Annotated in this window: 43 protein-coding genes and 1 pseudogene (1 of these 44 cut by a window edge); 42 read left to right on the forward strand and 2 right to left on the reverse strand. The window is 52.6% G+C overall.

Annotated features, from left to right (window positions below; all coding sequences use genetic code 11):
- Positions 1 to 36: 36 nt before the first annotated feature.
- A pseudogene (locus tag HQN87_RS02695) lies at positions 37 to 348 on the forward strand (FGGY-family carbohydrate kinase); the annotation flags it as partial.
- 141 nt (positions 349 to 489) lie between these two features.
- On the forward strand, positions 490 to 1,407 hold the full coding sequence (locus tag HQN87_RS02700) for a class I SAM-dependent methyltransferase (RefSeq protein WP_173127277.1): 918 nt from the start codon (positions 490 to 492) through the stop codon (positions 1,405 to 1,407).
- A gap of 47 nt (positions 1,408 to 1,454) precedes the next feature.
- Here the strand turns inward: HQN87_RS02700 and HQN87_RS02705 are convergent, their stop codons facing one another.
- Positions 1,455 to 2,057, reverse strand: a complete 603-nt coding sequence (locus HQN87_RS02705) for a P-loop nucleotide/nucleoside kinase family protein (protein WP_173127281.1) — start codon at positions 2,055 to 2,057, stop codon at positions 1,455 to 1,457.
- Positions 2,058 to 2,244: 187 nt separating this feature from the next.
- Between HQN87_RS02705 and HQN87_RS02710 the strand changes: the two genes are divergently transcribed.
- From HQN87_RS02710 to HQN87_RS02885, 36 genes are all read left to right on the forward strand, one after another.
- Positions 2,245 to 2,721 (forward strand): GNAT family N-acetyltransferase, encoded by a 477-nt coding sequence (locus HQN87_RS02710; RefSeq protein WP_216857099.1) that lies wholly within the window; start codon positions 2,245 to 2,247, stop codon positions 2,719 to 2,721.
- Between the two features lie 417 nt (positions 2,722 to 3,138).
- Positions 3,139 to 7,059: a galactose-binding domain-containing protein gene (locus tag HQN87_RS02715; RefSeq protein ID WP_173127284.1), complete on the forward strand. Its 3,921-nt coding sequence runs from the start codon at positions 3,139 to 3,141 to the stop codon at positions 7,057 to 7,059.
- A gap of 352 nt (positions 7,060 to 7,411) precedes the next feature.
- Positions 7,412 to 9,202 carry an ABC transporter ATP-binding protein gene (locus HQN87_RS02720; RefSeq protein WP_173127287.1) on the forward strand — a complete coding sequence of 597 codons (1,791 nt, stop codon included), beginning with the start codon at positions 7,412 to 7,414 and terminating at the stop codon, positions 9,200 to 9,202.
- A complete protein-coding gene (locus tag HQN87_RS02725; protein WP_173127291.1) occupies positions 9,196 to 10,947 on the forward strand; it encodes an ABC transporter ATP-binding protein in 1,752 nt (583 codons plus the stop codon). Before HQN87_RS02720 ends, HQN87_RS02725 begins: the two co-directional genes overlap by 7 nt.
- A gap of 148 nt (positions 10,948 to 11,095) precedes the next feature.
- A complete protein-coding gene (locus HQN87_RS02730) occupies positions 11,096 to 12,661 on the forward strand; it encodes a peptide ABC transporter substrate-binding protein (RefSeq protein WP_216857100.1) in 1,566 nt (521 codons plus the stop codon).
- 152 nt (positions 12,662 to 12,813) lie between these two features.
- Positions 12,814 to 13,644, forward strand: coding sequence for an RCC1 domain-containing protein (locus HQN87_RS02735; RefSeq protein ID WP_173127297.1), 831 nt, complete (start codon positions 12,814 to 12,816; stop codon positions 13,642 to 13,644).
- Positions 13,645 to 13,783: 139 nt separating this feature from the next.
- The gene (locus HQN87_RS02740) at positions 13,784 to 16,444 is read left to right on the forward strand and encodes a DUF4118 domain-containing protein (RefSeq protein ID WP_173127300.1); all 2,661 of its coding nucleotides are present in this window, start codon (positions 13,784 to 13,786) and stop codon (positions 16,442 to 16,444) included.
- A complete protein-coding gene (locus tag HQN87_RS02745) occupies positions 16,437 to 17,153 on the forward strand; it encodes a response regulator (RefSeq protein ID WP_173127303.1) in 717 nt (238 codons plus the stop codon). Before HQN87_RS02740 ends, HQN87_RS02745 begins: the two co-directional genes overlap by 8 nt.
- 230 nt (positions 17,154 to 17,383) lie before the next feature.
- The gene (locus tag HQN87_RS02750) at positions 17,384 to 17,710 is read left to right on the forward strand and encodes a hypothetical protein (RefSeq protein WP_173127306.1); all 327 of its coding nucleotides are present in this window, start codon (positions 17,384 to 17,386) and stop codon (positions 17,708 to 17,710) included.
- Between the two features lie 230 nt (positions 17,711 to 17,940).
- On the forward strand, positions 17,941 to 18,018 hold the full coding sequence (kdpF, locus tag HQN87_RS32925; RefSeq protein ID WP_173127715.1) for a K(+)-transporting ATPase subunit F: 78 nt from the start codon (positions 17,941 to 17,943) through the stop codon (positions 18,016 to 18,018).
- Positions 18,019 to 18,037: 19 nt separating this feature from the next.
- Complete coding sequence (kdpA, locus tag HQN87_RS02760) at positions 18,038 to 19,714, forward strand: potassium-transporting ATPase subunit KdpA (RefSeq protein WP_367272651.1); 1,677 nt, start codon at positions 18,038 to 18,040, stop codon at positions 19,712 to 19,714.
- Positions 19,715 to 19,732: 18 nt separating this feature from the next.
- Positions 19,733 to 21,766 carry a potassium-transporting ATPase subunit KdpB gene (gene kdpB / locus HQN87_RS02765; protein WP_173127309.1) on the forward strand — a complete coding sequence of 678 codons (2,034 nt, stop codon included), beginning with the start codon at positions 19,733 to 19,735 and terminating at the stop codon, positions 21,764 to 21,766.
- Positions 21,767 to 21,782: 16 nt separating this feature from the next.
- A complete protein-coding gene (gene kdpC, locus HQN87_RS02770) occupies positions 21,783 to 22,412 on the forward strand; it encodes a potassium-transporting ATPase subunit KdpC (RefSeq protein WP_173127312.1) in 630 nt (209 codons plus the stop codon).
- Complete coding sequence (locus HQN87_RS02775) at positions 22,399 to 24,720, forward strand: universal stress protein (protein ID WP_173127315.1); 2,322 nt, start codon at positions 22,399 to 22,401, stop codon at positions 24,718 to 24,720. The genes kdpC and HQN87_RS02775 overlap by 14 nt, the downstream gene beginning before the upstream one ends.
- A gap of 166 nt (positions 24,721 to 24,886) precedes the next feature.
- A complete protein-coding gene (locus HQN87_RS02780; protein WP_173127318.1) occupies positions 24,887 to 25,834 on the forward strand; it encodes a ketopantoate reductase family protein in 948 nt (315 codons plus the stop codon).
- Positions 25,835 to 26,019: 185 nt separating this feature from the next.
- The gene (locus HQN87_RS02785; protein WP_173127321.1) at positions 26,020 to 26,355 is read left to right on the forward strand and encodes a hypothetical protein; all 336 of its coding nucleotides are present in this window, start codon (positions 26,020 to 26,022) and stop codon (positions 26,353 to 26,355) included.
- Positions 26,342 to 26,827: a nitroreductase family protein gene (locus HQN87_RS02790; protein WP_173127324.1), complete on the forward strand. Its 486-nt coding sequence runs from the start codon at positions 26,342 to 26,344 to the stop codon at positions 26,825 to 26,827. The genes HQN87_RS02785 and HQN87_RS02790 overlap by 14 nt, the downstream gene beginning before the upstream one ends.
- Before the next feature lie 32 nt (positions 26,828 to 26,859).
- The gene (locus HQN87_RS02795; RefSeq protein WP_173127327.1) at positions 26,860 to 28,605 is read left to right on the forward strand and encodes an ABC transporter ATP-binding protein; all 1,746 of its coding nucleotides are present in this window, start codon (positions 26,860 to 26,862) and stop codon (positions 28,603 to 28,605) included.
- On the forward strand, positions 28,589 to 30,430 hold the full coding sequence (locus HQN87_RS02800; RefSeq protein ID WP_173127330.1) for an ABC transporter ATP-binding protein: 1,842 nt from the start codon (positions 28,589 to 28,591) through the stop codon (positions 30,428 to 30,430). Before HQN87_RS02795 ends, HQN87_RS02800 begins: the two co-directional genes overlap by 17 nt.
- A 606-nt stretch (positions 30,431 to 31,036) precedes the next feature.
- A complete protein-coding gene (locus HQN87_RS02805; RefSeq protein ID WP_173127333.1) occupies positions 31,037 to 31,717 on the forward strand; it encodes a response regulator transcription factor in 681 nt (226 codons plus the stop codon).
- Positions 31,714 to 33,468 carry an ATP-binding protein gene (locus tag HQN87_RS02810; RefSeq protein ID WP_173127336.1) on the forward strand — a complete coding sequence of 585 codons (1,755 nt, stop codon included), beginning with the start codon at positions 31,714 to 31,716 and terminating at the stop codon, positions 33,466 to 33,468. The genes HQN87_RS02805 and HQN87_RS02810 overlap by 4 nt, the downstream gene beginning before the upstream one ends.
- Before the next feature lie 38 nt (positions 33,469 to 33,506).
- On the forward strand, positions 33,507 to 34,031 hold the full coding sequence (pssA, locus tag HQN87_RS02815) for a CDP-diacylglycerol--serine O-phosphatidyltransferase (RefSeq protein WP_173127339.1): 525 nt from the start codon (positions 33,507 to 33,509) through the stop codon (positions 34,029 to 34,031).
- Positions 34,032 to 34,037: 6 nt separating this feature from the next.
- Positions 34,038 to 34,532, forward strand: a complete 495-nt coding sequence (locus tag HQN87_RS02820) for a DedA family protein (protein ID WP_173127342.1) — start codon at positions 34,038 to 34,040, stop codon at positions 34,530 to 34,532.
- A gap of 161 nt (positions 34,533 to 34,693) precedes the next feature.
- A complete protein-coding gene (locus tag HQN87_RS02825) occupies positions 34,694 to 37,807 on the forward strand; it encodes a GNAT family N-acetyltransferase (protein WP_173127345.1) in 3,114 nt (1,037 codons plus the stop codon).
- 20 nt (positions 37,808 to 37,827) lie between these two features.
- Entirely contained in the window at positions 37,828 to 38,700 is an 873-nt protein-coding gene (locus tag HQN87_RS02830; protein WP_173127348.1) for an amidohydrolase family protein, read from the forward strand.
- 481 nt (positions 38,701 to 39,181) lie between these two features.
- A complete protein-coding gene (locus HQN87_RS02835; RefSeq protein ID WP_173127351.1) occupies positions 39,182 to 40,309 on the forward strand; it encodes an NAD(P)/FAD-dependent oxidoreductase in 1,128 nt (375 codons plus the stop codon).
- A gap of 140 nt (positions 40,310 to 40,449) precedes the next feature.
- Positions 40,450 to 42,069 carry an ABC transporter substrate-binding protein gene (locus HQN87_RS02840; RefSeq protein WP_173127354.1) on the forward strand — a complete coding sequence of 540 codons (1,620 nt, stop codon included), beginning with the start codon at positions 40,450 to 40,452 and terminating at the stop codon, positions 42,067 to 42,069.
- Positions 42,066 to 43,055: an ABC transporter permease gene (locus HQN87_RS02845; RefSeq protein ID WP_254075322.1), complete on the forward strand. Its 990-nt coding sequence runs from the start codon at positions 42,066 to 42,068 to the stop codon at positions 43,053 to 43,055. The genes HQN87_RS02840 and HQN87_RS02845 overlap by 4 nt, the downstream gene beginning before the upstream one ends.
- The gene (locus HQN87_RS02850) at positions 43,052 to 43,921 is read left to right on the forward strand and encodes an ABC transporter permease (protein WP_173127357.1); all 870 of its coding nucleotides are present in this window, start codon (positions 43,052 to 43,054) and stop codon (positions 43,919 to 43,921) included. Before HQN87_RS02845 ends, HQN87_RS02850 begins: the two co-directional genes overlap by 4 nt.
- On the forward strand, positions 43,921 to 44,685 hold the full coding sequence (locus HQN87_RS02855) for an ABC transporter ATP-binding protein (protein WP_173127360.1): 765 nt from the start codon (positions 43,921 to 43,923) through the stop codon (positions 44,683 to 44,685). Before HQN87_RS02850 ends, HQN87_RS02855 begins: the two co-directional genes overlap by 1 nt.
- The gene (locus HQN87_RS02860) at positions 44,676 to 45,425 is read left to right on the forward strand and encodes an ABC transporter ATP-binding protein (protein ID WP_173127363.1); all 750 of its coding nucleotides are present in this window, start codon (positions 44,676 to 44,678) and stop codon (positions 45,423 to 45,425) included. The genes HQN87_RS02855 and HQN87_RS02860 overlap by 10 nt, the downstream gene beginning before the upstream one ends.
- 24 nt (positions 45,426 to 45,449) lie before the next feature.
- The gene (locus HQN87_RS02865) at positions 45,450 to 46,514 is read left to right on the forward strand and encodes a pyridoxal-phosphate-dependent aminotransferase family protein (RefSeq protein WP_173127365.1); all 1,065 of its coding nucleotides are present in this window, start codon (positions 45,450 to 45,452) and stop codon (positions 46,512 to 46,514) included.
- Positions 46,511 to 47,662, forward strand: coding sequence for an amidohydrolase family protein (locus tag HQN87_RS02870; protein ID WP_173127369.1), 1,152 nt, complete (start codon positions 46,511 to 46,513; stop codon positions 47,660 to 47,662). Before HQN87_RS02865 ends, HQN87_RS02870 begins: the two co-directional genes overlap by 4 nt.
- Before the next feature lie 140 nt (positions 47,663 to 47,802).
- Positions 47,803 to 48,657 (forward strand): HAD family hydrolase, encoded by an 855-nt coding sequence (locus HQN87_RS02875; RefSeq protein ID WP_173127372.1) that lies wholly within the window; start codon positions 47,803 to 47,805, stop codon positions 48,655 to 48,657.
- A 297-nt stretch (positions 48,658 to 48,954) separates the two neighbouring features.
- Positions 48,955 to 50,436, forward strand: a complete 1,482-nt coding sequence (locus tag HQN87_RS02880; protein WP_173127375.1) for an Lsa family ABC-F type ribosomal protection protein — start codon at positions 48,955 to 48,957, stop codon at positions 50,434 to 50,436.
- A gap of 30 nt (positions 50,437 to 50,466) precedes the next feature.
- Complete coding sequence (locus HQN87_RS02885) at positions 50,467 to 51,447, forward strand: aldo/keto reductase (RefSeq protein ID WP_173127378.1); 981 nt, start codon at positions 50,467 to 50,469, stop codon at positions 51,445 to 51,447.
- A 98-nt stretch (positions 51,448 to 51,545) separates the two neighbouring features.
- Here HQN87_RS02885 and HQN87_RS02890 read toward each other — a convergent pair whose 3' ends face one another.
- Positions 51,546 to 52,436, reverse strand: a complete 891-nt coding sequence (locus tag HQN87_RS02890) for a LysR family transcriptional regulator (RefSeq protein WP_173127381.1) — start codon at positions 52,434 to 52,436, stop codon at positions 51,546 to 51,548.
- Positions 52,437 to 52,592: 156 nt separating this feature from the next.
- On the opposite strand from HQN87_RS02890, the gene HQN87_RS02895 reads away from it, so the two are divergent.
- The 4 genes from HQN87_RS02895 to HQN87_RS02910 all read left to right on the forward strand — a co-directional run.
- The gene (locus tag HQN87_RS02895; protein ID WP_173127384.1) at positions 52,593 to 53,387 is read left to right on the forward strand and encodes an SDR family oxidoreductase; all 795 of its coding nucleotides are present in this window, start codon (positions 52,593 to 52,595) and stop codon (positions 53,385 to 53,387) included.
- Positions 53,388 to 54,540: 1,153 nt separating this feature from the next.
- A complete protein-coding gene (locus tag HQN87_RS02900; protein ID WP_173127387.1) occupies positions 54,541 to 55,248 on the forward strand; it encodes a response regulator transcription factor in 708 nt (235 codons plus the stop codon).
- On the forward strand, positions 55,226 to 56,647 hold the full coding sequence (locus HQN87_RS02905) for a sensor histidine kinase (protein ID WP_173127390.1): 1,422 nt from the start codon (positions 55,226 to 55,228) through the stop codon (positions 56,645 to 56,647). Before HQN87_RS02900 ends, HQN87_RS02905 begins: the two co-directional genes overlap by 23 nt.
- A 156-nt stretch (positions 56,648 to 56,803) precedes the next feature.
- Positions 56,804 to 57,671, forward strand: the 5' portion of a protein-coding gene (locus HQN87_RS02910) for a hypothetical protein (RefSeq protein WP_173127393.1). The gene runs 203 nt beyond the window's last position; 868 of the gene's 1,071 nt are visible here — the first part of the coding sequence; its start codon is at positions 56,804 to 56,806; the stop codon falls past the right edge of the window.

Consider the following 57,671-nt stretch of genomic DNA (forward strand, 5'->3'; position numbering starts at 1 on the left):
TAATTTGCAAAAGTCTTATTTAATCATTTACGAACTTTTGCAAATGATTCTCTGGATAACTTTACCCCAGGCGGACTGGCACATGCCTTTCTTCAGGGGATGATTGATGAACTGCATGGCTTCCTGAAGGCTCTGGAGTCGGAGGGGGCGAAGAAGTTCAGCCGCCTTATCGGTTCCGGCAATGCGCTACGGACGAATCCGGTGCTGTGTGCCAAGGCTGAGGCAACGTTCGGGTTACCGCTTACGCTCGGTGAATATGCAGAAGAGGCTGCTGTAGGGGCGGCGCTCTGTGCCGCAGTCGGCAGCGGTGCGGTCACCAGCTTCGGGGAAGCTGGTGCTTATCTCTAATTCGGGATGAATCAATGGGATTGAGATATTTATGATTGACAAAAAATATTATTTGTGCTATAATTTACATATTAATAGTTTGTGTATATAATAAGATTCTCCTGGCCGGGGGAATCTTATTTTTTTATGGAGGAATTACATTTGAAGCAGAATCAGTCCAGTATAACTTCTTTGGTAGCAGCGTTTGGCCGAGCCTATCACAGTAAATATGACAGCCCCAAGATTTTCGATGATTATGTAGCTCACAAGCTGATTTCACCGCAGGAGTTCTCTGATATCAGCCGGAATATGATTAAGGGAATTGCCTTTTTCAATGCGGAGGTTGCGGACAGGCACCGGGATGATCCTGACGCCATCCTGAAGTGGATTACCCACATCCAGTTGTCCCCGACACCGCTGGCGCGTGCTGCATATTGCGAGGCCATCCTGCTGAATGAGCTGAACCTGGGACTCAAGCAGTATGTCATCCTGGGGGCGGGACTGGACACCTTTGCTTACCGCCACCCTCAATTGCAAGAGCGGCTGGACATTTTTGAAGTCGATTATCCGGCTACCCAGGAGTTCAAGCAGCATAGGCTCAGTGAAGCGCAGCTGGAGATTCCGGGCCATCTTCATTTTGTACCTATGGATTTCACTAAGGAATTCGCTTACTCCAACCTGACCGGACAGGGATTTGACCCGCAAGCCAAGACCTTCTTCAGCCTGCTGGGGGTATCCTACTACCTTACCCAAGAGGAGAATGCCAGTCTGATTACTGCGTTATTTGCTGATCTCCCGGCAGGAAGCTCTATCGTGCTTGATTATGCGGATGAGCGGCTGTGGGAAGAGAAGGGCATGTCCGGCCGGGTGGAGAAGATGGTGCAGCTGGCTGCTGCGGGCGGTGAGCCGATGAAGTCCTGCTTCTCTGATCGGGAGATGGAGCAACTACTGGAGCAAGCAGGCTTGCTGATCTATGAGCACTTGTCACCAAGTGAGATTAATGACAGGTTCTTCAGGAACCGGAGTGACGCTTTGAGCGCTTTTGAGACCATTCATTATATACACGCCATCAAAAAATAACTTTCTAATCTAACGGTGGCCTCTCAATCTATCTATAGGTTGGGAGGTCACTTTTGTCCGGTTACCTCACCATATATAAAAGCCTCCACAGCCGCAGCAGTGACGGCTCTGTCCGGATGGGAGTTATCAATCTGCGCCACATGTGCAGGCGGGATCGGCCAGGCAATGGCGCGGCTGCCCAGGGAAGCGCTGAATTTCTCCCAATGGGCGAACTTCCAGGTATCCAGCGGTGATTGTCTGCCCTCGATCCGCTTACGAAAAGTCTCGGCATCCCGAAGACTCACCATCACTACCTTCACTTCAACCTCCTCCAGCGTCCGTCCGATGCGCGCCAGCTCACGCCCGATCCACTGCGGGTCGGCAGCTTCCTGGGTGAAGGGCCCTACCACAAATATATCACTGTACAGACCGATATTATCGAGCGCTGCATCCATGGTGATGCGGTAGCCGAGATCGCGGCACAGTCTTTTATACTCCCCGGAATCCCTGTCATCAGGGTCCAACCCATGCATAGTCATGATCGCAGTGGCAGCAGGGCGCAGCAGAATATCCATATCAAATACCGCCGCCGGTCGCCGGTCTGCGACTGCTTTGGCTAATGTAGTTTTGCCAGCCCCTCCGGGGCCGAGGAAAAATACCAGTTTGTTCATTGGATTCTCTCCTTTTGGGTGTGCTGTGTTGAGGTACTTCTTCAATAGCTATAACCTACAGTGCAAATCCCAGTATAGCAGGCAGGATGTTAAGCGGAAAGTCCCGGCGACCACTTGGTAGTGATTAGAAGCATATGATAGGCATAAGCTATGCCTGTAAAGGAAGAAGAGCAAGGAGGAAATACATATGATCAAGATCCGTCCCATTGAGCGCACAGATAATGCGGCCATGGAAGGGGTGATCCGGGAGTGTCTCATTGAATTCGGAGGCAACCGCGAGGGACTGGCCTGGGCTGATGATAGCCTGCATGATTTGTACAGCTATTACAATAGTGCCGCGAACCGGGCTTCCTGGATTGTTGAAGTAGACGGGTATGTGCTTGGCGGCTGCGGGATAGCAGCTTTTGATGAGCAGGAACAGATCTGTGAATTGCAGAAAATGTATCTGTCCTCTGCCATTCGCGGCAAAGGGGTCGCAGCAGATTTATTAGATACGGCGCTCGCATTCGCCAGGCGGCATTATCGTAAATGTTATTTGGAAACGCTGCTGACCATGCAAGCCGCAGGCCGCTTTTATGCCAAACATGGTTTCAGCCTGCTGGATGCTCCTCTTGGGGGTTCGGAGCATTATGCCTGTGACGCCTGGTATATCAGGGATTTATGACTCATCTATATAAGAGGCACTAAAGAAATAAACAAAAGCAAAAGAAGCGGAGGGGAAATTTGGAACTGTAGGAGCGATAGCGACCGCCTTGTCACCGGATTTCACCCGCTTACAGCGGTTTAAAATCAAGAAATCTGGGGACAACAGCGGCCGGAAGTCCAAATGTTCACCGCAGTGACGATGAAGCTTCAAGCAACCCTTCTCCAAGCACTTCCCCTGCGGAAGTGCTTATTTGCTACGAACATTGAAACGCCTACCTTTTCCGTAGAAATAGCTATTAAAGATTACTCTGCATTAAAACTATAATGAGTGTGTATTGCAGTGAGGGGAGGGCCGGGAACAGATTTCAATTGTTGTAATCGCTATCATTGGATCACATTGTAAGCAGTTCTCACATTAGAATTAAGGAGGAATAGAATGCGTAACAAGTATGTTGTATGGTCACTTGTAGTCACGCTGTTAATCTCAACTCTATTCATGGCTGCCGGACCGCTTACCCGTTCGTCCGCTGCGGGCGGACCGAATCTGACGCTTAACGCAACTGTCACATCCAGCGGTCAATCTCAGAATTACACCCCGGATCATGTAAAAGACAGTAACCAGAGTACTTATTGGGAAAGTACGAATGACGCTTTTCCTGAGTGGATTCAGGTGGATCTGGGTTCACTCACCACTGTAGACCAGCTTGTGCTGAAGCTGCCGGCCAGCTGGGAGACGCGGACGCAGACGCTGGCTGTTCAAGGCAGCATGAACGGCTCCACCTTTACGGATATCGTGGGTGCAGCAGCATATGTATTTGATCCATCGGTTGCGGGCAACAGTGTGACGGTTAACTTCACGGCAACGGGTACGCGTTATGTCCGCCTCATGTTCAGTGCGAATAACGTCTGGCCTGCCGCCCAGTTGTCCGAGCTTGAGATCTACGGTGCCAGCAGCGCGACGGCTGCGCCTACAAGTACACCCTCTGCTACATCTGCCCCGGCAGGCAGCTATGAAGCGGAAGCCGCTGCATTATCCGGCGGAGCCAAAGTTAACACAGATCATTCCGGGTACTCCGGTACAGGGTTCGTTGACGGCTATCTGACTCAAGGACCGAATACCACCTTCACGGTGAGCGTGTCCGCAGCAGGTACGCGGAATGTTACGCTGAAGTATGCCAATGCAAGCGGAAGCGACAAGACCCTCAGCATCTATGTGAACGGAGTCAAGCTGCGCCAGACCACATTACCCAATCTGGCTAACTGGGATACCTGGAGCACGAAGGCTGAAGCCCTGCCGCTCAATTCCGGCAGCAATACCATCGCTTACAAATATGATGCCGGGGATACAGGGAATGTCAATCTGGATCAGATTACGGTAGCGCAAGCCGTGATCGCCACGCCAGCCCCTTCACCTACGGCAGCTCCAACGTCTACCCCGGCCCCTACAGCTACGGTGGCACCAACACCTACACAGGCGCCAACAGCCACGGCAACCCCAGCACCAACGGCTACGGCAACACCGGTGCCCACATCAACGGCGTCCCCTGGAGGGAACATCGCCATTGGTAAGGCGATCAGTGCATCCTCCAACACGCAGAATTTCATTGCCGGTAATGCCAACGACAACAACACGGCTACTTACTGGGAGGGGAACGGCAATCCTAGTTCTCTGACGCTTGATCTTGGAGCCAATCATAACATTACTTCCCTTGTGCTGAAGCTGAATCCGGCGACAGAATGGGGAACACGGACCCAGAATATTCAGGTGCTTGGACAGAATCAGAGCAGTACCACCTTCAGCAATCTGGTATCCGCCCAGACGTACACATTCAATCCGGCTTCAGGCAATACGGTAACGATTCCTGTTACAGCTACGGTCAAGCGGCTGCAGCTCAACATTACATCTAACTCCGGTGCGCCCGCCGGACAGATTGCCGAATTCCAGGTATTCGGTGCAGCGGCCGCGAACCCGGATCTGAGCATCACAGGCATGAGCTGGACGCCTGCTTCTCCGGTGGAGAGCAGCACGGTCACCCTGAATGCGGTGGTGAAGAATATTGGCAATGCCGTAGCGGCAGCTACAACGGTCAATTTCTATCTGAACAATGAGTTGGCCGGTTCTGCGCCGGTAGCGGCATTGGCGGCAGGAGCTTCAACTACGGTATCCTTGAATGCCGGTACGCTTACTGCCGGAACCTATCCGCTGAGTGCCAAGGTGGATGAGGCCAACCAGATCATTGAGCAGAATGACAACAACAACAGCTACACTAATTCATCGCCGCTTGTTGTGGCTCCTGTATCCAGCTCCGACCTTGTCGGGACCACCTCATGGTCACCGGATACACCGGCAGCAGGCAGCAGCGTAACCTTCTCTGTCAATCTTAAGAATCAGGGCAATCTTGCTTCCTCCGGGGGTGCACACGGAATCACTGTTGCACTGAAGAACCAGGCAGGCGCCACAGTGCAGACCTTCACAGGGTCATACAGCGGTGCAATTGCTGCCGGGGCTTCGGTGAATGTGTCTGTTCCGGGCACATGGAGCGCAGTGAACGGAAGTTACACCGTCACTACGACGATTGCCGCAGATGCCAATGAAGTTATAGCCAAGCAGGCCAACAATGTAAAAACCGTTAATCTCGTCGTATACGCTCTGCGCGGAGCAAGCGTACCCTACAGCCGGTATGACACGCAGGATGCTACCCGCGGCGGTTCAGCGGCGCTGAAATCGGCACCGAATTTCGATCAGATGCTGACCGCTTCGGAGGCTTCGGGCCAGAGCTATATTGCTTTGCCGTCCAACGGCTCTTATGCACAATGGACGGTGAGAGCGGGTCAAGGCGGCGCCGGCGTCACCATGAGATTCACGATGCCGGATTCGGCAGACGGCATGGGCCTTACCGGAGCGCTGGATGTGTACGTGAATGGCGCCAAAGCCAAAACCATCCCGTTAACCTCCTATTACTCCTGGCAGTACTTCTCCGGCGACCAGCCTGGTGATGCACCGAGTGCCGGACGCCCGTTGTTCCGCTTCGATGAAGTACACTGGAAGATGGATACACCACTTCAGCCTGGGGACACGATCCGTATTCAAAAGAGTAACGGGGACAGTCTTGAATATGGCGTGGACTTCCTGGAAATCGAGCCAGTACCGGCGGCCATTGCCCGCCCGGCTAACTCCGTATCGGTTACTGATTACGGTGCAGTTGCAGGTGACGGCCAGGATGATCTTGCTGCTTTCAACAGTGCAGTAACAGCAGCAGTCGCAGGCGGCAAATCGCTCTATATCCCTTCCGGAACCTTCAATCTCAGCAGTATGTGGGTGATTGGCTCCGTCAGCAATATGATCAACAACTTTACGGTTACGGGTGCAGGCTATTGGCATACCAACCTGCAATTTACCAATCCCAATGCAGCCGGAGGAGGGATCTCCTTCCGTATCCTGGGCAAGCTGGATTTCAGCAATATCTATATGAACTCGAATCTGCGGTCCCGTTACAACCAGAACGCGATCTACAAAGGCATGATGGATAACTTCGGCAATAATTCAGTCATTCATAATGTCTGGATCGAGCATTTCGAATGTGGAATGTGGGTGGGTGATTATGCGCGGACCCCGGCGATTTTTGCGAATAATCTGCTTGTAGAGAACAGCCGTATCCGCAACAATCTGGCGGACGGCATCAACTACTCCCAGGGAACCAGCAACTCTACCGTCCGCAATACCAATGTGCGCAACAACGGGGACGATGGTCTGGCCGTGTGGCCGAGCAACACCTTTGGTGCACCGGATGGGGTGAATAACACTTTTTCGTACAATACGATTGAGAATAACTGGCGTGCCGGCGCTATCGGCATCTTCGGGGGCAGTGGTCACAAGGCGGATCACAACTATATCATCGACACGGTGGGCGGCTCCGGTATCCGGCTGAATACGACCTTTCCGGGGGCACATTTCAACAACAACACGGGGATGATTTTCTCGGATACGACGATTATTAACAGCGGCACCAGCCGTGACTTGTATGACGGGGAGCGCGGCGCGATTGATCTCGAAGCTTCGAGTGATCCGATCAAGAATGTAACCTTCACCAACATCGACATCATCAACACCCAGCGGGATGCGATCCAGTTCGGATACGGTGGCGGCTTCTCGGGTATCGTATTCAACAACATCAACATCAACGGTACAGGTCTCGATGGAGTGACAACGTCCAGGTTCTCCGGCGCCCATAAGGGAGCGGCAATCTACACGTATACCGGCAACGGTTCGGCTACCTTCAATAACCTGACTACCAGCAATATTGCGTATCCAAGCCTGTATTATATTCAGAGCGGATTTGGGCTGTTGATTCAGTAGCCTAGAGATAGACGGGAGGGGCCTAAGAGGCTCCTCTTTTTTTGGTTTTAGCCAGTTGAGTGCGTGATGTGTTCAAATGTATAGATTTATTTATTCATTTGTAAATTTAAAATAGATTATTATCGAGTTATCTTTTAATAATTGTATTTAATTTAATTTAAATTCAATATTATTACAAAAATTTCGGTTTACAGATGGAAAATGCTGTGATAAGATGCGAATTAATTGGAGGGGGAATATTTTCGGTTTATTTACAAACGTAAAGTATATCATTCATTTGTTTACTTGTTTGTGCACTTTCAAAAAACCAATTTATACGTGAAAAAACACTAATTCCAAAAAACAAGGTGTGATGAAGCTGCAATTACTACAATATTGCCTGGACCCGATAAAAATCATGATAAAGTTTTGTAAAGCTCATGCCGTAATCAAAATAATTTTGTTAATAGTGTCAGCCATTTTGGCACCGTTAAGCTTGTTGCTAACCGAAGATCTAATCGACAGTGTATCTGAATTATACAAAGGCAATGCGGGTTACACCCACGTGGGTCTGAACCTGGTGCTGCTACTTATCACTATTTTGACAATCTCCCTTTGTACGTCGATGGAGGGTTACCTCATTATAAATTTTGATAGATTATTACTGAAAAACTGGACACCGGTTGTATTGAACAAGTATAAGCAGCTCAAATACAGTTGTTTCGAAGATCAAGAAACGCAGGATACTATATTTCAAATGAGCGACAATCCTAGTGAAAGTATCAAAAACAGTTTTCTTAATATCACGCAGATAGGCAGTTCTCTGCTTTCACTGGTACTACTAAATCTGGTATTTGCCAAGGTTTCTGTCTGGTTGTCAGTACTTTGTTTTTTATTCACGGTTCCCATGCTTTTTCTAAACTATAGAGCGATGACTATCCTCGACAGCCTTTTCTACAAACAATCTGCCGAAGACCGGAAGCTGGGATATTTGTTAGGGTTGTTGACTACTAAATCCTCCCTTTCTGAACTCAAATTATTTGGTGCGGTAGAATATATCGTTAATCAATGGGGAGGGATCAGAAGTAAAGTTTATAAAGAGAGGGTGGGCGCCAATGTAACATCTCAAAAACTTATCTTTATCAATACTTTATGTGTTATGGCTTGGACGGTGCTAGTTATTATTACGCTAGTAAATTATATGTACAACGGACTCATTACTTTAGGACTTTTTGTAGCTTTAATCGGCTCTCTCAATTCTATTATCAGTATATCGGAGCAGGTCTCCTGGGAATATTCCGAATACTCCCGAAATGTATTGAAGACAAAGTACTATAAGCATTTTATGTCTTTGCCTGAAAGTGAAGAGAGCGCTGATCTCAAAAGAGAGAGGTGTTTCAATCCTCCTGAAATTTGTTTCAATGATGTCTACTTTTCATATCCCCAGTCTCAAAAACCGATTCTGCAAGGTGTATCCCTGACGATAAGACCTAATGAGAGAATTGCAATTGTCGGTAAAAATGGTGCTGGAAAGTCTACGCTAATTAAGCTGTTGTGCGGGCTTTATCAACCTGATAGGGGGGAGATCACTATTAATGGTATAGCGCTTTCAAACTTGAGTCAGCATGAGATTTCTGCTCTTTTCAGCGTCGTCTTCCAGGATTTCATGAAATACAGTTTAACTGTACGGGAGAATATAGCCTTAGGGAATATTACAAAAATCCATAACGATGCAGCTATAGATAAGGCCTTGGGACAGGCTGAACCAATGGGATTCCTTAAGCTTACCGGGAAAGGGCTGAATACGCCTTTAGGGAAGCTGGAGGATGACGGCATAGACCTGTCTGGAGGCGAGTGGCAGCGGATTACTATAGCCAGAGCACTTTTGGCCGATTCTTCATTTATCATTCTAGACGAGCCAACAGCTTCTTTGGACCCGGTTGCAGAAAGTGAACTTTATCAATCTCTTTCTTTAGTTATACAAGAAAAAGGTTCGATCATGATCTCACATCGTTTGGCAAGTGCCAAATTGGCAGACAAAATCTTTGTTATAGATGATGGGCGGATCTGCGAAGAAGGCAACCATGATGAGTTAATCGCCAAACAGGGAATATATGCTGAAATGTTCAGAGCTCAGGCGAAATGGTATGACATCATATGTTAAAGCAGCTGGCTAAAATATTTAGAATAGCAATGGACTCTTCGCCCGGATCGCTTTTGATTATTGTAATTAGTTCGGCTGCCGGTTTCTTATATCCCGTAGTCTCAACCAGAATTTTGTCATCAATCTTTCATGAATTTAGCAACACGGCTTTGTTTAATCTGCATAAAATCTATTTTTTCATGGTGCTATTTATAGCGATTTATATCCTGAAAACCATCCTTCAGAGTATCGCCGGGTTATTTGTGTCAATTGGGATTTACGAGAAACTGGGATATCAGCTTAATATTTATATAGGCGAAAAGTGTACGAAGCTTCCTTTTATCAGCATGGAAACACCTGAAATATTAAATAAGTTAAATAGAGCAAAAGATTGTGTAACGAGAGCGGTAATTCCGCAATTAATTATGATAACCATCAGCGTGTTCTCCAGTTTCATCTCGGTGCTTCTTGTAATCACTCTGTTAGCATCCTATAGCTTATGGTTTATTCCAATCTCCTTGCTTAGCGTGCTTCCTTATTTAATATCCAGAATTATCCGGGGTAAAGAATTCTACTATTTGAAATGGTTTCAGGCCCCCAAGCGGAGATCCCTGGATTATTTCTGGAGTCTGTTCAATAATAAGCAGGCTGTAAAAGAGATGCGGGTTAACGGCAGCGGCGATTACTTGGCTGAGAAGTGGACCTATTATCGTGATGCTGTGTTGAGTCAAGAGTGGGATTTCAGAAGGAAAGATAGTCTGACTTTACTAGTGTGCGATTTTCTCAGGACACTTGGATACTTGACCAGCATATTTTTTGCCTACAGACTTGTTATCCATCATGAGATAACGATCGGACTGTTTGGTGCGTGTATTGCTGCTTTTGCAATAGTGCAAGACCAGACAAGATCTTTCCTGGTGGAATTTGGCCGTTTTAAAGAACACTTGTTGTTCTCGAAAGACTATCTTGATTTCTTGGAATTGGAGGAAGAGGTTGAGGGCAGAGCGCAAATAAAAGGAGCTTTTAATCAAATTACTATGGACAATGTTACTTTTCGATACCCGAATAGTACAGATTATGCTCTGAAAAATGTGAGCCTGCAAATACACAAAGGAGAAAAGCTGGCAATAGTCGGAAAAAACGGAAGCGGGAAAACCACCCTGGCAAAATTACTCTTGGGGATGTATTCATCCAGCAGCGGCAGCATTTATTACAATGGAACGGATCTTAAGGATATCAATAAAACAAGTTATTATTCCCTCATTTCCTCTATATGGCAGGATTTTGTTACCTACAAACTTACCATCAGAGAGAATATTGCGATTAGTAAGACTCAAAAAATAGATAGCGATGAGGCTATTTTAAATGTTGTGAAAATGATGGGGATGGAGAAGCTTGTCAGAGAAAACGGATTGGATACCCCTATCGGAAGTGAATTTGGCGGGATTGAGTTATCGGGTGGAGACAACCAGCGGCTTGGACTTGCCAGAACGATGTTCCGGGATAGTTCAATAGTTATTCTGGACGAACCAACTTCTGCTATGGACCCGACCTTCGAATCGGAAGTGCTGGAGAAATTCCTGGAAATTTCAGAGAATAAAACATCCTTGGTTATTTCTCATAGACTGGGGCTATGCAGAGTGGTGGACAGGATTATCGTCATGAATAATGGTGAAATTGTGGGAATCGGGACGCATAAAGAACTGCTTGAGAACAATGCTGAATACATAAAACTCTATACAGCTCAAGAACAGTGGTATCACTAGTACAGCTGCGGGAACGGAAGTAAGGTATTAATTATTGATCTTCGATAAATTACGACAGCGTAATATATGCCCCCCATGCTATTCTATTACTAATACATAATGACTTTACAAAGGGGAAACGTTGATGAAAAGGTTGCTTTATATCATTTTGGCAGTAGGTTTAATGATGAGTGTAACGCTCACGGGAGGAAGAGGTACTTCATCTGCTGCACAGGCGAATAAAGGATTACGTATCGGTATGGGAAGTCTTCCAGATCAGCTTGACCCGGCAGCAGCTGCGGATAACAGCACAGTGACGGTTGTCAAAGGGTTATTTGAAGGACTGGTCCGCTTGAATGCGGCTGGTCAGGCCGTTCCGGCAATTGCAAAATCATGGACCCTCTCGAAGGATGGCAGAACGTATACCTTTGCACTCCGCGGGGATGCGAAATGGAGCAACGGGCAGCAGGTGCTGGCCTCGGACTTCGAGTATGCCTGGAAGCGGGCGCTGGCTCCGGAAGCCAAGAATGTCTATGCTTTTAATATGTACATGATTAATAATGCGCAGAACTACAACGAGGGACTTCTGAAGGATACCTCCAAAATCGGCGTAAAGGCGTTGAATAACACCACACTCCAGGTCACATTAAAGGAGAAAACCTCCTACTTCATCCAGCTGCTCGCAGAGAGCATCTATCTGCCGGTGTACGCTAAGACCGCGAAGGCCAATAACCAATGGGCAACAGACATTAAGTCTATGGTAACCAATGGTCCCTTCAAGCTAAAGACATGGAAGAGTAATGAGATTTCTATAGTTAAAAATCCTGCTTATTATGCGGCCCAAGAAATTAAGCTGCCGGAGGTACGTCTGCTGCTGCCTGGGAATCCGACCGTCGCTTATATAAATAAGGAGGTTGACTGGACTGGAGGCGGCGGGGAGGAATCGGTGGATTATACATCTTTAGATAGCGTATCTTCCCGCGACCTGCATGAAGGACCCTATGCTTCCACCTATTTTTATCAATTCAATCTGACGAAGCCGCCGTTTGACAATCTGAAGATCCGCCAGGCATTGGCGATGGCGATTGACCGTGAAGCCTTGCGTTACGGCAATCCGGCATTTGGATTGGTGCCGCCAAGTATTCATGGGACCCAGTTGAATTTCCGCACAGAGATGTCGGACAAGATGTACTTTCATGAGGATGTGGCGGCGGCCAAGCAATTACTGAAGGAAGGCATGAGAGAAGCGGGACTCACCAAGTTCCCCAGCTTCACTATTATCGTGAATGAATATATCAACCATGACGTTATCGCAACTAAAGTGATTAAGGACTGGCAAAAGAACTTAGGTATTGAAGCAAGTGTAGAAGTCCAAAGCTTCGAGGAACTGCTGGATAATCGTATACATCAGAACTATGCTATTGCAAGAGCGGGATGGAGCGCTGATTTCAATGATCCGGCCTCAATGCTGGAGCTGTTCAGTTCACAGAATGTCTCCAATGATACGGGGTGGAGCAATGCAGGGTATGACCGTTATATGCAGCAAGCCCGGCAGGCGGCCGACCCCGGCACACGTATGCAGATCTATGCCACGGCCGAACAGCTGCTCATGAATCAAATGGCGGTTATTCCACTGTTTTACAGTGTGACTGATTATTTGAGTCATCCTAATATCAAAAATGTATATGTTGACTATGACGGGTCCATAGCTTTCACAAGAGGGTCGTGGCGGTGAAAAGCGTATAGAATACAAGATCAGGAGGCCATGAGCGAATTGCTGCTCACGGCTTCTTAGCGGTGTCTTGTTCCTAAAGGTTGTATGCTGACTAACGTTCTGCAATACTATCTATACCATTATGACAACGAAAGCAAAGGAGCCGCTAAAATATGCAGACCGCTTCATTGACAGCCATCGCGGCAGGTTACCGGCATTCTGTGCTGCTCCTGCCGGATGGAACGGTAAAGGCAACAGGGGACAATACATTCGGGCAATGCGAGGTAAGCGGCTGGCGTGATATAGTTGCGGTTGCAGCAGGCAATGCTCATACAGGGAATGCCCATACCGCGGGACTTCTCGAGGATGGAACGGTTGTGGCAGCCGGCTGGAACAAGCATGATCAATGTAATGTGGGAGATTGGCACGATATCATTGCGATTGCAGCGGGCTGGCGCCGTACTGTCGGGTTGAAGGCAGACGGAACAGTGGTCGCGGCGGGAAGAAACAACGAAGGTCAATGTGAGGTTAGCAGTTGGGCGGATATTGTTGCAGTTACAGCAGGAGACTGGCACACGGTTGGACTCAAGGCTGATGGTACTGCCATTACTGCGGGGAACAACCGCTATGGGCAGCGGAATGTGAACGCCTGGCAGGATATAACGATGATCGCGGCGGGTTATCTTCATACGGGCGGACTCAGAGCAGACGGCACAGTAGTAGTTACAGGGATGAACAAGCGTGGACAAGGTGAAGTAGGCGGCTGGTGCAACATTAAGTCCATCGCGGCAGGCAGTCACCATACGATTGGCCTTGCATGGGACGGCACGGTTATGGCTGCGGGCTGGAATGATTACGGGCAATGTGAAGTAAGCAACTGGCAGAATATCGTTGCGGTCGCAGCGGGATGCACCCATACGCTAGGTCTTCAAGCGGATGGCGTGGTGGTTGCGGCAGGGAGCAATGCATACGGGCAATGTGAGGTCAGTCTGCTGCACCTCTAATCTTAATGCAATCTTAATGCCACAGCAGAATCCGTAATACTATGCTGATTATGCACATGCTATACTGACGCTAGAGTGTATAATGGCTGGGAGAAATCCATGGAACAATGAGGTTCATAAGAGGAAAGGAAACCTTCGGATGACAGGGCAGATTACGGCAGAGAAACGGCGGGGCCGGCTGAAAATATTCTTCGGGTATGTACCGGGAGCAGGGAAGACCTGTGCCATGCTGGATGCCGCCCGTGCAGAGCAAAAAGAAGGGGCTCAGGTAGTGGCCGGCTATATTGAGACCCATGACCGAGCAGAAACAGCAGATCGGCTTAGAGGATTGGAGCTTCTTCCGCCGCTGGCAATTTCTGTGGACGGGGCAATCGTCCGGGAATTTGACCTTGACCATGCGATCCGCAGGAGACCGGAGCTGATTCTGCTGGACGAACTGGCCCACATCAACGCTCCGGGAGTACGCCACAAAAGGCGGTATCAGGATGTGGAGGAGCTGCTGCGGGCTGGAATTAATGTGTACACTACCATCAATATTGAGCATATTGAGAGTGTGACCGATGTGGTAGCCTCCATTACAGGGATTCCTGTACCCGAGCGTATTCCGGACAGTGTGTTCGATCGTGCAGATCAGGTTGAGTTCATTGATATCGCACCCGGAGACTTCATAGAACGTCTGCAAAAAGGGCGGATCTGTCCCGATGAGCAGCTGAAACTGAAATACGGGGAGATCTATCAACCGCAGAAGCTGATTGCCTTGCGGGAAATCGCCTTGCGTTATACGGCGGATCAGTTAAACCGGATTGCTCTGCAGTTCGGGGAGGGAGCAGGCGCGGCGGGCTTTTATACCAAGGAACATATCCTGGTCTGCCTGTCGTCGGCAATGTCCAGCAAGAAGGTCATCCGCACAGCGGCCCGAATGGCCGAAGCCCTGCATGGGGAGTTCACCGCACTCTATGTGGAGACCTCCCGGACGAAGGAATTGACGGTGAGGAACAAGTCGGAGCTGAGGGAAAACCTGAGACTGGCCGAACAGCTGGGGGCCCAGATTGCAACGGTGTATGGTGAGGATGTTCCGGGACATATCGCCGAATATGCCAAAACCAGCCGGGTCTCCAAGATCGTCCTGGGTCGTTCACAGCATAAAAGCCGCTTACCGACCGGCTCTAACTTTGTGGATAAGCTGACGGCGGCCGCTCCGAATATTGATATCTATATCATCCCGGACCATGGGACTGCCGCGCACCCGAGAATTCCGCTGTATGCCAGACCTCCGCTGCTGTCACTGGCTGATACCGCCAAAACGCTGGGCATTCTGCTGGTCTGCACGCTGATCGGCTTATGGTTCAAGGTTCTGGGCTTCAGCGAAGCGAACATCATCACCGTCTATATTCTGGGCGTTCTGCTGGACGCGATGGTTACGAAGGGACGGCTGTACAGCGCGGTGACTTCGATTTTGAGCGTGCTGGTGTTTAACTATTTTTTCACAGAGCCTTATTTCTCGCTGAAAGCTTATGATTCCGGTTATCCGGTGACGTTCGTCGTCATGCTTGCCGCCTCGTTCATCACCAGTACGCTGACGCTGCGGGTCAAGGAACAGGCGCGGGAATCGGCGCAAAAGGCTTACCGGACAGAGGTGCTGCTGGAGACCAGCCGGAAGCTGCAGCAGGCCAAAGACACCCCGGCCATTATCAACGAGACGGCACTGCAAATGCTGAAGCTGCTGGACCGGAGCATTATCATCTATGAGGTTGAGGGAGATGAACTCTCGGAGCCGCTCGTCTATCCCAAGGCTGGAAGTGCTGTGGAGGCGGAGAGGGATACGCTGGAAGCTGAACGCGAGGTTGCGGAATGGGTGCTGCGGAATAATAAACGTGCCGGAGCCTCTACCGATACGTTCTCGATGGCCCGTTGTCTGTATCATGCGGTACGCAGCGGGGATACCGTATTTGCCGTGGCAGGAATCGTGATGGAGCAGGAAGAACCGCTGGAGGTCTTTGAGAAAAGCCTGATGATTGCGATGCTTGGCGAATGCGCTCTGGCCCTGGAGAAAGACAAGCTGAGTGAGCAGCAAAAAGAAAGCACGCTGCAAATCCGTCAGGAGCAGCTGCGTGCCAATCTGCTGCGCGGCATTTCGCATGATCTGCGCACGCCGCTTACCAGCATCTCCGGCAATGCGGGAATTCTGATCGGCAACTCGATGGTCCTTAGTGAGGACCAGAAGCAGGAGCTGTACAGCGATATCTATGATGATTCGATGTGGCTGATTAATCTGGTGGAGAATTTGCTGTCCATTACCCGGATCGACAATGGTGCGGTTCACCTGAACTTCCAGGCGGAGCTGCTGGAGGAAGTCATCGCGGAAGCGCTGCTGCATGTGAACCGCAACAAGGAGGATCATGTGATCCGGGTCCTGCTCGAAGATGAGCTGCTGATGGCCCGAATGGATTCACGGCTGATTATTCAGGTGATCATCAACCTGGTAGATAATGCGATTAAATACACCGGTTCCGGGTCACATATTACATTAACCGCCAGACAAGAGGCGGGCTTCGTTGTGGTAGAAGTCGCTGATGACGGTCCGGGAATATCCGCCGAGGCTAAGGCCAAGGTGTTCGAAATGTTCTATACGGCGGACAATGTCCGGGGAGACGGCAGGCGCGGGCTGGGTCTGGGACTTGCGCTCTGCAAATCTATTATCCATGCCCATGGCGGGCATTTTGAAGTACAAGATCATGCTCCGCAGGGGACGGTATTCCGCTTCACCCTGCTGGCAGAGGAGGTGAATGTCCATGAATAAACCAATGATTCTGGTCGTCGAAGATGACAAGCCTATCCGTAAGCTGATTACCACAACACTGGAGACCCAGGGCTATAAATACCATACGGCGGAGACGGGAGAGGCTTCCATCCTGGAGGCGGTATCCAGTCAGCCGGATCTGATGATTCTGGATCTTGGTCTGCCCGATATGGACGGCGTTGATATTATTAAGAAGGTCCGGGCCTGGTCCAACCTTCCGATCATCGTGGTCAGCGCCCGCAGTGAGGACCGGGACAAGATCGAAGCGCTGGATGCCGGGGCAGATGATTATCTGACCAAGCCCTTCAGCGTGGAGGAGCTGCTGGCCAGACTGCGGGTCAGCCTGCGGCGAATCCGGGGGGACAGCGAGAAGCTGATGAAGGATTCGTCTGTTTTTACCAACGGGAATCTGCGGATCGACTATTCGGCGGGCTGTGTCTGGCTGGGCCAGGATGAGATCCATTTGACGCCCATTGAGTATAAGCTGCTGGGTCTGCTGGCGAAGAATGTGGGCAAAGTCCTGACCCATAATTATATCCTGCATGAAATCTGGGGCAGCCCTACGTATGACATTCCGGCGCTCCGTGTATTCATGGCGACGCTCCGCAAGAAGATTGAGCGCAGCCCTTCACAGCCTAAGGTGATCCAGACGCATATCGGTGTCGGTTACCGGATGCTCCAGATCGGGGACGACAGCAGGGTGATTTGAACAAGCAAGCGGAATCCCCATAGCGGTGAAAAGATAAAGGATTCGTAACCATGCCTGAACGGGCATGGTTTTTTGCCGTTCCAGCTGATGGAGCGCAAGGGGGGGGGGGGCAGTACTCTGGCGATTTTTTACGTAATCTTAATCCGCTGAAGCAAACCCTAATCCTGAACTAATGGCGGGAGTGGTACGCTAAGTCCTGAAGTGAAACACATTAGAGAGAGGGCATGGAGATGGATGTGTGGCTAAGAAATATCGGACTGATGACAGTGCTGACTGCGGTGCTTGTGCTGATCAAACGGAAATATGACCGGGTCTATCTGCTGCAGGGCTGCTCCTACGAGAATAGCCTGGTATACGCTGCTGCGGGTAAGTTTGCCGGGGGCGCAGAAGCCGGGGAGGTCAGGGAGATGCTGATTACCAGCTTCGAGTTCGATCCGAAGGAGACAGAGCTAATTCTGGCCAGGGCGCTGCCGTACAGAATGGAGCCGGATGGAGGGTATGGCGCTTTTATCAAGGAGGTCAATCAGGTACTGGGTGAAGACATTTACCGCTCTTAATTCAGTCTTAACGGGATCTTAATGCGCCGGACGAAACCCTAACCCTGAACTTATGGCAGAAATGATACGCTAGACCGGAGTTACAAGAGAGAGATTACATTAGGATGAGGAGTGGCAAAGACGATGATGGATGTGTATATGACAGTGGTTATGGCAGCTCTGTTCACTTTGTTCTACGCGTTTGCACAATGGTGCGGCCGTGTGGTGGATGAACAAGGGGGGAATGAGTGATGGCGGTTGTGCTTGCAGCGACTGCGCTGCTGTTTCTTTACCTGGTCTATGCTTTGATTCATCCCGAGAAATTTTAAATATTAAGGAGGGTCATCCGTGGGGATTGTACAAATGGCAGTAATAATCTTAATACTCGTACTGCTGGTGAAGCCAGTGGGAACTTATCTATATCATGTCTTCTCGAATGAACCGAACCGGACGGACCGGATATTCGGCAGAGCGGAGAAGGGGATTTATCGTCTGATCGGGCTGAAGCAGCGGGGCGGGATGTCCTGGAAGAAGTATGCGGTCAGCTTCATTGTAACGAATATAACACTGGTCGTATTCAGCTATATTTTTCTGCGGTTACAGAAGGGGCTTCCGCTCAACCCGAACGGGATCGGCAACATGGAGGAGACGCTCACCTTCAATACGGTAATCAGCTTCATGACCAATACGAACCTCCAGCATTACAGCGGGGAGAGCGGGGTATCCTACTTCTCGCAGATGGCGGTAATGACGATGCTGATGTTCACCTCGGCAGCCAGCGGTTTCTCGGTTGCGGTTGCTTTTGTCAGAGGGATTACAGGGCGCAGCTCGGTGGGGAACTTCTTCGAGGACTTCGTCAAAGCGCATATTCGGATCTTCATTCCGCTCGCGCTGCTTGTAACAATGGCGCTTGTTGCGCTTCATGTGCCGCAGACTCTGAAACCGACACTTGAGGTGACTACGCTAGAAGGCCAGACACAGCAGATTGCGATCGGCCCTGTGGCCTCCCTGGAGTCCATCAAGCATATCGGCACGAACGGCGGTGGTTTCTTCGGAGCCAACTCGTCCCATCCTTTTGAGAACCCTAGTCCGCTAAGCAATGTGCTGGAGATTCTCTCCATGTGGCTGCTGCCGGCATCTCTGCCGTATATGTACGGGAAGTTCGCCAAGAACAAGCGTCAGGGCTGGATGATTTTTGGGGCGATGATGACATTGTTCGTGCTGCTGCTGGGATTGAATTATGCGGCTGAACGTGCGGGTAATCCGGCGATTAACGCGATGGGCATTGATGCCTCACAAGGCAGTATGGAAGGAAAAGAAGTCCGGTTCGGCATTGCCCAGTCGGCGCTCTTCACAACTGTCACCACAGCGGCAACCACCGGCAGTGTGAACAATATGCATGACACGCTGACGCCGCTTGGCAGCATTACGCCGCTAACCCTGATGATGCTGAACAATGTGTTCGGCGGCAAAGGTGTCGGACTGATCAATATGCTGATGTATGCGATACTCGGTGTTTTCCTCTGCGGGCTGATGGTCGGGCGAACGCCGGAATTCCTGGGACGCAAGATTGAAGCGAGGGAAATGAAGCTGATCGCCATCGCTATTCTGATCCATCCGCTGATTATTCTGGTGCCGACGGCGGCCGCTTTTCTGACGGATCTCGGTAAGGGCGGCATCACCAACCCCGGATTCCACGGGATGACCCAGGTGCTGTATGAATATGTATCCGCTGCTGCCAATAACGGCTCGGGCTTCGAAGGCTTGGCGGATAATACGTCCTTCTGGAATATATCGACGGGTATGGTTATGCTGCTGGGCCGGTATGTCTCGATGATTGCGATGCTGGCGGTCGCCGGTTCACTGCTGCGCAAGAAGCCGGTGCCGGAGACGATCGGAACATTCCGCACAGATAACGGGCTGTTCACAGGCATTCTGATTGGTACGGTGCTGATCATTGGCGCACTGACCTTCATGCCGGTGATTGTCCTCGGTCCGGTTGCAGAATATTTGACTCTACGGTAGGGAGAGGGAGAGAAGAGAATGAGTACTGTACAACGCAAAAAATTGCTGACCGGCCCCATCCTGTGGAGTGCTGCCAAGGACAGTCTGGTGAAGCTTAATCCGGTGACTCTAATGAAGAATCCGGTTATGTTCGTGGTTGAGGTGGGTACGGTCATCGTACTGCTTATGGTGCTGGCGCCGGGGTATTTCAACGCTGAGCATGCCATCGGGTTCAATATTGCCGTATTCTTCATTCTGCTGTTCACCGTGCTGTTCGCTAACTTCGCGGAAGCACTGGCTGAAGGCCGGGGCAAGGCCCAAGCCGATTCGCTGAAAAAAACAAAGCAGGACATCACCGCCCGCAAGCTGGTGGGTTCAGCTATCAAGGAGGTACCCGCCTCGGAGCTGCGCAAAGGCGATGTGGTGGTTGTAAGCCAGGGAGAATTCATCCCCGGTGACGGTGAAGTTATCGAAGGGCTTGCTTCTGTCGATGAATCGGCCATTACGGGGGAGTCGGCACCGGTCATTAAGGAGGCCGGGGGGGATTTCGGCTCCGTTACCGGCGGTACCCGGGTAGTCAGCGACCAGATCAAGGTGCGGATTACCAGTGATCCGGGAGAATCCTTCCTGGACCGGATGATCTCACTGGTTGAAGGGGCCAAACGTCAAAAGACACCAAATGAAATTGCCCTGAACACCCTGCTGATCAGCCTGACGATTATCTTCCTGATTGTCGTGGTCACCCTGCGTCCCATCGCTGATTATATCGGCGTTAAGCTGGAGATTCCGGTCATGATCGCGCTGCTCGTCTGCTTGATTCCGACTACCATTGGCGGGCTGCTGTCAGCGATCGGGATTGCCGGGATGGACCGGGTGACGCAGTTCAATGTCCTGGCGATGTCCGGTAAAGCGGTGGAAGCCGCCGGGGATATCAACACGATGATTCTGGATAAAACCGGGACGATCACCTTCGGTAACCGGATGGCGAGTGAATTCGTCACGGTAGGCGAAGCGTCAGGAACAGAGCTTGCCGCCTGGGCGGCGGTCAGCTCGCTGAAGGATGAGACTCCGGAGGGGCGTTCCGTCCTGGAGCTGGCGAAGAAGCTGGAACTCCGGTATGACAGCAGCCTTGCAGACGGAGGGGAGTTCATAGAGTTCAAGGCAGAGAGCCGCATGAGCGGTATCGATCTGCGGGATGGACGGTCGGTGCGCAAGGGAGCTGTAGACTCCGTGAAGAAATGGGTGCTGGCGCAGGGCGGTGAAGTCCCGTCCGATCTGGACAATAACTCGGATGCCATTGCCAGATTAGGCGGCACTCCGCTTGCGGTTGCAGTAGACAGCCGGATCTATGGGCTGATCTATCTGAAGGATACCGTCAAGCCCGGGATGAAGGAGCGCTTCGACGAGCTGCGCAGCATGGGAATCAAGACGATCATGTGTACCGGGGATAACCCGCTGACCGCCGCCACGATTGCCCGGGAAGCCGGGGTCGATGATTTCATTGCCGAGAGTACGCCGGAGGACAAGATTGCGGTGATCCGCCGGGAGCAGAATGAGGGCAAGCTTGTAGCCATGACCGGTGACGGCACCAATGATGCCCCTGCCCTGGCCCAGGCCGATGTGGGGCTGGCGATGAACAGCGGGACAACCGCTGCCAAGGAAGCGGCCAACATGGTGGATCTGGATTCTGATCCGTCCAAGATTATAGAGGTAGTAGCGATCGGGAAGCAGCTGCTGATGACACGCGGGGCGCTGACTACCTTCAGCATCGCCAATGATATTGCCAAGTATTTCGCAATCATTCCGGCCATGTTCACACTGGCCATTCCCGAGATGGAAGCCCTGAATGTGATGGGGCTGGGGTCCCCCAGCTCGGCGATTATCTCGGCGCTGATCTTCAACGCCATTATCATTCCGCTATTGATTCCGCTCGCCATGCGCGGGGTATCGTATAAGCCGATGAGCTCAACCCGGCTGCTGGCGCGCAATATTGTCATCTACGGGCTTGGCGGTGTGGTTGTTCCATTCGCAGGCATCAAGCTGATTGACCTGATTGTCAGGATCTGGATCTAGAGGAGGCATCATTATCATGGCACAATCTATTCATGAGACCAAAGGAGAACAGGCATCGCCTTCACCAGCTGCCTACTTCTTCACTATCGTAAGATTAAGCATAGTATTCATTATTCTCTGCGGAATGATCTATCCGCTGGCGTCTACGGCGCTTGCCCAGGTGCTGATGCCTGCCCAGGCGAACGGAAGCCTGCTGAAGAATTCAGACGGGAAGGTTGTCGGTTCTGCGCTGATCGGGCAGAAATTCAGTGATCAGGCGTGGTTCCAGAGCCGTGTATCCAGTATTGAATACAAGGCGGAAGCTTCGGGATCGAATAACTACGGGCCGTCGAATCCTGATATGCTGCAGCGTACTAAGGACTCGATTGCCCAGTGGAAGCTGGACAATCCCGGTATCCCCGCCAGCCAGCTGCCTGTTGATCTGGTTACGAACTCAGGCTCCGGCCTTGATCCGCATATTACACCGGCTGCGGCACTCGTACAGATTCCCAGAATCAGCCAGCTGACCGGTATTCCGGCAGACACCCTTCAGGCCCTGGTGACCAAGCAGACCGAAGGCCGTGATCTGGGACTCTTCGGGGAGAAACGGGTGAATGTGCTGAAGCTGAATCTGGCATTATCGGAACTCACCCGTGGCACCCTATAAACGCAAGTCCCCTGAGGAAATCTTATATTCCATCTATCAGCTCCAGCGGGGGCGGCTGAAGATCATCATCGGCTCGGTCAGCGGGTCAGGCAAAACCTATCACATGCTGGAGGAAGGCAAGCTGCTGAAGCAGCAGGGCATTGATGTGGTGATCAGTGCCGTATCCACGATGGGCCGGGCGGAAACCGTCCAGCAGCTTGGCGATCTGGAGCGGGTACCCAGCATTCACTGGTGGAAGGACGGCAAGGAAGAGAAGGATCTGCCGCTTGAGGCTCTGGTGGAACGTAACCCCGAGGTGCTGCTGGTGGATGGTCTGGCGCACCGCAATCGTGAAGAGGCCCGCTTCCAGACACGGCTGGAGGACATCCGGTATCTGATGGATCAGGGCATCAGTGTGATCACTACTATCAATGTCTATGAGCTGGCCGGTGTAGGTGAGCAAATCTATGAGATGACCGGCATCCGTGCGGAAGAGACGGTCCCGCTGAACACTTTGGAATCGGCTGACGAGGTGCGGCTGATTGACGTCTCTCCGGAGACGATCCTGAAGCGGCTGGAGGAGGGCGTGCTTGGTGAGGGGGCCCATCCGGCGCTGTCCCGCCGGGGCAATCTTGGTGTACTCCGTGAGCTGTCACTGCGGCTGATGGCAGAGGGGGTCAATGATTCACTGGAGAAGCACCGGGAGGCAGAGGGGTTGATCGGTCCCTCCGGCGCAACCGAGCGGATTCTGGTCTCGGCGCAGTATCATTGGAATGGTTCTCTGTATATAAGAAGGGGACAGCAGATCGCCAAGCGGCTGAACGGTGATCTGATTATCGTGACCTTCCTCTTGCGCGGCCGTCCGCTGACCAAGGATCAGCAGGTATTCAAACGCTCCATTCTCAAGCTGACAGAGCGGATTCATGCCCGGTTCGAAGAGCTGGAGGTGCTCCGCCTGCGGCTGCTGCCCTCCATGCTGGTGCGTTATGCCATTCAGAATAATGTCACCAGAATTGTGATGGGCCATTCGCAGAAAAGCCGCTGGCAGGAGAAGTGGCAGGGCTCCATCGCAAGCCGTGTCCTGCGGCGGACGCGGAATATAGATGTGTTCCTGATGGCAGACCGCGCGGAGCAGGACGGTGAACGGATTCTGCCGGTCCGGGCAGCCCCGAAGGAGACTGCAGAACCGTTCCACCGTCTAACCACCCAGGAGCTGGAGAAGAAGATCGAGCATATCCGCCGGGGAACCTTCAAGGTATATATCGGCTCAGCCCCCGGAGTTGGCAAAACGTACAAAATGCTTCAGGAAGGCAACCTGCTCCGCAGCAGGGGAATTGATGTGGTCATCGGGCTGCTGGAGACCCACGGCAGGGAGGAAACCAGGCAGCAGGTAGGCGGATTAACGCTGATCCCCAGAGCGCGGATTCCGTATCAGTCTACGGAGCTTACCGAGATGGATACCGAAGCGATCATCGCCCGGCATCCCGAGGTAGTGCTGGTGGATGAGCTTGCCCATACTAATGTTCCCGGAAGCATCACGAGGAAACGGTATGAGGATGTCATCCGGCTGCTGGAGAACGGAATCTCTGTCATTACCACCGTCAATGTGCAGCATCTGGAGAGCCTGAACGATGCAGTGGAGCAGTTAACCGGTGTGCGGGTCCGCGAGACGGTGCCGGATGCGATTCTGCGGATGGCGAGCGAGGTGGAGCTGATCGACGTTACGCCGCAGATGCTGCAGCAGCGGATGCGGGAAGGGAAGATCTACGCGCAGGAGAAAGTCAATCAGGCCCTGGAGTCCTTCTTCCGGATCGGCAATCTGATCGCGCTGCGGGAGCTGGCCCTGCGCGAGATTGCCGATGATGTGGATGAGCGCCTGGAGGCCTGGGAACGGGAGCCTGCCCTGCGCGGCCCTTGGAGCAGACGGGAAGTCATCTTCGTCTGCGTGGATACGGGCCCGCAGGCCGAGCGGCTCATCCGGCGCGGGTTCCGGATCGCACACCGCCTCAAAGCCGAATGGCATGTGCATTATGTACAATGCTCCCGCATACGGACACCGGAAGAGCAGAAGCGGCTGGATACGCTGAGGCATCTGACGGAGCGGCTGGGCGGCGTGATGGACATCACCGAGGCGGGAAGCCGCAAGCATCTGCATAAGCATCTGCTCCAGCGGATGAATGACAGGCAGACTACACAGCTGATCATCGGACAGTCACGCAGGCATTGGGCGTATAGCCTGTTCTCGGCAAGCTTCGTCCATTATTTGCTGCGGCACGCCCGGCATATGGATATGCTGATCGTGGCGGTCCATACGCAGATCACGGAATGACCAGTGCGGACCGGACCGGCCGGTAATAATGTACAATGACCCCCGGTTTGTTCAATAATTGACATCCACCCCACCATTGGCAATTGTACTATTTCGTATCCCCTGCTAATCTAATGAACAGATGTTCATAAAAGGACAAATGTTTGAATTCGAGAGGGGATACGATATGCGTATATTAGTTATGGGTGCGGGGGTTCTGGGCAGTTATTTGGCGCATGTCCTGATACGGGGCGGGAATGATGTGACGGTGCTCGCCCGAACGAAGCGGGCGGCCCAATTGCAGCAGGATGGTCTGGTCATCCGGCATTATTTTCAGCGCAGAACGACGGTAGACCAAGTGAAGGTGGTCTCCGAGCTGCGGGCGGAGGATATCTATGATCTGATCTTTGTGGTGATGAAATACAATGACTTCCCGGCGGTGCTGCCGGCTCTGGCGGACAACGGGAGCGCGAATATTGTGCTGGTCGGCAATAATGGGGATACCCGCGGAATGCAGCAGTTCTTCAAGGACAACAGCCGGGTTCCCCAGAACATAGCCTTCGGTTTCCAGCTTAACGGGGGAATCCGTGAGGCAGATGGACGTGTAATCTGTATACGGGCCGGCAGTCAAATGGTGCTGGGCAGTCTTGAGGGTGAGGTTCCGTTCAAGCCACTGCTCACCCGGGCCTTCCGGCAGACGAAGTATAAGCTGGATTATTCTGAGGATATCAATGCTTGGCTCCTGAGCCATATCGTTCCCATTGTAGCGATCAATTCGGTCAATTATCTTCATGATTTCGACTTGTCCCAGGCGGCCAAGGACAGTGCACGCTGGAAACAGGCGGTTGCCGCGATGGATGAAGGGTTCAGCGTTCTCGCCAAGCTGGGGATTCGAACCAATCCCGCCTCTCTTGTGAACGGGGTCAAGCGGCATCCGGCCTTAGTCTATCGGGGGTTGAAAGTAGTGCACAGACTGCCCTTCATGAAGCTGATAGACGGCACCTTCGGTGAACTATCTGCGCTCTACCGGGCTTTTGAATCTGTACAGCAGCAAGCGGGGCTGCCCACCCCGGCCTGGGATGATCTCAAGCAGCAGGCCTTCAGGAAAGATGCCCTGGAGCAGGCTGAAGGCTGATTCTTCCGGTAATGCAGGTGAACGGCTGACAATAGCTCCTTAACTGAACAGCCTATGAAGCTCCGCAGCGGCGGGGCTCCATAGGCTGTTTCGTCATGTCTCTTGACAATGACATGAATCAGGAGATACATTGGTATACATGAGACATCCGTATACAATTGTATACATCTAAGGAGTGATTCACTATGCACGAAGGCAAACATGAGCCTGGAGGACATAAGGGGGCGAGAGAGACGGGTCACCCTTTCCATGAAGAGGGCAAGCGGGGCTTCCGCAGCGCCCAGACCTTCCGCCGCGGCCGGGCGCTTGCTTTTCTGGAACGGCTGTATGTCAAACGTTCGACGTTGCTGCAGCAGCTGAACCAGCCGGAATTCCAAGAGATCAGGCAGATAATCAGCGGTGAGCTTAAGGCAACGGACGGGATTATCCAGGAATTCATTCAGGCCTTCGAGCTGCGTGAAGTGCTGGCTGAACAAGAACTTACTATTGAAGGAGCGATACCCAACCATGACAACCCTTGAGACGATCCAGACCCGAAGAACAATTAAGGCCTTCAAGCCAGACCCCATCCCGGAGAATGAGCTGAATACCTGGCTGGAAGCTGCCAGCTATGCCCCCAACCACCGGATGAATGAGCCCTGGGAGCTGCTGTTCATTGGACCCGAGACCCGGGCTGCATTGAACCACAAAACAGATTTCGGCGGCGCGCCCGTACTGATTGGAGTTGTATCCAAGCCTGCAGCTAGTGTAGTGGAGCGCGAAGAGAACATCATGGCGGTGTCCTGTTATATCCAGAACTTTATGCTGGCGGCCCATGAGGCAGGAGCAGGTGTGTTCTGGTCGTCCTTAGGCGGTACGGCCCGGGGCCATGAGGTGCTGGGCATTCCCGGAGAGCAGGATGTAATCGCTGTGCTCGCCGTTGGTTATCCCCAGGAGATTCCTGCGGCCAAGGAGAGAACGCCAATCACTGATAAGATTAGCTATTTACCTTAAATTTTACCCTTGATGAGATGAAGGTGAACGGAATGTGGAAGCTCAGAGGGTTCATGAAGCCGTACCTCCTCTGGAGCGTGCTCGCCCCGCTGTTAATGGTACTTGAAGTCGTGATGGACCTGCTGCAGCCTGCACTTATGGCCAGCATCGTGGATGAAGGCCTGATGAAAAATGATGTATCGCATATCCTCACCACAGGCGGAATTATGGTTGGAATTGCTATCATCGGTATGGCCGGAGGTGTGGGCTGTGCGGTATGTGCGAGCATCGCTTCACAGAATTTCGGCAATGATCTGCGGATCAAGCTGTTTGAACATGTTCAGAGCTTCTCGAACCGCAATCTGGACCGGCTGAAGACAGGGTCACTGATCACCCGGCTGACGAACGATGTCGTGCAGCTCCAGACCTTCGTGCAGATGATCCTGCGCAGCTTCGTGCGGTCCCCGCTGCTGCTGGTCGGCAGTCTGGTGATGGCGGTCATGATCAGCCCGTCCCTGGCGATGATCCTGCTGGCAGCGGTGCCGCTGCTGTTCGTCCTGCTGTATGTGCTGATCCGGCTTTCTTTTCCGCTGTTCGCACGGATGCAGGAGAAGCTGGACGGAGTAAGCAATGTGCTGCAGGAGAATCTCTCCGGTATCCGCGTGATCAAAGCCTTCGTACGCGCAGACCATGAGCAGAAGCGGTTCGATACCGCCAATACCGGCTATACCGATACCGGCATCCGGGCGATCCGCCTGATGGCACTGAATATGCCGTTAATGATGCTGATTCTGAACGCCAGCATCATTGCTGTACTCTGGTTCGGCGGGCTGCAGAACTGGGGTGGCACCCTTCCCGTTGGTGAACTGATTGCTTTCATTAACTACGTTACCCAATTGCTCATGTCTATGATGATGCTGAGCACGATGCTTGCTTTCGTATCACGGGCTAAGGTGTCGGGGGACCGCGTGAATGAAGTATTTGCTGCCTCTAGTGAAATCATTGAAGGGCCTGCGGCGAATCGTGAAGCCATTACACTCGGGCGGATTGAATTCAAGAATGTCTCCTTCGCATATGACCGTGCCGATGAGAATCTGGTGCTGGAGGATATCAGCTTCGTGGCAAGTCCTGGAGAAACGGTCGCTATTCTGGGGGCCACGGGTGCAGGCAAGTCTACCCTGGTCAGTCTGATCCCAAGGTTCTACGAGGTATTATCGGGTGCTGTTGTCATTGACGGGATAGACATCCGGGAGATTGGCATAGACCATCTGCGCAGCCGGATTGGCTTCGTGATGCAGCAGTCGCTGCTGTTCAGCGGCAGTATCAGGGATAATATCCGCTACGGCCGTCCGGAAGCAACGGATGCAGAGGTGGAGCAGGTGGCGATTGCCGCTGAAGCCGATGCTTTTATCCGCGCGCTGCCGCAAGGCTATGACACTCTGCTGGGCCAGCGGGGTGTCAATCTGTCAGGCGGACAGAAGCAGCGTCTGTCTATTGCCCGTGCGCTGCTGATCAAGCCGGCGATTCTGATCCTGGACGACAGCACCAGTGCACTCGATGCGGTTACCGAAGCAAGAATTCGCACGCTGCTGAAGACGGAGCTTCAGGACTGTACGGTGGTTATGATTGCCCAGCGTGTGTCTTCCATCATTGATGCCGACCGGATTGTCATCCTGGAGAACGGCCGGATCGCTGCCCAGGGTACCCATACAGAGTTAATGGCAGACAGCGAGATTTACCGGGATATCCGCCATTCGCAGCTCAGGGAAGAGGAGGCGCCGTATGTCCAGACAACCTAAGCAAGAACAGGCTCCCGGCGGGCCTGGCGGATTAGGCGGAGGACCTCACGGCCGTGCTGGTGTGGTACCCAAGGTACGCGCGAAGAACAGCAAGGCCACAATTACACGTATCTGGTCTTATCTGAACCGTCAACGGACGGGTCTCATTATGGTCTATGTATTCACCATTCTGAATGCTGTTCTTGCCCTGATCGGTCCTTATCTGCTCGGAAAAGCTATAGATACCGCGATTCTTCCGCGGGATTACGGGCTGCTTGTCCGCTTCTGCCTCCTGCTGGGCGGCATTTATCTCCTGGGCAGCGCAGTCTCGTGGGTGCAGGCTTATGTAATGACCTCCGTGTCCCAGCGGACGGTGTATGAGCTGCGCCGGGATCTGTTCGCCAAATATCAGGAGCTGCCGGTCAGCTTCTTCGACACCCATGCCAACGGTGAGCTGATGAGCCGCGCCACCAATGATATTGACAATGTGTCTAACTCGCTCAATCAGAGTGTGACCCAGCTGCTGAACAGTCTGATCACCCTTAGCGGTTCTCTGGTCATTATGCTGATGCTGAATGTTCCGCTGACAGGTGTTGCCCTGGCAACGATCCCCCTGGTCGTGCTGGCGAGCCGCCGGATTACCGGCTTAAGCCGGATCTACTTCAAGAACCAGCAGCAGCATCTGGGTGAGCTTAACGGCTTCATTGAAGAAGCGGTCAGCGGCCAGAAGGTGATCAAGCAATACCGCCGGGAAGCAGCGGAGGTCACCAGATTCCGCGGCATAAGCGGCGAACTGAATCAAGCCAGCATTAAGGCGCAGATTGTATCCGGCCTGGTAGGTCCGGTGATGAACCTGATCAACAACCTGAACTTCGCACTGATTGCCGGAATCGGTGGATTGATGGCCTTCCATGAGCTGGTTACAGTGGGGGTCATCGTCAGCATGCTGAACTATGCCAAGCAGTTCGGACGGCCGATCTCCGACCTTGCGAACCAGTATAATCTGATCCAATCGGCCATTGCCGGTGCGGAACGGGTATTTGAAGTGATGGATATGCCTTCGGAGTACAGCGGTGAACAGCCTCAGGAGCTGGCCCGGATACGCGGGGAAGTGATTGCCAGGGATGTGGTATTCGGTTATCAGCCGGGTGCACCCATTCTGAACGGTGTAAGCTTCACTGCACAGCCTGGCGAGACCATCGCCCTGGTCGGACCGACCGGGGCCGGGAAGACGACTATCGTCAACCTGCTGACCCGCTTCTATGAAGTGAACGGCGGTGAGCTGCTGATCGACGGAAGGGATATCCGGGAGCTCAATAAAAATGAGCTGCGCCGCCAGCTCGGGATGGTACTCCAGGACGCTCATGTCTTCTCGGGAACCATCCGTGAGAATATCCGCTTCGGCCGCCTGGAGGCCACGGACCAAGAGGTGGAAGAGGCGGCAAGCCTCGCCAACGTCAGCGGCTTCATTGCCAGAATGCCGCAGGGGTACGATACGCTGCTGGGCACCGACGGCACAACGCTCAGCCACGGCCAGCGCCAGCTGTTGACGATTGCCCGTGCCATTCTGGCCGATCCGGCCATCCTCATCCTGGACGAGGCCACCAGCAGCGTGGATACCCGGACAGAAATGCATATTCAGCAGGCCATGCGGACGTTGATGAAGGGCCGCACCAGCTTCGTGATCGCCCACCGGCTCAGCACCATTCAGGATGCGGACCGGATTCTGGTGATCCAGGGCGGACAGATCGCCGAGCAGGGCAGTCACGCGCAGCTCCTTGCCCTGGAAGGTGTCTATTCTGAGCTGTACAACAGCCAGTTCAAGCAAGCTGGTGAAGCAGGGTAACCAGGACACCGAAGTATTGTATCATATGAACGTAAACAGCGATTCTCCGGTTATTAGAGAATCGCTGTTTTGCATTTTGTGCTTAAGCCGCTATTAGGAATTGTGCTGTTCATGGTTTCGTTATCTTCCAATGTTCCTATTGGTTACAAAGTACAAAAATGTGCATTATCCAGCACCACACGGATGGAATTCCTGCACGGAATACAACAATGCGCATTATCCAACACCGCGCTGATAGAATTCCTGCACTAATTACAACAATGTGTGTTCTTCAGCCGTGAATCTCACCGAATTCCTGCAAAAAGTGCAACAATGTGCATTATCTGAGCTCAAACTGATGGAGTTCCTGCAAAAAGTACAACATTTGTATTCAGTGAGGCTACTTACACTCAAACAGCGGGGCGGGCGGAATGATTGTGGAAAAGCGATTGTAACAACGTTCCGTTTGCACAGCGTCCACCCGAGCTCTAACATTTCGCATACTCCAGCATGGTTTTCAGAACACATTCTCTACCCGATTAACAGCTAAATTTACACCAGGGCACATAAAGGACATAACACTAGACTATGCTGAGAGGTATAAACGGGTTGAAAGCAGGGAGTATATTGAAGAAAAAGTTGCTGCTTGTCGAAGATGAGCTGCGTATCCGTGAGCTCGTATCTGATTATTTCATCCAGGACGGCTGGGAGGTGCGCGAAGCAGAGAATGGACAGGATGCGCTGCTCTGGTTCGATTCACTGCTGCCGGACCTGATGATTCTGGATATTATGATGCCCAAAATGGATGGATTCGAGGTATGCCGGGAAATCCGCAAGAAATCTGCGACCCCGATTATCCTTCTGACGGCCAAATCCGCCGATGACGACAAAATACATGGCTTTGAATTAGGTGCAGATGATTATGTCACCAAGCCGTTTAGCCCCAAGGTGCTCGTAGCGCGGGCTGCGGCAATTATGAAACGGGTGGAAGGCAGACATCTGCCTGAATCCGGGGTGGTGAGATTCGGCTCGGCGATCTTCAATCCGATGGCGCACCGCCTCGAAGTGGAAGGCGCAGATGTTGAGCTTACGCCGAAGGAATATGACCTCTTATGGCTGCTGATCCGCAACAAGGGAAATGTTATTTCCCGGGATACCATCCTCAGCCGGGTCTGGGGAATTGAATTCGAGGGGGACTCCCGTGTCGTGGACAGCCATATCAAGAAATTGCGCAGCAAGCTGGGATATGAATCCCGCTATATCCGTACGGTGATCGGAACAGGGTACCGGTTCGAGGACGAAGAATGAAAAGATGGGGAATTACCTTCAAGCTGTTTGTGATGACCGTGATCTTTTTCGTCTTGTTCTACGGAATGGTGATCCTCAGCCAGTTCCTGCTGTTTGACCGCTTTTACCAGAATCAGAAGGAGACCCGGGTGGAGAGACATCTCAAGAGCTTCGGGACAAGTTATACCAAAGAGGGCTGGGGCAGAACCCGGACTTCCCGTGAGCTGGTGCGGTTCATGCTGCGCAACAAGACACAGATGGTCATCCTGAAGCTGGATGGCCGGATGAAGTCTGAAGATCCGTTCCGGATGAAGCTGCTGGATGAACAGGGGAATACGCAGCTCATTCCCATGTCCCTGTTCATGAACCAGTATGGCGATCCGCTGAGAGCCGCTCATCTGAAAGAAAATGATCAGGTGACGATCCACGGCGAGCATGTCAAGGACGAGAGTGAGCTCGGGAATCTGTTCTACCCGATTACCATTACCAAACAAGGTGAACCCCCGGTAGGCGAAGAAGAGGTGGAGGGAACCACCACCATCGCCGGTACCATTACAGAGCTGGTCCTGCCGGATCTGAAAATATGGAATCCGCGTCAGGGCATTATGTTCGAGGCCGTGGAGGACTGGTTCCCGCTAAGCCCGGATCAGCTTGAGAAGCTGCGGAATCTGAACCTGTACAAAGAGGAGTGGACGGCTCCCTGGAGCGGCATCCGCAATTCTGTGATGATCCTGCCGGTACAGCAGAAGAGCGGAGAGATTGAGCTGTTGTTCTCGGTTACCTCCCTGCAGGATGTGAAGGACTCCAATGAGGCGCTGCGCTGGTTCTTTTTATACTTAGGGCTCGGAGGATTTGTTCTGATTCTGGTCCTGTCGCTCTTCTATTCCAAGATGGTTACCCGCCCGTTAATCAAGCTCAATAATACCGCCAAACGGATGGTGTCGCTGGACTTCACAGGCCATTCTTCGATTCGTCAAAAGGATGAGCTGGGCAGCCTGTCCAAAAGCATGTTCACCTTGTCCCAGAGCCTGGACGCTGCGCTGGGCGAGCTTAGAGAAGCGAATCAGCAGCTCGTTGAAGATATGGAGCAGAAGAAGAAGATGGAGCAGATGCAGCAGGACTTCTTCGCCAGCGCCTCTCACGAATTGAAGACCCCGCTTAGCATTATCAAGGGCTTCGCCGAAGGGCTGGAGGACGGGGTGAGCGCCGGCAAGCAGGATCATTACATCAAGGTGATTATTGAGGAAGCCGATAAGATGGAGTTCCTGGTCAAAGATATGCTGGATCTGGCCAGACTGGAGTCAGGAACGATCAAGCTGCGCAGAACCTCGTTCATGCTGAGTGAAATGACTGAGAAGGTTACGGATAAGCTAGTCCATTCCCTCCAGAACAAGCAGCTCGATGTGGTCATTATTCCTGCGAACGAATTGCCTGTGTATGCGGATGCGACATGGATTGAACAGGTACTCAGCAATCTGCTGACCAATGCGATCAGACATGCGGAAGAAGGCACCACGATTACGGTTACTTTGGAGAGTCAGGCTAAGAACCTCTTGTTCACTATACACAATAAAGGGGAGCGTATCCCTGAAGATCAGCTGGTGCATATCTGGGAACGGTTCTACCGGATTGAAGCTTCACGCAGCCGCCTTACGGGAGGGACCGGACTCGGGCTGTCCATTGCGAAGCAGATCTTAGATATGCACGGCTGCCGGTATGCAGTGATGAACACCTCGGACGGCGTCTGTTTTAGTGTTACCTTTGAAGGCTGACGCCCCATTACAACTTGTCAGGAAAGGAGTGAAACAGCATGAATTGGAACTGGCTGCCTTCTATGTGCACATTGGGGAACCTGGGCTTCGGATCAATTTCCCTGCTTTTCACCATTCAAGAACGTTATCATCTTGCCTTATTTATGATTTTGCTGGCAGCTATATGTGATGTCATGGACGGATTACTCGCTCGGATGCTGCATTGTACCAGTGATTTCGGTAAACAGCTGGACTCTTTGGCGGATATTATTTCTTTTGGCATTGCCCCCGTCTTTCTTATTCTGTTATACCGGCTGGAGAATGTGCAGTGGCTTGGACCTGTGGCTGCCGTTGCCTTCCTGATCTGCGGGGCTCTGCGCCTGGCCAGATTCAATATAACGGCACCCTCGAAGAAATTCGTGGGGATGCCCATTACGGCTGCGGGCGTGATTCTCTCGATGATTGCATTAGTGGATGAGCGGCTGAAGCCGGAAATCGTCATCTTAATTATGGGATTGTTGTCCATACTGATGATAAGCCGTGTCCCGTTCCCGTCGTTCAAAAAATTCGTTAACAGGAAGTGATTCTTCATGCCATGGATCATCGAGATGATCTCACAATACGGTTATATAGCTATCTTTGCCCTCCTGGCGCTGGGGCTTCTCGGACTTCCCGTACCCGATGAGCTGCTGACGCTGTTCGTTGGCTATCTATCCTCCACCATGGTGCTGGATTTCTCGCTTTCGGTCCTGGTATGCTTCATTGGATCAATTACAGGTATGCTGATCAGCTATACCATCGGTCTCCGAGTGGGACAACCCGTGGTGGACCGGTACGGGAAGTGGGTCGGGCTGACGCCCAAAAGGTTCGCCAGTGTCAAACGCTGGTTTTTCCGGTTCGGGAACTGGACCCTGTTCATCGCTTATTTCGTTCCCGGAATACGGCATGCTACCAGCTATATCTCCGGCATCAGCGCCATGTCCTTCAAGAAGTATCTTCTTGTTACTGTTGCCAGTGCGTTTATCTGGTCCCTGCTGTTTGTCTCGATCGGCTATCTGATCGGATCAAGGATCTCTTTCGCCTAGTTTTGCACACAGCAGAGTTGCCGGGGTATGATAGGGGCATAAGTAATATTCTTTTATAATCAAACAGGATCTTACAGTCGTTGAATGATCTGATATATACTGCAAATAGTATTCATTCTATGCTGCTAGGAATTACAGCGATTCGAGGAGGTATTACCGTAATGCCGGATTCACAGGAAATTATCATTGAAGAATACGTACCAGCCAAACATGCTGCATCCATTGCCGAGATGTGGAACCGAAGCTCTGAGAGCTGGGGCGGAGACGGGTCGTACCGGACAGAGGAGAGCGTGCTGCGGGAGCATGAGAACAGCCCTATGCTCAAGTTGTTCCTGGCGGTAAGCGGCTCAGAGGTCATCGGATATTGCAGCTTCTCCCACTATAAAGAGGATACCGGAGCGCTCTATATTCCGCTGCTGAATGTGAGGCCGGATTACCATGGACGCAAGGTAGGCAAGCGGCTGGTACGTCGTGCGGTCGAAGAGACGATCCGGCTGGGCTGGCCGAGACTGGATCTGTACACCTGGCCCGGTAATGTCAAGGCGGTTCCGACGTACAAGAAAAGCGGGTTCTTCTGGGAGAACCGGGATGATACCACCCACCTGATGAACTTCATTCCTTCCGTGCTCCAGACGGGAGCCGTGAAATATTATTTCGAGCAGATCGACTGGTATAACGACAGCATCCGTGAAATCATTGTTCAGCCTGACGGCCATGGGGAAGACGGGTTTGACTATTTTACATATGAATGGGTCAAAGACGGGTTAGCTCTACGAATGGAATATGAGCGGACCGGCCGCGGCCTGCGCCTGATTGAGACGGAGGACTACCGGATACAGGCAACCATCCCTGCTCAGCATGAGCTGCCGTTTGGAGCGGAATACCCTGTGATCTATGAAGCTGTGAATAAAAGCGGGAAGCCCTTATCACTGGCGATTGCCGGTAAGAGTAACGAACAAATCCGCTTTGAGCTGAATGAAGTGCGGGATGTTGAATCCGAGGCGCGGGTGGAAGGCAGCTTCTTCGTGCATCCGGTGAAGGAGGAGCAGGATCTCTACCAGACTCATCCTGTAGTAGAGGCAGAGCTGCTCATTAACGGCCTGCCTGCCGTATTCAAGCTGGGGATCAAACCCAAGTTCCCGGTTAAGGTCAAGTTTCAGGTGCCGGACAGAGCCGTCTTAGCCGGTGAAGAGGTGGAGCTGGATGTAACGGTGGAGAATGCGTACAGCAAGGACGCTGTGTTCGCTTTTGAGCTGCCGGAGGATGCCATCCTTGCCTTTGGGCAGGAATCGCTTACCCTCGAAGTCCCGGCCAAAGGGCGGAGAACAGTCACGGTGAAGGCCCGGCTGCTTGCTTATGGGATATGGAATCATACAGTGAATGTTCGTCATGCGCAAGAGGGGCTGGATTCAGTCATCCTGGAGCAGGAGCTTAGTCTGGTCTTCCCTGGAGCTGAAGCTGCCTTCGGCGGCCAGACCGATAAGGACTACATCATCAGCAACGGCCGATATTCGGCAGTGCTGAACAAAACCAGCCAATTCCTGACCTTCTTGGAGGGACGCGAGTATATTCTAGGCCTGCCTTATCCCAAACTAGGCTTACCCTATACGAATGAATTCAAGAAGCTCGCTGCACTGGATGTGAAGCATTACAGGGATCAAGAAGCCATTGTGCTTGAAGCCAGCTATGCAGTCAGTATCCGGGAAGGCCTGCTGCTGACGATGGTAGTGAAATTACACGGCAACGGCATCTGCTCCCGGCATTTCCGGATTCATAACCAGCTGGATACCGATCAAGAGGAGGAGCTGATCCTGAAGGACAGCTTCCAGTTCAGCCTTCACGGAGGGGTAATCCCTTATAACGGCAAATATCTGGATTTGAGCCTGGGGGCCGAAGCGTCCGATTCAGATTACTGGGATGTACGGAATTTCCATGAGAACTGGATGTTTGCAGCGGATGGTGAACGCTCCAGGGGAATAAGCTGGCCGGCAGAATTGGAGCTTATCCAGGAGTCATGGCTGCACGCCGTTGAGCATTCCCTCGGCCGGCTTCCGGCTGGAGGCCAGCAGGAGACAAGTCCCCTGCGGATCGCGCTGGGAACCTGGGACCATTGGCAGGACTTCCGGGCTTACGCACGGCAACGCGGCAATGAAGAAGACCTGAATACCGGTCAGCAGCTTGAAGTAAGTCTGAATCATGGGAACCCGTTCATCAGCGGGCATGGCCAGCTTACCCTTCAGGAGCAGAAAAAGAGTTATTTAGCCGGTGACATCAGTATTTCTTCCAGAACGGGCAGTATTGAGGCAATCGGGCTTACGGTGCAAGAGGAGCAGAAGCTCGGCGGGATCAGTCTGCCACTGACCCGTTCATCCAGTACTGCTGTGGATGTGCTTACCCTGCACCTGGATATGGACAGTTATGTGCTGGATCAATCCTATCTGATCCTACCGGTCTCGGAAGAGCCTGTCCGGCAGGAGAGACTGGAAGTGGGCAAGTCACAGGTTCTGGCCGTGGACAATGGGTTGATACGGGTACAGGCAAGCCCTGACTTCGCCCCGGGCTTGTTCTCATTCACACATCAGGGACAGGAATGGCTGGATTCCTCTTTTCCGCAGCCTGTCGCCAAATCCTGGTGGAATCCGTGGGTGGGCGGAATCATGACCGGTGTAGAGGGAATCGCCCTGCGCAGCTTCATGGAAGAACCGCGTACCGCTGATTTCGCTGAACTGACAGACAATAAGGGGAACCGCTGGTCGGGTATACGGATTAGCGTGACCATCGGGAAGAACGATAACTACAAAGGTCTTGTCCTGCATCAATATTTCATGCTGCTGCCAGGCGTCCCTGTACTTGTCTCCACAGTACATGTTGAGCAGAATACAGGCAGAACGTTATACCCACTGAAGCTGGAGACCTCAACCTTGTACCGTGCCGCCTCTGAGATAGCTAAGAGCAGAGGGTACATCAAGCGCAGCAGCGGTGAAGAGCTTGTCTATAAGGCCGGCAGAGTTCAAACAGGGGATAGAAGTACAAACGGGCTTCTGCAGCTGGGCTCCACGGAGCGTCAGCAGCGACTGACCTTAGTTACAGCATCCAAGCAGTCCTCGCCGTCGCTGATGGTAAGTGCGGATGTAGTATTATCCAATACGGAGGAGCGTCTATATCTGCAGGACAGCAAAGAACAGTTCAGCAAGCCCCAATTCTATCTGATCTCGGATCTTCAGGCACCGGAGCAGGCATACGCTGATCTGCGGACGATCCGGTTCGGGAAGTGAGTGAGAGAAAGGAAGCTACTATGAGAATCATTGACGCACATGTGCATTATTCCAATATTGCTGCCTTCCACGAGACTGCAGAGACCCTGGCCCATATCGACTATACCGGTACAGGACTGCTGGAGGAATTCCGCCGCAGCGGCGTTATTGCCGGTGTGGGGATGGGAGTGACCGAGACGGTGGCCGGTGCATTCCCGGATGCCGATGCGCTTAATCCTATGCTGCTTGATCTGAGTGAGACCCTTCCGGCCAACCTGTTCACCTGTGTGGGCATTAACCCGCTCACGCTTCATCTGGAGGGACAGCTTGAAGCGCTGGAGCAATCCCTGCAGCGGGACGGTGTCGTTGGAATCAAGCTGTACGCCGGGTACTACCACTTCAATGTGGGCGATGAGATCTATGATCCGGTCTACAGGCTGGCTGCGGCTTACGGCCTGCCGGTTGTCATCCATGGCGGACTGACTTATGCTGACCAAGGGCTGCTGAAGTATTCCCACCCGCTGTCGATGGAGGAGACCTTCCTGAAGCACCGGGAGCTTACCTTCATGCTCTGCCATCTGGGCGATCCCTGGGTCATGGACACCGCAGCGCTTCTGGAGAAGAATCCGAATCTGTACACCGACTTGTCCGGCTGGATTGTCGGTGATCAGGCCAAGGTGGACCGGCTGCTGACTGAGCAGACCTATACCGATCATTTCCGCCGGGCCATCGTGTTCGCTGAGAAATACGACCGGCTGGTGTTCGGCACCGACTGGCCGCTGGTTCCGCTGGAAGCCTATATCGGCTTCGTGAAGCATCTCATCCCCGAGGCTCACTCGGAGGATGTCTTCTATAACAATGCCCTTCGGGTGTTCCCTAAGCTTGCGGAACGGATCAGAGAGCTGAACTTGTAGTGTTTGTAGTGGCATTATAGCGTATCCCCCGGACTGATGTTCCGGGGGTTTTTGAGTTTGTGCCGCGGGGAACGGCGGGGGAGCAAGCCAGAGTAGACAAGGGAAGCAGGGGAGAAGAGGAAGAAGAGGAAGAAGAGGAAGAAGAGGAGACGTCAGAGGCAGACGCATTAGTTGGATTTTATACACTTGCTAAGGACCGAATGACCGCTGCCCGGCCAATAGTTGGAAAAACAACACTTACAGTAGCCCTCTTAGCCCAAAGTAGCTAAAACTAACTATATTAATTGTACTTTTTCCACTTGCTTCCGGTCATCCCACGGAATCGGGCAAATTAAGATACGTTTGTACACCTCCTTGCTGGATGCCGCCGTTTCAAAAGAACATTCCGCTTCTACATATAACGAACAACCTGTGGTAAGCTGAATAAATGCGGTTTTATGCCATTCCAACTATTCCAACCACTAACGAAAGGGCTGTACATATGAAGAAAGTTATCGTAATCGGCGCAGGCATACTCGGGGCGTCCACAGCCTACCAGCTTGCCAAGATGGGGGCAGAGGTGCTTATTATGGACCGTAAAGATCCTGGACAAGCTACGGATGCAGCGGCAGGCATTATCTGCCCCTGGCTGTCCCAGCGGCGCAATCAGGCCTGGTACCGGCTGGCGAAGGCCGGTGCGCGCTTCTATCCCGGACTGATCGACGAACTTAACCAGGCAGGCATAACCCATACAGGGTATGCCCGGGTAGGTGCGCTAAGTATTCACACGGATGAGGGCAAGCTCGACAAGATTGAAGAACGGGCGCGGCTGCGGCTGGCAGATGCGCCGGAGATCGGAGTCATTACGAGGCTTACCGCAGCAGAGACCCAGGAACGATTCCCGCTGCTTGCCGGGAATTATGCTGCGGTTCATATCAGCGGTGCTGCCAGGGTAGACGGCCGGGCCTTGCGTGATGCCTTACTGCAATCCGCACAGCAGCAAGGGGCGGTCATGATTAATGGGGATGCCGCGCTTGAATTTGAACCGGGCCGGGTCACCGGGGTCAAGGCCGGGGAGAGCTATTATCCGGCGGACGAAGTGATTATATGTGCCGGGGCCTGGGCGAACCCGCTGCTCCAGCCGCTCGGGATAGACTTCAAGGTCAGCTTCCAGAAGGGGCAAATCATGCACCTTCAGATCACGGACCCTCAGGAGACGGACGACTGGCCGGTAGTCATCCCGCCCAGTGATCAATATCTGCTCGCATTTGCCCGTCAGCAAATAGTGATCGGAGCTACTCATGAGAATGATATCGCAGGATATAATACCAGTGTGACGGCAAGCGGGATACAGGAGATTCTGAGCAAGGGGCTAGAAGTGGCGCCTGGACTGGCGGACAGTATTTTTGGTGAAGTAAGGGTCGGCTTCCGTCCGTTCACCCCCGGCTTCCTGCCTGTCATCGGGGCTGTCCCCGGATGGAAGGGTGTTCTGGCCGCTAACGGACTGGGGGCCTCGGGACTCACCATGGGTCCGTTCATCGGTTCACAGTTAGCGAAGCTGGCGCTTGGCAGAGAGCCGGATATTGAGCTTGGTGACTATAGCCTTCAGACAGCGGTAACAGGCAGATGATTACGAATACATTTCCTGTGCTGGAACATTTAGTTTCCATTCCGCGTCCCGGATCAACTTTTGTTTGACAGAAGAAGAGGTCTGATCCATAATACAATCCATACTAAACATATATGATTTATAGGAAGGGTGGATCACACGTGATTAAATTAAATGCTTCTAAGAGAAAAACAGCAGGGCTGAGCACACTCGCAGTATTGTTTGTTATGCTGCTTGCCGGCTGCTCCGGGTCTGCTAATAATACGGATTCGAGTAAGGGCGTTCAAGTAAGTGCGAGCCCAGCCGCAACAGAAAGTGCAAGCACGGCAGAGCCAGCGTCTGGAGGCACGTTTGTCTATGGCCGCCCGGCTTCGGTGACCTCGTTTGATCTGCATAACCAGATTACGTCGAATAACGCATTTGCGATTGATAAAGTGTTTGAATCGCTGGTTGCTTTTGACAGCAAGGGTGAAATTACAGATCAGCTTGCCCAGTCGCATACGATCAGCGAAGACGGGTTAACGTATACCTTCGTGCTGCGTGACGGGTTGAAATTCTCGAACGGTACGCCGGTCACAGCAGAAGATGCAGTGTTCTCTCTACAGCGTCATCTGAGCGTGGGAGGTCCGCTGGCCATCTCCGCCAAGGTGGATACCCTTAAGGCACAGGATGAGAAGACACTCGTAATTACGCTAAAAGAACCCTACACCCCGTTCATCTCGGAGCTGTCGAACTTCTCTAACGGCATCCTTCCGAATAACTTCGGCGGAGTGTCTGAAGAGGAATTCTTCAAGAAACCGGTGGGTACCGGCCCCTTCGTGATTGAAGCATGGGACCCGGCGGGCGATGTTACCTTCACTAAGAATACGAATTACTGGAAGGAAGGGAAGCCTTATATCGACAAGCTCGTATATAAGCTGATCCAGGATGACAGCCAGGCCATTAACCAGCTTAAGGCTGGCGCAGTGGATGCGGTTGAAGCATTGTCCCTGCAGAATGCGGGGGAGATTAAGGATGGTACAGATACCACGGTGGTCACGAACGGCAGTTGGGTTACTGAGCAGTTGTTCTTCAACACCCTGGATAAGCACTTCTCCGATGTGCATGTCCGCCGGGCACTGGCACTGGCGCTAGACCGTGACGGTCTGACCAAAGCCCTAACCTTCGGATACGCGCAGACCGCGAATTCCTTGCTGCCGCCAACGATCCCGTACAACGCCAATGATACCCTTAAGGCGCTGAATTTTGATCCGGCGGCAGCCAAGGCAGAGCTGGCCAAATCCGCTTTTCCTAACGGATTCTCCACCAAGCTGCTAATCGCTTCCGGCAACAGTACAAGAGCGCAGGAGGCCCAGATCATCCAGGCCGCCGGACAGGCGATTGGAATCAAGATTGAGATTGAATCCATCGAGCTGGCCACCTTCCGCGAACGCTTCTTCGCTTATGATTTCGCAGCGATGCTGAACAGCGGGCAGGCGGACTCCCCGGAAGCGAACTCGATTCTGGCGTTCCAGACCGATCCGGAAGGCTTCAGCAAATCGTACTGGACGCATTACACGAATGCGGAGGTAACGAAGCTGTTATATGAAGGCCAGAAGACAGCCGACGGTGAAGAGCGGGCCGGGATCTATTCCAAGCTGCTGCAGACGCTGGCGGATGAAGTGCCTTACCTTCCGCTGTACTACCCGGATATTCTGATCGGCGCCCGTTCTTCTGTAGACGGACTGGTTGTTCTGCCTAACGGCAGCCTCCGTCTGGAAGATGTCCGCACCCTCAAATGATGAACTCCAAGCGGACCCTAACGGGTGCAGCTGGACACAATGGTTCTTACAAGTGGCTGATCCTGGCCCTTGTAAGAGCCTTAATTGTTATCCTCTGCGTAATGACGGCCGTTTTTTTTCTGATCCGAATTGTACCAGGTGATCCTGCCAAAATGATCCTCGGAGAATACAGTACGCCTGAAGCGCTGAAGAACATGCATCACACGCTGGGGCTGGATCTCTCGTTATGGGAGCAGTTCATCCGGTTTGTGAAGATGCTGTTCACTCAGGGAGATACCGGCAACTCGATTATTGTGGGCACATCGTCGCGTGAGCTGATTGTAGAGCGCGCACCCGTCACCTTGCTGCTGATTGGGATTGCCTCAATCTTGGCGATTGTTACCGCCCTCCTGCTGGCAACGGTTGCAGCCACCCACAAGGATAAGCTGCTGGATCACCTGATCCGTATTATTCCTGCCATTACTCTCGGGATGCCGGTCTTCTGGGTTGGCATTCTTTTCATTCTGCTCTTCAGTGTCCGGCTCGGCTGGTTCCCGGTCGGCGGGATTAGCGAAGGGGGGCTTGGCACGCTCCATAGTCTGGTGCTGCCAGCGGTAACGATTGCTTTTTCACAGATTCCTACGCTGGTCCGCTCGCTGCGTGCGCAGATGCTAGAGGTGCTGGAATCCGAATTTGTCGTCACACTAAGAGCCGCAGGAATCCCCTCCAGGGTGATCCTGTTCAAGCATGTCCTGCGGAATTCGGCGCTGCCGACGCTGATGCTGCTCGGAGTGAATATCTCTTATCTGATCGGGGGAACGCTCGTGGTGGAACAGGTCTTCGGCATCAAGGGTATCGGCAGTCTGCTGTTCACCTCCATCTCGAACCGGGATTTCCCGGTGATCCAGGGGATCGCGCTCTATTGTGCACTGGCTGTCGTGATCATCAGTCTGCTGATTGAAATTATCTCCGGGTGGCTCGATCCCAGAACGAAGGAGAACCAATGAATACTACTACCCATCTAGATCCATCGTTGCCGGAATCGGGGAAGACGCTAAGCACACTCAGACAGATAGGGAAGACCCCCTCACTGCTGATCGGGATCATCATGTTCGCCATCCTTATTCTGCTGGCCTTGTTCATTCCTTACTTAAGTCCTTACCAGCCGTCGGAGCAGAATCTGAGCGCATTCCTGCAGCCGCCATCCTCTGCCCACTGGCTTGGAACCGACCAGCTTGGCCGGGATTTGTTCACCAGACTGCTGTATGCCGCCCGGACCGATCTGACGATCATGATTCTGGCCGAGATCATCCCGTTCTGCACGGGAGTCATGCTGGGAATGATCTCAGGATATTACGGCAAATGGACCGATAGAATCATTTCGCTGATCACAGACACTTTCATTGCCTTTCCCTTCTATCTGATCGTCATTATCGTGGCCTTCGCCAGCGGTGCCGGGGAGCGGGGAATATACATCACCTTCATCCTTGTAGGCTGGATTGTGTTCGCCCGTGTGGTCAGAGGTCTCAGCGCTTCCTTCCGCAAGCAGGAGTGGATCGCATCCGCCCAGACGCTGGGTCTGCCCGGTATCCGCATTATTCTGCGCCATCTCCTGCCTAATGTATTGCCGCAAGCCGTTGTTGTGCTGATGACGGATATGATCGGCCTCCTGGTAGCCATTGTTACGCTGGGTTATCTGGGGATCGGGATTGCTCCGCCGACACCGGACTGGGGGACGATGATCTCCGATGGACAACCGTTCATTACCACAGCCTGGTGGCTGTCGGCGGTTCCGGGCTTCGCGGTGGTGTATACGGGAATTGCGCTGTCTCTTCTGGGAGATGGCCTGGCTGATATCTGGAGGAAAAAATAATGACTACACAGCCCATACTGGAAGTAGAATCGCTGACACTCGCCGCCAAGTCGCAAGAGAAACTCGTTCATAATATAAGCTTCTCGCTGGAACGCGGAGAGAGCCTGGGTCTTGTAGGCGAATCCGGTTCCGGCAAATCGCTGACCCTGCGGGCGATTCTCGGCCTCCTGCCGCGCGGAGTGGAGCAGACTGGCGGGACGATCCGCAGTAAGGTGAGCAGCAGCATGGTGTTCCAGGACCCCAGAGGTGCGCTCGATCCGCTCTGCCCGGTAGTGAAGCAACTGACAGAGGTCGTATATTATAGACAAAAGACTACTCACAAGGCCGCGCGGACCATTGCCCTGGAGCTGCTCGAACGGCTGGGTCTTCCAGATTCGCTGAGAACCAAAGACCGTTATCCGGGCCAGCTCTCCGGCGGCCAGTGCCAGCGGGTGGTCATTGCTATGGCGCTGGCCTGCAAGCCGGGCATTCTGCTCTGCGATGAGCCGACAACGGCGCTGGATGTGACCGTTCAACAACAGATTATGGATACGATAACCAGTCTGCAGCGGGAGCTGGGCTTCGCCATGGTCTTCGTCACCCACAACCTGGCGATTGCGGCCAATCTGTGCTCCCGGCTGGTGGTCATGAAGCAGGGCCGGATGATAGAGCATGGGGAGACACACCGTCTGCTGAGGCAGCCTGCCGAAGCTTATACACAGATGTTAATCGACTCGGTGCTTCCCCTGCCGGAGCTTGAAGGAGGCAGAACCTCATGGAACTAGCGTTACAGGTGCAGGATCTAACCGTCCGTTACGGCGGATTCACCGCACTAGATCATATACGGCTGGAGCTTGAGCAGCATACTACACTGGGACTGGTCGGAGAGTCAGGGTCAGGGAAGTCCACACTGGCCCGGGTTATCGCCGGATTAATTGCTCCCGACGAGGGACAGATTCTGCTCGGTTCAGAGGAATTACGCAAGAAGCGGAGCAAGGAGCAGCACAAGCAGATCCAGATGATCTTCCAGAACCCGGATGCCTCGCTGAATCCCCGGCATACGGTCCGGCAGATCCTGGCTGAAGCGCTGCTGTTCCACCGGATTGTAGACCGTTCGCAGGTCGGGCGCAGAAGTACAGAGCTGCTTGACCGGGTTCAACTGGAAGCGAGATCACTGGACAAATATCCGCATGAATTCTCCGGCGGCCAGCGTCAGCGGATTGCGATTGCCCGCGCCCTTAGTGTGGAGCCCAGCCTGCTGATCGCGGATGAACCCACAAGCGCGCTGGATGTATCTGTGCAGCGGAGTGTGCTGGAGCTGTTCCATACCCTCCGGACAGAGCTTCATCTTACCATGCTGTTCATCTCCCACGATCTGGGGGTTATTCATGCCGTCAGCGATACGGTTGCCGTCATGCGTCAGGGGAAGCTGGTAGAGGTGAATACCAAGGATGAATTCTTCATTCGTCCCAAGCACGAATACAGCCGTGAGCTGTTGTCTGCGGTTCCGAAGATGCCGCGTTAAAATTCATACCATCAGGAGGTCTATATGAACCGCAAATATACAGGATTTGTACCGTTGTCATTATCTGAGCTGGACACGTTAACGCAAGAGCTGTCCCGTCTCTTGGGGACACAGCATCCTCCGGTGATCATTCCGGGTGAGGCGATCATAGGCATTGAGGCGGTAGCTGCGGGGATCGCGGCCCCTGGCCGGACGATTCTGAACATCGTGACCGGCCCTTACGGCAGCTTGTTTGGAGAGTGGCTGGAGCGCGGCGGGGCAACCGTTGCGCAAGTGAAGGTTCCTTTTGACCAGGTAGTTACAGTGGAGGAGGTTGCTGCTGCGATTGAACGTTACCAGCCGGTTGCGCTGTCCTTCGTTCAAGCGGAAGTTGTTACAGGCGGCTCTAATCCTGCGGAGGAGATCTTCAAGCTGGCGCGCAGACATCACCTGATTACCGTAACCGATTCGGTCTCGGCAGTCGGGGGAGAAGCGCTGAACGTAGATGAGTGGGAAGTGGACTTTGCCGTAATTGGTGCACAAAAAGCGCTCGCCGGACCCAACGGGGTCAGTGCAGTCAGTATTTCACCCCGCGGCTGGGCCTTCCTGGAATCGAATGAGCGGGCCCCCCGTAATTCCATTCTGTCTTTGCTGGATATCAAGCCGTCCCCGGATGGTACAGCGCCGCTTCGCGTCCCGCCGAATATTCCGGTACTCGAGGCCAGAGCGCTAATTGAAGCCCTGGAAGCTGTTGCCGAAGAGGGGCTGTCTCAGGTGATTAAGCGTCATGAACGGGCAGCCGCTTCTGCCATAGCCGGTATCTCGGAGCTGGGGCTGGAAGCGTGGCAGAAGGACAGCCGGCATTATTCCACGCTGACTACTACAGTACGGATTAACGACGAACAGCTTCTGCTGATCAAGCAGCCTATGGGGATCGTGGCTCCAGGTGACGGGGAATTGTTCGGCCAATTGCTGCGGATCAATCATTTCGGCACGAATGCCAGCCGTGACAGTGTTGAATCTGCGGTGCAGACGCTTGCCAGACTGCTGAAGCAGGACGCGGGACAGGCCGTGCAGGCCGTCCGCCAGGTTTGGAGTGATGCGGAATGATCCTCAAGCAGCCTCAGTTCCAGGCCTATAGCGGAATTCATATTGCAGGTATCGAGGAGAAGCGGTTCGATATCGAGCTGACGAACGGGCGGTTCACGAAGGTGGCTGAATCGGTCCCGCAGCAGGGAGAAGCGGAGGCACCCCAGCAGCAGCTATGGATCAGCCCAGGCATTCTGGATCTGCATACCCATCTCGCTTGGACCGATTTCGACCATGCGGACCAGCTCCGCAGAGACAGCCGCGAGATTGAGGGGATGCAGGCGGAAGCTTTTGCCGCTACCTTGCGGACTGGCGTAACTACGGCCCGCGACGCCGGCGGCATTCTGCCTGCTACGATCCGGCATATCGTGAAGTATTATCAGCAGCCGCTGCGCGTGCAGACCAGTAGTGACATGCTGGGCACAGCGGATGCCAAGGGGATTAAGCATCTGGAGCAGCGTCTGAACGAGATCTACGCTACCGGAGCAGGCTGGGTCAAAATCATGGCCACCGGCGGCTTGGGCGCCCCCACCGAGAAGGTAACGGAGCCGAACTTCTCCGAAGCAGAATTCGGCTTCATCGTCCGCCATGCCCACGCCAACCAGAAGAAGGTCCTGGTACATACCTGGGGCGGTGTGACGATTGACTGGTCCATCCAGGCCGGGGTGGATTCCATCGAGCATGGGATGTTTCTGACCCGGGATCAGTCCGGAAGACTGGCCGAGTCCGGCGTGGCTTACGTGCCGACGGCTTCCATCTACCGGATCGCTGCCGATCCCAAGGGAGTGCTGGCGCTGAATCCGGTCATCTGTGACCGGGCAGCCCGGGCTGCTGATGCCCATGCAACAGCTATAGGGTATGCCAGACAGGCAGGGGTACGCCTTGGATTCGGCACGGATTATGCTACGCCTGCGCTGCATGGCTATAACCTGCAGGAATTCGACACGCTGCTGGATTACGGCCTGAGCCGGGCGGAAGCCTGGCGCTCAGCTACCCGGGACGCCGCCGCGATTCTCGGAAGCGGACATGAGCTGGGGCAGATTGCCGAAGGCTATATAGCCGATGCCGTAATCTACGCAGCCGATCCGTATCAGGCCAAGAACGCCGACCAGCTTCGTACAAGCATTGTTACGGTTATTACCGGAGCGCAGGAAGCGGATCTGATGTAGCGGAGGGAGTCACGGGCTGAAATTGCTATTTATGTGGACAGATCTGCAATGGATGAATCGGCCAGATAATAACCCTTGACTTGGAACGCATTTCATAGCTTATAGTTCAGTGGAACCATAACCAAGGGGGAGAGACATTCATGAACCAGCAGAATAATAGAAAAATTGTCTTCATAGATATTGACGGAACGCTTCTCATGGAGAACGGGATCATCCCGGAATCGGCAATCCAGGCGTGCAGGCAGGCACGGAAGAACGGGCATTTGCTGTACTTGTGCACAGGCCGCTCCAAGGCTGAGATCTATGATTACATCTGGGACATCGGCTTCGACGGGTTGATTGGAGCGGCAGGCGGATATGTTGAGAACGGGAATGAGATGCTTTACCATAAAAAAGTGACCCCGGAGGATGCCAGGCATCTGGTGGATTACTTCAACGCCAACGGGGTGGATTTCATTCTGGAGTCCAATACTGCCCTCCACGGAAGCCGGAATTTGCAGCCCCATCTGGAACGCAGAATCTATGGCGATCTGCTGAATGATCCTGAGGCGCAGGAGAGAAAGCGGCTGTCACCGCATCCTTATATCGCTACGCTCACTTATGGAGACGAAGAATTATATTTGGATGACGTTAACAAAATTTGTTTTCTGGAGAGCAGCCTGCCCTTTCACCAGATCCAGGAGGAATTGCAGGACCGGTTCACGGCGATTCAGTGCTCCATCCCTATCTTCGGTGAGCATAGCGGGGAGCTGATGATGCCGGGTATCCATAAGGCCTCGGCCATTGCTGATGTACTGAACCATTTGAATATTCCCCGTGAACACAGCATGGCCATCGGGGATGGACTTAATGATATGGAGATGCTGGAATATGTGCAGGTGGGGGTGGCCATGGGCAACGCCAGGGAGCCGCTCAAATTCATTGCCGATGAGATCACAGACAATATCGAGGACGACGGACTGTATAACTGCTTCCGAAAGCATGGAATGATCTAACCCGAAGTTGATATCCGGGAAGACTCATGTTAAAATGCTGGTAACTAAAGCGATTGGAGTTGAAGAGTATCGTGCGGAAATTTCTTGCGTAATGTGAACAATAAAAGAGCGTTATTTGTGGCGCGCGTTTTATGGTTTATATGCAAGAAGGGTCTGCATCTTTTCACTCAATCCAAATATCCTTATTCAGGTCTCTCCGGGTGCAAGTCTGTCCGGGGCTGAATTTGCTGTATTTATTTGAGCTGTAAGAAGATCCCCTTCTTGCAGCTTTTATTATTTGGTACAGGAGGATATTGTATGTCATTGATCAATGTAAGCAATCTTACGTTTGCCTATGAGGGCACTTACGATAATATATTTGAGCAGGTGAATTTTCAGCTCGATACCGATTGGAAGCTGGGCTTCACGGGCCGCAACGGCCGGGGCAAAACCACCTTCCTGAACCTGCTGCTCGGCAAATATGAATATAGCGGAACGATATCGGCACAGGTTAGCTTTGAATATTTCCCGTATGTGGTTGCTGATCCTGCGGGCCAGACCCTGGATGTCATCCATGAGATAGACCCGGAGATGGAGCACTGGAAATTAATGCGCGAGTTGTCCCTGCTGCGGGTAGCAGAGGATGTGCTGTACCGGCCGTTCCAATCCCTGTCGAACGGGGAGCAGACGAAGGTGCTGCTGGCCGCCCTGTTTGTGAAGGAGAACCAGTTCCTGCTGATTGATGAACCGACCAACCATCTGGATGTGAAGGGGCGTAAGCTGGTCAGCGACTACCTCAGCACCAAGCGCGGTTATATTCTGGTATCGCATGACCGGGCTTTTCTGGATAACTGTGTAGACCACATTCTGTCGATCAACAAGACCAATATTGAGATCCAGAAAGGGAACTTCAGCAGCTGGTGGGAGAACAAGTCCAGACAGGATCAGTTCGAGCTGGCGGAGGACGAGAAGCTGCGGAAGGACATTAAGCGCTTGTCGGACTCGTCCAAAAGGACAGGCGGCTGGGCACATGAAGTCGAGAAATCCAAGAATGGTACGCGGAATTCCGGCTCCAAGCTGGATAAAGGCTATGTCGGCCATAAAGCCGCCAAAATGATGAAACGTTCCAAGTCGATCCAGCAGCGGCAGGAAACCGCCATCGCCGAGAAATCGAAGCTGCTGCGGAACCTGGAAAGCTCAGACAGTCTGAAGATCTCACAGCTTCCCTATCATAAAGAGCGGCTGGTGGAGCTGGAGGAGGTCTCGATACGTTATGGGGACAAGGCCGTATGCTCCAGCGTGAGCTTAACCATTGAACAGGGAGACCGGATTGCCTTATCCGGGAGCAACGGCTCCGGGAAGTCCAGTATCCTCAAGCTGATCTGCGGGGAGAGCATGAATTATACCGGTGTCTTCGTCAAGGACAGCCAGCTGGCAATCTCTTATGTAACCCAGGATACTTCGCAGCTAAAGGGAAGCCTGAGCGAATATGCCAGAGAGCGGGGGATAGACGAGAGCCTGTTCAAGTCGATTCTGCGGAAGCTTGACTTCTCGCGGCTTCAGCTGGAGAAGGAGATGTCCACGCTTAGCGGCGGGCAGAAGAAGAAGGTGCTGATTGCCGCAAGCCTCAGCGAGAAGGTGCATCTGCATATCTGGGACGAGCCGCTTAACTTCATTGATGTCATCTCCCGGATGCAGATTGAGGAGCTGTTGCTGGAATACACGCCGACGATCCTGTTTGTAGAGCATGACCGGGAATTCTGCGCGAACATCGCCACCAAGCAGTATGATTTGGATTGAAAATCACTACAGGAAAGCGGGGAACGATCAATGGAATATGTGAAACTGGGACATACAGGACTTGACGTATCGCGGCTGTGTCTTGGCTGTATGGGCTTTGGGGATGCCAAGCAGTGGGTGCATTCATGGGTACTGGATGAAGAGCAGAGCCGGCCTATTATTAAGGAAGCGCTGGAGCTCGGGATCAACTTTTTTGATACGGCTAATATTTATTCCATGGGGACAAGCGAGGAATACGTGGGCCGGGCATTGAAGGATTACGCGAACCGGGATGAGATTGTCCTGGCTACTAAGGTTCATGGACAGATGCACCCCGGTCCGAACGGCGGGGGCTTATCCCGCAAGGCAATTATGAGCGAGATTGATAAAAGCCTTAAACGTCTGGGAACCGATTATGTCGATCTGTACCAGATTCACCGCTGGGATTATACTACTCCCATCGAAGAGACGATGGAAGCCTTGCATGATGTGGTGAAATCCGGCAAGGCCAGGTATATCGGAGCTTCCGCTATGTATGCTTGGCAGTTCCAGAAGGCGCTGTATGTTGCCGAGACCAGAGGCTGGACGCGGTTTGTGTCGATGCAGAATCATTTGAATCTGATCTACCGTGAAGAAGAGCGTGAGATGCTGCCGCTGTGCAAGGAGGAGGGAATCGCAGTTATTCCCTACAGTCCGCTGGCTTCCGGAAGGCTGACCCGCGACTATGCGGAATCCACTTCGCGTTCTGAGACGGACCAGTTCCAGAAGTCCAAATATGACGCTACAGCAGCCACCGACCGTCTGATTGCTGAGCAGGTTGCCGTCATTGCTGAGCGGCGCGGTGTTCCGCGTGCCCAGATCGCTCTGGCCTGGCTACTGCAGAAGCAGCCGGTAACCGCTCCGATTATTGGTGCAACGAAGATATCCCATCTCACGGACGCAGCAGGTGCACTCTCCATTCAGCTGACTTCTGAAGAAGTGGCCTCCCTGGAGGAGCATTATGTTCCCCATCCTGTCGTCGGAGCCCTGTAAGGAAGCAGAAGGCTGTTACATTATAAAGAGCAAAGGAGCAGTTCCCCCTTAGTGGAGAGCTGCTCCTTTTTGTTATCTTGACTGCAGGGCCAGATGAGCTAACCTCGCACAGGCTCCAGTGCAGTCTGCTGAATATAATCCAGGAAGCGGCGGGAGGCAGGGGACAAGTAGTGGCTCCGGCGCCATTTTAACCCGACCTCCCATTCCCAGCCCTCTTCCTCAATCGGAATCCAGACCAGGCCGTCCAGCATCAGGCCCAGCGTCTGCGGCAGCACGGAGACACCCAGCCCGGCTTTGATGAAGCCGGCTACAGTAATCAGGTCTTCTGCATAATAGGTGGAGGCCAGCTCGAAATTTGTATTTTGGAAGAGGGAGGTAATGGTGTTCTTCAGCCCGCAGTTCGTCTTCAGCCCGACAAACGGCTCACCCGACAGCTCGAACAGACTCAGACTGGTGCGGGAGGCGAACCGGTGGCTGCTGGAGACCACGATATAAATCGGCATTCTGCGGATCATCATCCATTCATTATCCTCAGTCGTAGTCTCTCTGGAGGTGATCAGCATATCGGAGGTGCCGTTCTCCAGCGCTTCGTCTATGTCTCCGTGATTCCCCTGATACAGGTCAAACCGGACCTTGGGGTGATCTGCCTGATAATCCCTGATGAGCGAAGGGATCAGGTCCACACCAAGAATATTCAGATATGATATATGAATGATCCCGCTCTCGGCATTCGACCATTCCCCGATCTCCCGTACACCGTTACCGATATTCCGCAGCGCTTCTTCGACCCATGAACTGAACATAACCCCATAGCGGTTCAACTGGACGTTACGGCCCTTCCGCTCGAATAAAGGAACGCCCAGCTCACTTTCCAGCTTGGAAATCGCATGGCTCAGAGCAGGCTGAGTGATGCGCAGGGCCTTGGAAGCAGAGGTCATATGTTCGAGCCGGGCTACCGTCAGGAAGTACTCCAATTGTGTAAGCTCCATTCAGACTAGGCTCCTTTTATATTAATATTAGTAATGGATTTAATGAAAATAATAAATTAGACGCACAACTTAATCAAGCTTAAGATCAATATAGACCCTGAAGGGCTGCACCTGGCAGCTCGAACGAGGAATATCTAATGAAATGAGGCTGTAACAATGACAATCACTTATGCAAACCCCATGACAGAATACGAAGGCAAAAAAATATTGGTCACAGGCGGAACCAAAGGAATGGGTGAAGCTATCGTCAACAGATTTAAGGCGGCTGGCGCTACCGTGATGACAACTGCCCGCACCGTCCCGGCTGATCTGGCAGATTCGGGATTATTCGTTGGGGCAGATCTGTCTAAGCAAGAAGGTGTGGAGAAAGTGATTGCAGCGGTCAAGGAACGGTTCGGCAGCATTGATATCGTAGTGAATAACATCGGGGGCAGCTCTACACCTCCTGGGGGATTCCTGGCAGCTAGCGATGAACACTGGATGGATGCGCTGAATTTGAACCTGCTGGCAGCCGTCCGGCTGGACCGGGGGCTGATCCCGCTCATGCTGGAGCAGGGCAAGGGAGTCATCATCCATATTTCTTCCATTCAAAGAGTGCTGCCGCTGATCGAATCGACCATCCCCTATGCAGCCGCCAAAGCTGCGTTAAGCAATTACAGCAAAAGCCTGTCCAAGGAATTTTCTCCGCAGGGCATCCGAGTGAACCGGGTCGCACCGGGCTTCATTCAAACCACTGCAGCCGATGCCATGATGGAGAATATTGCGAAGGTGACAGGCAGTGTGGAAAGTGCGCTGCAGTCCGTGATGGATTCGCTGGGCGGCATCCCCATTGGCCGTCCCGGCTTCCCTGAAGAGGTGGGTGAACTGGTAGCCTTCCTCGCTTCGGACCGTGCTGCCTCCATTACGGGTGCTGAGTACGTGATTGACGGGGGAACCGTACCTACGGTGTAAGGATGTGTAGCACATTCCCCGCTAAGAGTTGCCTAAGCTAGCACAGCGTCAGATTTAAAAAGGTGGAGTGGGCGCGATGAAGCCAGAAGGACGATAAGAGTGAAGTCATTGGGACAGATGTATGCGAAAAACCTTGCACATTAAGGCTGGCGCGAAGGTAATCGGGTCAATGTATGGGAAAACAAACATGTTTTCAAGGCACAACTCCAGCATGAAAATGAGCAGCGTGGCTAAAAAACAGAACGTTGTCTTTTCATTTATTTAACATATTTTAACGGAAAACCAAACACAATTGGACTGGGTGCACCACGTAAGCCAAATGTAATCGGAAAACCGAACACAATTGGACTGGGTGCACCGCATAGGCCGAATGTAATCGGAAAACCGAACACAATTAGACTGGGTGCACCGCGTAAGCCGAATGTAATCGAAAAACCGAACACAATTGGACTGGGTGCACCGCATAGGTCAAATGTAATCGAAAAACCGAACACAATTGGACTGGTAGCGCCGCGTAGGCCGTGCGTTTATCGCAGTGCCAGACGTATTTTCACAGAGAACCGAACACAATCGCAATCTGCTGACATGAAGGTCCTTAGGCTGAATGTATGCGAATAACCGAACACAATAGTAGGTGTTTTGATCTTACTGATTCAATCTACTGTATAAAGTCCGATGCTCTACTAGCATATACCTCATAAGACAGTCCGTTAAGCCATTATTGGCTGTGCGGGCTGTTCTTTTTGTCTGTTTCGGGCTATTATTTCTTTTTAGCAGCGAAGCTGAGCTAAAGGACCGTCCAGTAAGGTACATAGTTACGTCCCCGCCTGGCAGACAGTTCTTAAGAAGCACTTAAGAAATAAACAAAAAGCAAAAGAAGCGGAGGGGAAATTTGGAACTGTAGGAGCGGTAGCGACCGCCTTTGACTCCGGATTTCAACCGCGCACAGCAGTCCAATAGAAGAAATCTGGTGACAACAGCGGCCGGAAGTCCAAATGTTCACCGCAGTGACGATGAAGCTTCAAGTTCAAATCTTGTGTGCGCCTTATATATTCTTTAGTTTTTCTTTAGATTTGGTTTAGACTGGATTAAGAATGGCAGGCTATAGTTACAGTTAGTGCAGCTTGCATGACGAGATAGAGGGGGATTCACCATGTATACCATTCTCATAGCCGATGATGAATCGGAGATTGTTGAGCTTCTGCAGCTATATCTGGAGAAGGAATATAACATTCTGCAGGCACAGAACGGAATCGAAGCCCTGAAGGTGATGCAGAACAACAAGATTGACCTGGCGATATTGGATATCATGATGCCGGGGATGGACGGGCTGCAGCTGCTCAAGCGGATTCGTGAACACGAGCATTTCCCTGTGCTGTTCCTGTCCGCCAAGAGCCAGTATCATGACAAAATCCTGGGGCTTGAGCTTGGGGCGGACGACTACATAGCCAAGCCCTTCAATCCGCTGGAGATTGTTGCCCGTGCCGGGGCCATGCTGCGGCGGGTGCATCAGTTCGATGCCCAGGCGGTGGAGGAAGAGAAACCGAGTGAGCAGATTGTGCTGGGAAGGCTGACCCTGGACCGGAGCACCTGCCAGGTGGAGGTAGCCGGGGAAGCTGTTGCCCTGACCTCAACCGAATACAAGATCCTGGAGCTGCTGATGCAGCAGCCGGGCCGTGTGTTTACACGCAAGAAAATCTATGAGACCGTCTGGGAAGATTTCTATGTCTACGAGGACAACAGCATTATGGTGCATATCAGCAATATCCGCGACAAGATCGAACGAGATTCCAAGAGACCGGAATACCTGAAGACGATCAGGGGATTGGGGTACAAAATTGAAGCACCCGTGGAAAAGTAGAGATAACCGGCCGCTGCAATCGTCACTTACGATCGACTTCCTGCTGTTCAACTGTATGCTGCTGATGCTTGTGTTAGTGGTCTATCTATTCGTTCAAAAGGATATTACGCAGGTCCTCAGGGACCGGATGACTCCTGATCCCGATCTGTCCGTAGAAGCCGGGGCTTACCGCGACGAGCTGGGCCAAGGGCCGGAGAGCAAACGGCTGCTGCGCAGCGGCGGCTGGCTGGAGTTGCTCGATTCCGGCAAGCAGGTGATCCGTGTCGTTGGAGACAAACAGGATGATACCCTGGCTTATGACGAGAACAGTCTGTATCAGGGACTGGAGAACCGCAGCGATCAGCCCTATTACTATTCCATTACCAGCCTTAATGAGGACAGCGGGGCAGCCTGGCTGCTGCTCAAGATTCCCCGGGATGTGATCAAGGTGTCCATCAATAACGAGCTCCTGGTCGCCTATCTGAATCATTCTGTTTTCTTTTATGTTTTCTTGGTTAGCGGGCTGGTGCTCCTGCTGATCTTTGTGTACAGCTATTGGGTCTCCAGACGGATTAAGAAGCCGCTGCGGGTACTGAATCAGGGAATGAACCGCATGATGGAGGGACATTACAATACACGGATTACCCTCTATGCGGAGACAGAGTTCCTGCGGATCGGCAACAGCTTCAACTATATGGCAGATGTGATTGAGAAGACCACAGAGGAGAAACGTCAAGCCGAGAAGAGCAAGCAGCGGCTGATGGTGGACTTGTCACATGATCTGAAGACGCCGATTACAAGCATTCAGGGCTATGCCCAGGCGCTTATCGAAGGACGGGTTACCGACCCGAAGCGGCAGACGAAATACCTGAATTATATCTACACCAAGTCGGTGCAGGTTACGAAGCTCATTCAGCATATGCTGGACCTGCTCAAGCTCGATTCACCTGATTTCATATTGCGCATAGAGCGCCTTGAGCTGGGCGGCCATTTGCGGGAGATTATTGCCGATACCTACGGCGAAATTGAGCAAAAATCCTTCGAGCTTCAGCTTCAGGTACCCGAAGAAGCGGTCTATGCCCGCTATGATCCTGAGCTGTTCGCCAGCGTCATCAATAATCTGATCTCCAATGCGCTCGCCTATAATCCGGAAGGGACACGCATCCGGGTATCGGTCATTCCAGAGGATACGGAGATCCGCATCGAGATTGCTGACAATGGAGTCGGCATTCCGAAGGAGCTGTGGTCTACCATCTTTGATCCGTTCGTGCGGGGAGATGAAGCCCGGACGACAGCAAGCGGGGGAACAGGACTTGGACTATCCATTGCCAAGAAGAACGTGGAGAAGATGGAGGGTACACTGGTGCTGGAGAGCAGGGAAGAAGAGCCGTCAGTATTTGTAATCCGCATTCCGAAGTGAAGAACGGGTGAAGAGTACAAAGTTCGTGTTTTTTTATAAGGTTCGTGCTTTTATATGGAGGAAATAAATAACTTCTTGTCGAATGTACTGATCTGGAAGATTCCGGCACCTTGCCGGGGCACCTAACTTACATCGGGGGAAGGAATTAGAACATCTATGAAAAAAATTGCATTACTGCTCACCACTCTGCTGCTGACGATCGGACTGATCTATCCAGGAGGCACCGGACGGGCAGCGGCCGCAGCCGCGCCAGCGTATACTGAGATTTCTACGTTTGTCGAAGGCAAGCTGCTTATTACGCCAGTCAAATCTGTACTCGTGAATGGCTCTGCTTATGTGCCGGTTAAGCTTGTGGGGCAGATTCCGGGCTTCACTGTGGCGGCGGATACCGCTGGCGTAACCCTCACAGGCAGCAAAGGAAGCGCCAAGCTGAACAAGGATAACTCCGTACTGTACAAAAGCGCTAACTACGTTGCCTTCAAAACCCTGCTGAAGCTCGGAGCCATTGACGGCAAATATGCCTCCAGCGCCATATCGTTGTTCATTTGGAGCACAGAGGACGGCAAGAATAAGAGTAATAGTATGCTCTACGCCATCAGCAAGCTGCCTGGAACCATGGGCATTGTGTTAGGCAAAAAGGTCTATTTATACGGGCATCCGGGAAGCCATTGGGTGAAAAGTGTACAGTACGTTGATGATTACAACCAGAATTTTGTGATGCAAAATGAAGCCGGAACCGAGTGGGTCCTGGACTTGAACGATTTTGTGGACAATACCATGTACACCATGGAGAGTATAGACTATTTGAAGTATTACTATAATGGACTAACGGTGTGGACCCGGAACGCCTTGATTGCAGATAGTCCGTTCAAGAACTTTGAGAAAGCAACCATCGCCAATTTCCGCTCGAACCCGGCCAATGGTAATTTAGAAATGATCATCCGCCGGGCCAACGGGCAGGAGGTTCCGCTCGAGATTGAACCTCGCGATGACTATAGTGAGTATGTCGAAGATATACTGTTCT

The sequence above is a fragment of the Paenibacillus tritici genome (genome assembly GCF_013204885.1).
In the GTDB taxonomy this organism is placed as follows: domain Bacteria; phylum Bacillota; class Bacilli; order Paenibacillales; family Paenibacillaceae; genus Paenibacillus_AQ; species Paenibacillus_AQ tritici.

Excerpts from the sequence above, each read along its gene's own strand:
- HQN87_RS02705 (WP_173127281.1), bottom strand. The coding sequence starts at position 2,057 with ATGAACAAACTGGTATTTTTCCTCGGCCCCGGAGGGGCTGGCAAAACT.
- HQN87_RS02710 (WP_216857099.1), top strand. The coding sequence starts at position 2,245 with ATGATCAAGATCCGTCCCATTGAGCGCACAGATAATGCGGCCATGGAA.
- HQN87_RS02715 (WP_173127284.1), top strand. The coding sequence starts at position 3,139 with ATGCGTAACAAGTATGTTGTATGGTCACTTGTAGTCACGCTGTTAATC.
- HQN87_RS02720 (WP_173127287.1), top strand. The coding sequence starts at position 7,412 with ATGAAGCTGCAATTACTACAATATTGCCTGGACCCGATAAAAATCATG.
- HQN87_RS02725 (WP_173127291.1), top strand. The coding sequence starts at position 9,196 with ATGTTAAAGCAGCTGGCTAAAATATTTAGAATAGCAATGGACTCTTCG.
- HQN87_RS02735 (WP_173127297.1), top strand. The coding sequence starts at position 12,814 with ATGCAGACCGCTTCATTGACAGCCATCGCGGCAGGTTACCGGCATTCT.
- HQN87_RS02740 (WP_173127300.1), top strand. The coding sequence starts at position 13,784 with ATGACAGGGCAGATTACGGCAGAGAAACGGCGGGGCCGGCTGAAAATA.
- HQN87_RS02745 (WP_173127303.1), top strand. The coding sequence starts at position 16,437 with ATGAATAAACCAATGATTCTGGTCGTCGAAGATGACAAGCCTATCCGT.
- HQN87_RS02750 (WP_173127306.1), top strand. The coding sequence starts at position 17,384 with ATGGATGTGTGGCTAAGAAATATCGGACTGATGACAGTGCTGACTGCG.
- kdpF (WP_173127715.1), top strand. The coding sequence starts at position 17,941 with ATGGCGGTTGTGCTTGCAGCGACTGCGCTGCTGTTTCTTTACCTGGTC.
- kdpB (WP_173127309.1), top strand. The coding sequence starts at position 19,733 with ATGAGTACTGTACAACGCAAAAAATTGCTGACCGGCCCCATCCTGTGG.
- kdpC (WP_173127312.1), top strand. The coding sequence starts at position 21,783 with ATGGCACAATCTATTCATGAGACCAAAGGAGAACAGGCATCGCCTTCA.
- HQN87_RS02780 (WP_173127318.1), top strand. The coding sequence starts at position 24,887 with ATGCGTATATTAGTTATGGGTGCGGGGGTTCTGGGCAGTTATTTGGCG.
- HQN87_RS02785 (WP_173127321.1), top strand. The coding sequence starts at position 26,020 with ATGCACGAAGGCAAACATGAGCCTGGAGGACATAAGGGGGCGAGAGAG.
- HQN87_RS02790 (WP_173127324.1), top strand. The coding sequence starts at position 26,342 with ATGACAACCCTTGAGACGATCCAGACCCGAAGAACAATTAAGGCCTTC.
- HQN87_RS02795 (WP_173127327.1), top strand. The coding sequence starts at position 26,860 with ATGTGGAAGCTCAGAGGGTTCATGAAGCCGTACCTCCTCTGGAGCGTG.
- HQN87_RS02800 (WP_173127330.1), top strand. The coding sequence starts at position 28,589 with ATGTCCAGACAACCTAAGCAAGAACAGGCTCCCGGCGGGCCTGGCGGA.
- HQN87_RS02810 (WP_173127336.1), top strand. The coding sequence starts at position 31,714 with ATGAAAAGATGGGGAATTACCTTCAAGCTGTTTGTGATGACCGTGATC.
- pssA (WP_173127339.1), top strand. The coding sequence starts at position 33,507 with ATGAATTGGAACTGGCTGCCTTCTATGTGCACATTGGGGAACCTGGGC.
- HQN87_RS02820 (WP_173127342.1), top strand. The coding sequence starts at position 34,038 with ATGCCATGGATCATCGAGATGATCTCACAATACGGTTATATAGCTATC.
- HQN87_RS02825 (WP_173127345.1), top strand. The coding sequence starts at position 34,694 with ATGCCGGATTCACAGGAAATTATCATTGAAGAATACGTACCAGCCAAA.
- HQN87_RS02830 (WP_173127348.1), top strand. The coding sequence starts at position 37,828 with ATGAGAATCATTGACGCACATGTGCATTATTCCAATATTGCTGCCTTC.
- HQN87_RS02835 (WP_173127351.1), top strand. The coding sequence starts at position 39,182 with ATGAAGAAAGTTATCGTAATCGGCGCAGGCATACTCGGGGCGTCCACA.
- HQN87_RS02845 (WP_254075322.1), top strand. The coding sequence starts at position 42,066 with ATGATGAACTCCAAGCGGACCCTAACGGGTGCAGCTGGACACAATGGT.
- HQN87_RS02850 (WP_173127357.1), top strand. The coding sequence starts at position 43,052 with ATGAATACTACTACCCATCTAGATCCATCGTTGCCGGAATCGGGGAAG.
- HQN87_RS02855 (WP_173127360.1), top strand. The coding sequence starts at position 43,921 with ATGACTACACAGCCCATACTGGAAGTAGAATCGCTGACACTCGCCGCC.
- HQN87_RS02860 (WP_173127363.1), top strand. The coding sequence starts at position 44,676 with ATGGAACTAGCGTTACAGGTGCAGGATCTAACCGTCCGTTACGGCGGA.
- HQN87_RS02865 (WP_173127365.1), top strand. The coding sequence starts at position 45,450 with ATGAACCGCAAATATACAGGATTTGTACCGTTGTCATTATCTGAGCTG.
- HQN87_RS02870 (WP_173127369.1), top strand. The coding sequence starts at position 46,511 with ATGATCCTCAAGCAGCCTCAGTTCCAGGCCTATAGCGGAATTCATATT.
- HQN87_RS02875 (WP_173127372.1), top strand. The coding sequence starts at position 47,803 with ATGAACCAGCAGAATAATAGAAAAATTGTCTTCATAGATATTGACGGA.
- HQN87_RS02880 (WP_173127375.1), top strand. The coding sequence starts at position 48,955 with ATGTCATTGATCAATGTAAGCAATCTTACGTTTGCCTATGAGGGCACT.
- HQN87_RS02885 (WP_173127378.1), top strand. The coding sequence starts at position 50,467 with ATGGAATATGTGAAACTGGGACATACAGGACTTGACGTATCGCGGCTG.
- HQN87_RS02890 (WP_173127381.1), bottom strand. The coding sequence starts at position 52,436 with ATGGAGCTTACACAATTGGAGTACTTCCTGACGGTAGCCCGGCTCGAA.
- HQN87_RS02895 (WP_173127384.1), top strand. The coding sequence starts at position 52,593 with ATGACAATCACTTATGCAAACCCCATGACAGAATACGAAGGCAAAAAA.
- HQN87_RS02900 (WP_173127387.1), top strand. The coding sequence starts at position 54,541 with ATGTATACCATTCTCATAGCCGATGATGAATCGGAGATTGTTGAGCTT.